This window comes from Athalassotoga sp., from assembly GCF_049965695.1.
GTDB lineage: Bacteria > Thermotogota > Thermotogae > Mesoaciditogales > Mesoaciditogaceae > Athalassotoga.
Genome location: NZ_JBMFWB010000014.1, coordinates 1 through 57,671, shown reverse-complemented (window position 1 = coordinate 57,671; position 57,671 = coordinate 1). Strand labels below are relative to the sequence as shown.

The window sequence follows — 57,671 nt, the reverse complement described above, 5'->3', positions numbered from 1 at the left end:
TCCATTCACTCAGAAAGTTTTAACGTTATATCTTCAAGTATTTCACTTATTTCTTTGAAAATGGATTTCAACCTTTCATCATTTGTCTCTATTGTTTTTGGATCAAGATACGCAACATGGTAACCATTGGACTCTTCGAAAATTCCAATTTTACATGGTAAATTTATCCCTTCTATGGGAGAAATAGTCAAAATTTCATGGGCTTTCAATGCGTTGCATATATCAAAAACGATCGCATTTTGTCCGAGATTTTTACCCTTCGATTTTAAAATCGCACCAAAATCATGCTCGGCAAGCACGGCAAAATTATGAGAACTCACAAGATCTTTCAACTTACTCTTTGCACTTTCAAAATCGTTAATTTTTATTTTTCTTTCAACAGCTTTCATTTCAGCCCTCCTTCACAAAGATTTCTCGAGATATTTCATAAGCGTTTCTAATTCTTTCAATTTTTCATCAACATTTCCGTTGTTAACGGCATCTTTAACGCATGTTTCTATATGTTTGTTTATCACCGATGTGTTTGCCTTTTTCAAAAGCGCTATTATGGCAAGCAGTTGCGTTGAAATATCAACACAATATCTTTCGTCTTCTATCATCTTTATAACCGCATCGAGATGCCCTCTCGCAGTTTTCAAAAGGCTCAATGCTTCTTCATGTTTTAAATGATGATCGGCCATATGGTGAACGTGAAATTCCTCCATTCAGATCACTCTATCTTCACAAGCATGTATCCGGCCTCTTCTATTGCGTTTTTGAATGTATCAAAAGAGATCTCTTTTTTTGTTTCTACCTCTGCCGTCCCATTATCGAGATTTACCTCGGCCTTTTTAACTCCCTTTATACCCTTTAAGGCTTCTTCAACGTGCATCTTGCAATGCTCGCACGTCATTCCGTCAACATACAATTTCATACTTTAACATCTCCTTTCAATTTTATGCCCTTAAGTCTTAAGGCATTTGTAACGACCGTAACCGAAGAAAAAGCCATTGCCAGTGCCGCTATCATCGGATTTAAAGATATGCCGAAAGGCATGTATAAAATTCCCGCCGCTATCGGTATTCCTATGATGTTGTAGAAGAATGCCCAGAAGAGATTTTCTTTGACATTCTTTATGGTTGCATTTGAAAGTTCTATCGCCTTGACGATATCTTCTAAATCGTTTTTCATCAAAACGATGTCCGCAGTTTCCATCGCTATGTCCGTTCCGGATGAGACGGCAATTCCTATATCTGCCTTTGCAAGGGCCACCGAATCGTTTATTCCATCTCCAATCATCGCAACTTTGACATTGTTCGCCTTAAGTTGTTCGATTATCTGTGCCTTTTGATCCGGCAACGTTTCCGCAAAGAAATCGTCTACACCCACCTGTTTTGCTATAATCTCCGCCGTTTTGGCGTTGTCTCCCGTGAGCATGTAAACCTTTCCGATCTGCTTCAAACTTTGGACGGTTTTAATGGCCGTCGGGTTTATTTCATCGGAAATACCTATAAAACCTATGACTTTACCGTCATACTCTACAAAGACAGGCGTTTCTCCATCCTTTGTCGAAAGTTCATCTCCATATTCTATGAATTTCGCATTTCCCATCCTTATCCTTTTTCCGTTTATGATGCCGGTAATTCCCTTTCCTGCGATGGCCTGAAAATCCTCGACATCGAACAATTCGGATTTATATTCGTTTGTTATGGCTTTATCTAAAGGATGAGAACTTTTCGAAGATATCGATGCGGCAATTTTGAAAAATTCATCCCTATCGTAGTTTATGGGCATGACATCTACAACCTTAGGCCTTCCATACGTAATCGTACCGGTCTTGTCAAACACGAAAACCTTTATTTTTCGTAAAGTCTCAAGCGCTTCTCCGCTTTTGAAAAGCACTCCGTTTTCCGCTGCTTTTCCGCTTCCGACCATTATCGCGGTCGGCGTTGCCAGACCAAGGGCGCAGGGACATGCTATGACAAGCACGGCTATGCTCATGGTAAGTGCAAAGATGAATCCAAGACCAATCAAGATCCACACGGCAAAGGTCAGTATTGCTATTCCGATGACGATAGGAACGAAATAACCGCTTACGATATCCGCAAGTCGTGCGATGGGCGCTTTTGACGATTGAGCATCGCGGATCAACTTTATTATCTTGGAAATAACGGTGTCTTTTCCAACTTTTTGTGCTTCCATTTCTATCGTTCCGTTTAAATTCATGCTGCCCGCAGAAACATGGGTACCTTTTGATGCGTCTATGGGTATCGGCTCTCCCGTCAGCATGGATTGATCTATTGAAGCGTTACCGGACAAAATGACGCCATCAACCGGAATTGCCATGCCGGCTTTAACGATCAAAAGATCACCGACCTTAACTTCTTCAACCGGAATTTCTTTTTGAGAATTTTCAATTTTTAAAATTGCCGTTTTCGGCTTCAGATTCATCAACTTCTTTATTGCCGTTGATGTTCTGGATTTTGAAAGATTTTCGAAGTATTTTCCCAAAGAAATAAGTGCGACGATAACGCCTGCCGTATCCAAATAAAGGCCTGAAACATACTCAGGATGGCCCAAAATTATTTCAATGGTTGAAAACAAACTGTAAATTATGGCAGCCCCTGTTCCGAGACCTACCAATGTATCCATGTTGGGTTCCCCTTTGAAAAGTAAAGGAATGCCCTTTATGTAAAAATTTCTTCCGAAGATGATTATAGGTACGACAAGCAATATCTGAACAAGCGCAAAATTCAACGGAGAAAGATCCGGAGAAATTATGGCAGGCAACATAAGACCGAAAGTATGTGCCATCGAAATGAACAATAAAGGTGCTGCAAATATGGCGGAGAAGACAAACCTGTTTCTGAAGGTACGAACTGTTTTTTTACGCTTTATCTCGTCGCGATCGTAATCATCTTCTGAGATAAGGGTTGCACCGTAACCGGCTTTTTTCACGTTTTTTTCCATATCTTTCACTTTTACAACTGCCGGATCGAATTTCACAACGGCCTTTTCATCAATAAGATTTACAGATACAAAAGAGACTCCTTCGAGTTTCGATATCGATTTTTCGACTGCTTTCACGCACGATGCACATGTCATGCCTTCTATGTCCAATTTTATCTCTTTCTCCTGTTGCATATTCTCACATCCTCCGAAACTTTTCCGTATATCCCACCCCTATGGGGTAGGGATCAATTTAATTGTAGAATATATTTGTTTCTTTTGGAGAAAGAAAAGAATAATTATTTGTTAACCGGCGGAAGTATCGCTGGGGCGAAAATTCGAAATTTGAACTTTGTTTGGTATAATAAAAAAAACAAGAAAAGGATGATTTTATGAAATGGGTAACAAGGTCGCACGTTCATGTTGACAGGGTTGCCTGCCCATGGTTGATAAAAAGATTCATCGATAATCAGGCCGAATTCGTGTTTGTGACAAAATCACTGGTGATGGAAACATCCCAAAAAGAAAATGCGATTCCTTTCGATATTGAAGGAGTTGAACTCGGTCATAAGGACGGACATTGTTCTTTTGTCTCGATTCTCGAAAAATACAATATAACAGATCCCACTTTGCAAAAGATGGGAGAAATAGTAAACGCGGCCGATACAAACCATCTTGACGCGGATCCTTACGCCGCCGGCCTTGAAATTTTGGCAAGCGGATTTTCTTTGATTTATCCGGATGACATCAAAAATCTTGAGGAACAATTTAAGGTCTACGATGCACTTTACGCTGCGATAAAGGTAAGATATAAGTGAACAAAAAAAGATTAACGGATTTTTTCGCGCTGAACACTTCCATGCTTTCCATGCTTGTCCTTGTCATAATGGTGGGCATGGGTCAATACATGGGCGACAAATTTTTGCCCCTTTATCTGATAGCACTTGGTGGAGGCGCCATTTCTGTCGGTGCTTTAAATGGAATGCAAAACTTACTCGGAGCCATATACTCATTTCCCGGCGGGTATCTAAGCGATAAGATAGGCTATAAAAAGTCCCTTATATTTTTTACTCTCTTTTCGATGATAGGATATGCGATAGTCATAATATTACCCGCATGGCAGTATGTGCTCATCGGGGCAATTTTTTTCATTGCGTGGTCTGCAATCGCCATGCCTGCGATAATGAGTCTGATATCGGATGCCGTACCGAAAAACAAAAGAGTAATGGGAGTTTCCATGCATTCCCTTGTCAGAAGGGTTCCGATGGCTCTCGGTCCGCTTATCGGAGGTATTTTGATAGATCTTTACGGCATTACAAAAGGCATAAGGATCTCATTTATCATAGCAATGGCCTTTGCCATTATGTCTATCTTCATTTTCAGCGCTTTCATAAAAGATTCCGGCAAAAAATCTGAGCCTGTCAGAATGAGAGCAATGCTTAAAAATCTAAGCGGAAATCTCAGAACATTACTGATATCAGATATATTCGTGAGATTTTGCGAACAGATTCCCTACGCTTTCGTCGTCGTGTGGGTGGTTGAGAAAAACGGTCTCAACGCTTTTCAGTTTGGAATATTGACGACCATAGAAATGGTAACGGCCATGATCATCTATGTACCTGTTGCGTATCTTGCCGACAAACATACGAAAAAGCCATTTGTGGTTATAACTTTCGGATTTTTCACACTTTTTCCGCTTGTGTTGCTTTTCTCGAGAAGTTTTGAACTTTTAATTATTGCCTTTATAATAAGAGGCCTCAAAGAATTCGGTGAACCAACAAGAAAATCTTTGATAATGGACCTTTCGCCCGAAGGCCAAAAGGCTGGAACTTTCGGGGCTTATTACCTCGTAAGAGATGGCATAGTATCAATCGTTGCTTTTTTAAGCGCTTTTCTGTGGCTTGTTTCTCCGGCAACTGATTTTTTGACAGCCTTCGCCTTTGGCCTTTTGGGAACTGCTGTTTTTTGGATATTCGGAAGGTCAGTCGACAAAAACAAAATTACATCTTAACGATTTCACAACGTCAGGCCTCCGTCAATTCCAAGCACCTGACCTGTTATATATCCCGCTTCATCCGAAGATAAAAAGAGATAGGCATTTGCCACATCCGAGGGTTCTCCCATTCTGCCGAGCGCTGTCTTTTCTTTGACAAGGTCTTTTACCTTTTCCGAAAGATTTTCGGTCATCGGAGTTCTTATATAGCCAGGGGCAACGGCATTGACGCGAATGTTGTAACGTGCAAGTTCTTTTGACCATGTCTTTGTCATGCCTATCAGACCGGCCTTTGAAGCGGAGTAATTTGTTTGACCTATATTTCCGTATATTCCCACAACGGAAGACGCGTTTAATATAACGCCGTTACGTTGATTCATCATGTGAGGGACAACTGCCTGTGTAACGTTGTAAACTCCTTTGAGATTTATAGAAATAACGGCATCAAAATCCGCTTCAGACATTCTGACAAGAAAATTGTCCTTTGTTATTCCGGCATTGTTGATGAGAATATCTATCCTTCCAAGTTCTTTGACGATCCGGTCAACGACCAATTTAACCTCATCATGTTTTGAAACATCCATCTTGTATATTTTGTAATTGCTGCCCAATTCGGCCTGCGCTTTTTTTAAAGATTCCTCGTTGTAATCGCAACCTGCTATAATCGATCCTGCTTTCATAAATATTCTTGCTGTTTCAAGTCCTATACCACTTGCGGCTCCTGTTATAAGAGTCACTTTTCCTTCTAATCTCATCTTTACCTCCTATACCAAACAAAATTCAAATTTCGAATAGTCGCTCCGGCAGGTACCCCACTCGATGTCTGGTCCTCGCTGCGCTGCGGAGGCCATCGAGAGGGCATCCTGCCCTACGCTCATAGTAACTTTAGTGAGTTAAGTATACATTGATCCTGCAATTCCAAGAAAGAATTTAACACCAGATTGAAGTGCTTCTTCATCAACATCAAAATATGGACTGTGATGGGGCGCAATTACATGTTTTGATTCTGAACGTATGCCGAGAAATAAAAAAGCACCCTTTACCTTTTGAAGGTAATACGCAAAATCCTCTGATCCCATTGTTGGAACTGCTTCTTCAAATTCGAATCCAAGTTTTTTTATCACTTTTACAGCCTCATCAAATCCTTCTTTTGAATTCACAACAGGTGGAGCAATTCTTTTCAAATTCAAGTCGACATCTCCTCCGAGAGAATGGGCAAGGTCTTTCATATTCTCAACGTTGGATATCACATCTTTTCGTGTGACATCAGAAAAAGTACGAATCGTGCCAAATATCTTTGCTTCGGTTGGAACCACGTTGAAGGTATTGCCCGAATTAAAAGCGGTAACGTTGATGACGGCATTTTCAAGCGGATCTATTCTCAAAGATCTTATCTTGTAAAGTTCGTTGACGATGGTTGCACCTATTGATATCGGATTAACGGTTTGATGCGGAGAAGCCGCATGTCCACCTATTCCCTTTACAGATAAAGTTAATTCATCAATACCAGCCATCAAAGGGCCGGATTTACTCGAAAATTTTCCCGACTTGGTTCCAACCCAAACATGAATTCCGAAGACCATATCAACTCCATCGACGGATCCTGCTTTCACCATTTCGCATGCGCCACAACCGCCCTCTTCGGCAGGTTGAAAGATAAATCTTACGTTCTTTGAAGGTCTTTTCTCTTTGACCATGTATTCTGCCGCCGTCAAAAGCATGGCAGTATGGGCATCATGTCCGCACGCATGCATTTTACCCTCGATTTGGGACTTGTAAGGTTTGTCATTTATTTCCGTAATTGGAAGCGCATCCATATCAGCCCTCAAAGCAATCGTTTGGTTTGATCCGACGTTTAGGTCCGCTATTGTTCCGGTACCGACTTTTCTGTAAGGTATTCCAAAATCATCAAGATGCCTTCTTATGTATTCAGAGGTTTTGAATTCTTCAAAAGCAAGTTCCGGATTTTTATGAAGCCATCTTCTGTGTTCTATGACTTTACCCGATATATCCATAATTCGCTCTCCTTTCTCAAAAAGATCATAACATATATCTTTGAAAGTGATATAATTAAAATCAGATTTATGAAAGGAGGTAACGGAACGTAGCATTTTGTGTTCCGATAATTCTTTTGATGCTATCAAATTTAAGCGTTGAAGATTTAATTGAACAGATAAAATCGAATAAGATATCCCCCGAAGAGGTTACAAATCATTTTGTCAAAAAAACCGCGTTGATAGATCCAAAAATAAAATCTTGTATTTCTACTGTTTTCGTTAAAGGTAAAGATGGAATTTTAAATGGAATTCCCTTCATGGTTAAAGACAACATGGAAGTTATAGGTACTAAAACGACGTGCGCATCAAAAATTCTTGAAAATTACGTTTCTCCTTACACTGCAACGGCAGTTCAAAAGTTGCTTGATGCAGGTGGAACTGTGATCGCAAAGACGAACATGGATGAATTTGCGATGGGTGCATCTACAGAATATTCCAGTTTTTTCACGACAAGAAATCCGTGGGATCTTCAAAGAGTTCCGGGAGGATCGAGTGGCGGTTCGGCATCCGCCGTTGCAAGTGATATGGTGCCATTTGCGCTTGGATCAGATACCGGCGGATCGATACGTCAGCCTGCCTCTTTTTGCGGAATAGTAGGATACAAACCGACGTATGGCCTTGTTTCAAGGTATGGTCTTGTGGCTTTTGCTTCTTCTCTCGATCAAATAGGACCTCTTACCAAAAATGTAAGAGATGCCGGTTTAATCGGAAACATCCTGATCGGTAAAGACCCTAAAGATTCAACAACAGTTGAAAAACAAATTGATCTTTTGAAAAACATAGAAAATTCAATTGAAGGTTTCAAAATGGCAATTCCAAAAGAATTCACGAAAGGACTTTCTGACGATGTTAAAAACGTTTTGTTTGATGCGATAGATAATTTCAAAAAGATGGGTGTAAAGGTTGACGAGGTTTCCATTCCTTCTCTTAAATACGCCGTTGCGGTTTATTACATAATAGCACCTGCCGAAGCCTCATCCAATCTTTCAAGATATGACGGCATAAGGTACGGGTTAAGCATTGACGGAGAATCGGTGGATGATATATACACAAAAACGAAAGACGAAGGTTTCGGAAGAGAGGTAAAAAGAAGGATAATGCTCGGTACTTTCACGCTTTCGGCGACTTACTACGATGCTTATTTTGATAAGGCTCAAAAGGTTAGATCCAAAATAGTTGACGAATTAAAACAAATCTTCAATTCTTACGATGCGATAATCGGTCCTACAACGCCAGGCGTTGCTTTCAAAATAGGTCAACTTTCTTCACCTCTTGAATATTACCTTCAAGACATTTACACCATACCGGCAAACTTGGCCGGTTTGCCTGCCATAAGCCTTCCAATGGGAAGCATAAATGGTCTACCCATTGGTTTGCAAATCATGTCTAAAAGGTTTGAAGACGAAAAAGTCCTCAGAATCGGAAGAAATTACGAAATGATAAGGGGTAAATTTCCGTTACCGGAGGTTGTAGCATGAAAACAGTCATTGGCCTTGAAATCCACGCCCAACTCTTGACCGAAACAAAGGCATTCTGCAATTGCAAGATAGATGTAAATGCAAAGCCCAACACCAACATATGCCCTGTATGCACAGGTCAGCCAGGTGCTTTGCCAGTTCTGAACAAAAAGGTTGTCGAATTTGCAATAATGGCTGGTCTTGCACTTAACTGCGAAATTCATGAAAGTTCAAGTTTTGATAGAAAAAATTACTTTTATCCCGATCTTCCAAAAGGTTACCAGATAACGCAGTATTTTCATCCAATAGCAACAGAAGGATATCTGAATCTCGACAACGGAAAGCATGTAAGGATAAGGCGCATACACATAGAAGAAGATGCCGGTAAGATGGTTCATTCGTCGGAAAACATAACCGAATCAAAAGAAAGTTTGATAGATTTCAACAGATGTGGTGTGCCTCTTATAGAGATTGTAACCGAACCAGATATGGAAAAATCTGAAGAGGCAAAAGAGTTCATGGAAAAATTGAGAGATATCCTCAGAACTCTTGGCGTGTGCAGCGGAAACATGGAAGAAGGAGCACTGAGATGTGATGCCAACGTTTCTGTTGTCGATGACAGCGGAAGATCAAGTTCAAGAGTAGAAGTTAAAAACATAAATTCGTTCAGATATGTTCAGTATGCCATAGAATACGAGGCAGAAAGAATTTCCAAAGCGTTGAAAGACGGAAAAGATGTGAAACATGAAACGCGCGGATGGGATTTCGTGACAAGAACAACGGTTTCTTTGAGATCAAAAGAAGAGGAGAACGATTACAGGTATTTCCCGGAGCCGGATCTTCCGATTTTGAAAGTTTCGAAATCTCAAATCGAAAATATAAAGCAAAATCTTCCCGAACTTCCAGATCAAAAATCTGAAAGATATGTAAAAGCATACGGTCTGGCAAAAGACAACGCCAACATAATAGCGAAAGACAAGATAATTTCAGCGTACTTCGAAAAATTAGTGTCTTCAAAGATGGATCCGAAAGATTCTTCAAATTGGATCGTAAATGATCTGCTTGCACTCTTCAACGCAGATTCCGTTGATTTCAATCCCGATAAAGTACCCATCGAAAGTCTTAAAGTGCTTATGGAATACACAAATTCCGGAAAGATATCGAGATTGTCTGCGAAAGAAGTTTTGGGTGAAATATACAAAAATAACAAAAATCCGCAAGATATAATAAAAGAAAAAAATCTTATTCAAGTTTCAGATGAAAATTCACTTGTACCTGTTATCAAAAAAGTCATCGAGAATAACCCATCGGTCGTTGAACAGTACAAAAAAGGCAAAACATCCGTTATCGGATTTTTCGTTGGCAATGTGATGAAGGAGACAAAAGGTAAGGCAGATCCGAAGGTCGTCGGAGATCTCGCTAAAAAAATTCTGGATGGAGAGATCGAATGAAAATAGGAAAGCGCGAATTTGATTTTTCAAGAATTTACGTGATGGGAATCATGAACGTAACGGATGATTCTTTTTACCCTCCAAGCAGAGTCAAAATCGATAACGTCGAAAGAAAATCACTTGAGATGATCAACGAAGGAGTGGACATAATAGATATCGGTGCAGAATCGACAAGACCCGGATCGGATCCAATCGATCCGGCGGAAGAAATAAGACGGATCGATTTGGCGGTACGGAGTATACGTAACGTGAGTGACATACCCATTTCGATAGACACGTACAGATCTCAGACTGCCATTGCAGGTCTTCGTGCAGGTGCAGATATGATCAACGATGTGAGCGGTCTTGAATTCGATCCTGAGATGTCGCACGTGTGCACTGATTTTGATGTTCCGATCGTTTTAATGCACATAAAGGGCACTCCAAAAAATATGCAGACCGATCCTTATTACGAAGATGTCTTAAAGGAAGTATACGAAGAACTCCAAAAAAAGGTTGAAAAAGCGATCAAAAATGGTGTCAAGGCTTCAAAGATAATTTTGGATCCGGGAATAGGCTTCGGAAAAAGACTTGAAGATAATTTAAAGATCATAGCCCATCTTGATAAATTCCAAAGCCTTGGTAAACCAATACTCATAGGGATATCGAGAAAATCAATGATAAGCAAGATAATGCCTATGGATATAAATGATAGGCTTGAGCCTACGATCGCGTTAAACACAATCGCCGCTATGAAGGGCGCAAAAATAATCAGAGTTCATGATGTGTTTTCCAATGTTAAGGCCATGCGAATGGTCGATGCAATAATGGGGGTGTAGTTATGGAACATTTGGTTTACGTTGCTTTTGGTTCAAACCTTGGGGATAGGAAAAACAACATATTACTTGCCATCGATGAGATGAAAAAGAAAAGTATGGAATTTTTGAGGATATCCCCGATGTACGAAACAGAACCTTACGGTTTAAAAGATCAGCCCAAATTTATCAACTGTGCCGCACTTGTAAAGACATCTTACGCACCCATGGAACTGATGGACACGCTTCTTGACATTGAAAAATCACTTGGAAGAGTGAGAACGACAAAGTGGGGTCCACGCTTAATCGACATAGACATAATATTTTACGATAACAGAATGATAAACTTCGTTGATCTCATAATACCGCATCCGGACATGCAAAACAGAGAATTCGTGCTTAAGCCGTTGGCTGATATAGCGCCAAATTACGTTCATCCCAAACTGAAAAAAAGCGTGGTTGAACTTCTCAATGAGATCGAAGGTGTCAAAATTTGAGAAAGATAAGATTTGCCGTTGTTCAAAAGAATTTCGTCGTAGGAGGCATCGAAGAAAATTTAGATAAAATCTTTTCATCTATCGAAAACGCAGAAAAATTCAAACCCGATTTCGTTATCTTTCCGGAACTTGCAATCACAGGATATCCTCCGGAAGATTTGCTTTTCAGGCATGCGTTTATTCAGAAAAACCTTGAAGCACTTCAAAAATTGGTGAATTTCACCTCGAGGCGGGACGAAATCGTCATAATTGGATTTGTCGACATGAAAGACGATATATACAATGCCGCTGCCGTAATTCAAAGCGGACGTCTCATGGGAGTTTACCATAAAATTCTCCTTCCGAATTACGGCGTTTTCGATGAAAGAAGATATTTTGCCGCAGGCAAAAAACCCATGATCATAGAATTGAACGGAACCAAAGTTGGCCTTAGCATATGCGAAGACATATGGGTACCAGATGGTCCCATAGTCGATGAGGTCAACAAAGGCGCCATGGTACTCATCAACATATCTTCATCTCCTTACAATGTAATGAAAGGCGCTTCAAGGGAAAAGATGATTCAGACAAGGGCATCAGATCTAAGAACGGCAATTGTTTACGCTAACACTATTGGAGGACAGGATGAACTTGTCTTTGACGGTCATAGTTTCATCGTAGACGAAAATGGCACAACAATAGCAAGGGCAAAAGATTTTAAAGAAGAAATTCTGCTTGCAGACGTTGATATTCCAAATATCGTGAGTATGAATTTGCATGATCCAAGAAGGCGAGAAAGGATCGAAAGAGAGACAGAGATAGACTTGATTCACACCGAACTGAGATCAAAAGAAAGAGAAGAAATATCCGGCGTTATTTCTCCCGCTCTCGTCGTCGAGGAAGAAATTTTTAAAGCGTTGACCCTGGGAACAAGAGATTACGTGATTAAAAACGGATTTAAAAAAGTTTTAATAGGTTTAAGCGGCGGAATAGACTCATCTTTAGTTGCCGTCATAGCCACGGAAGCCATTGGAAAAGAAAATGTCATAGGCGTTATGATGCCTTCCATGTACTCATCAAAATCGAGCGTCGAAGATGCCCAAATGCTTGCCAAGAATCTCGGCATAGAGGTGCTTCAGATAAAGATCACGGACGTTTACAACGCTTACATTAAAGTGCTTGAAGAATCTTTCAGAGGAACGGAGCCCAACATAGCGGAAGAAAATCTGCAGGCAAGAATTCGTGGAAATTATCTCATGGCGCTTTCAAACAAATTTGGATGGCTTGTGCTTACAACGGGAAACAAATCAGAAATGAGCACAGGTTACTCGACCCTTTACGGAGATATGGCGGGAGGCTTTGCACCTATAAAAGATCTTTACAAAACCCTGGTTTACAGAGTTTGCGAATGGTACAACGCGAATGCAGGGAAAGAAATTATTCCATCGAATATCTTCATAAAACCACCTTCAGCCGAATTGAAACCGAATCAAGTAGATCAAGATACACTTCCACCTTATGATGTACTTGACAAAATCTTGGAGTTGTACGTTGAAAAAGATTTATCTTTGGAAGAGATCACAGAGATGGGCTTCGATCTCGAGACCGTGAAAAAAACGATACATCTTGTTGATTTGAGTGAATACAAAAGAAGACAATCTCCGCCCGGCGTGAAGATCACCTTTAGAGCCTTTGGCCGTGATAGAAGGCTTCCGATAACCAACCATTTCAGGAGGTGATCATATGATTTTTTTCTGGCCTTTCTGGTGGGGATACGGCCTTGGAAGTTTAATCTGGGACATCGCAGGAATAGTACTTTTTTTCATCATTTTTTATCTTTTTTTCAGATATGGAATAGGTTTCATAAGATGGCACAATTCTTCAGACGAACCTTGTGAGATTTTAAGACACCGCTATGCATCCGGTGAAATAACAAAAGAAGAATATGAACAAAAGAAAAAGGATCTTGGATGCTAACGGTTTTTTGATGGCCAATATGCTATTATGAGCGATGAAGCCATGAGGACGCCACCGGCGATCAACTGGGTGTTTAATTCTTCAGAAAGAATTATAAATGCCAAAAGAGAAGCAATCCATGGCTTTACAAAAAATGCCATGGATCCGAGACTTGCTCCTATTTTTGAAATACCTTTGAAGAAAAAAAGGTAAGCGATGCCGGTCGTGACAATTCCAATGTATGCCAGGTAAGGCAGAGCTTTGAAAGAAATTTCAATTGGCACTTTAAAAAATGCCATTTCAATCAGAATAACCGGAACGGCAATCACAAATGTCATGAAATTGAAGATGGCACTGGATGAATTTTGAGTTATGGATCTGCCAAAAACCGTCAAAATTGCAAACAAAGCACAAGCCGCAATCATCACAAAAACATAGATGTCTCCTTTGAATCCTGAAGAATAAGATGTAACCGTAAGACCTGCAAAACCGAGAATCATACCTATGTAAACTCGCAGAGGGAATTTTTCTTTGAAAAACAACTTTGAAAACAAAAGCACAAAAATTGGATTTGCGCTGAATATTATGGCCATTTCATTTGCCGGAGCATTTGCAAGTGCAAAATGATAGAGACTCATCCCTATTCCAACAGGAACAATACCTATCCAAGTAAGATTTATCCAATCTTTTCGAGACAAATTTTTCAATTTGGAAAATCGGACAAAAGGAAGGAGAGTCGGAATTGCAAAGAGTAACCTGAAGAGCCAAAGATTAAGCGGATCGACATAACTTCCTATGAACTTTGAAACAACTTCTATCGACGAAAAAAGTACTATGGCAAGGTACACATAAAAATAGCCCATCTAATTCCTCCGTATATGCCAAATCATCTGTAAAACATAACGTCAATTTACACTTTACTGAACCAGTTTTAAATTCCGAATCGTAGCGATGGCAGGTGATTTAGCACGTGGCTCGTGACACGTAGAAAAAACAGAGATTAAGGATCAGACATTAGAGAAATTTGTGACGCGTAACGCGTGATCCGTAATCAGAAAAACTTTTCATCTCACCCTTTACTGTTTACTCGTCACTTTTCGCTGATCGTGGCATCCTGCTCTCCGCTTAAATTAAATGAACATCCGGCTTTTAAAGTGAGTTAAGTATAGTTAAATTGTATACCGCCAAGAGTTTAAATGTCAAATCAAAAATATATGTATGTAGTATTTATAATGGATGTTTTTGTAATTACATTCATAACTTTTGTTGCATTCATGATACACAATGAATAATCTTTGAATAATTGTTGGTAAAATGATTGTAAATTTTTGTAGCAAAATTTCGATTTTTTCAATTTTCAGATCACGCAATCCCTTGTGTGACAACCGTTTCCAGCATTTCGCTCTAAAATCACCACATTTTCACTTTTGGACACCTCAGGGTATGATCATACTCACCCCTGTCTTACCCCCCCTTAAAAACGCGATCTTGGAAGTCAAAATTTTCCTTATTTTATAATGATTTTCGAATTTGCACCTAAAAGGCGATCCCGCATCACGTGCGGGATGACGTTGTTTTGTTTTTTCATCTGCTATTGGCTATTTGCCATGTGCCGCTTTTTTTAATCCCTAATCTCCGATCTCTAATGTCTTTTTGTGCGTCGGCTCTCGCATTTGTCATTCGGCGTCTGGTCGTCGCGGCATCATACTCTCCGCCTGCTGTCATTCCAGTCGAAGAACTGGAATCGCCTTTTGCCTTTGGCTGCTTACTCGTTACTGATCACGCGTCACTGTTTACGGTTTTGCATTGTCCATTCTCCATGCATATATGCTAAAATAATATAAAGGAGAGGTGATCATCTTGTCAGCAAAGTGGTCATACATAAAAGACCTGAAGGATCATGTTGGAGAAATTGTAACGATCAAAGGATGGATTTTTAACAAAAGATCAAGCGGTAAGATAAATTTCTTGCAAATAAGAGATGGAACTGGTTTTGTTCAAGGAATTATTGAAAAAACATCTTCTGAAGAAACTTTTGTCAAGGCTGATAAGATTAAATTAGAGTCAAGCGTCATAATTGAAGGTAAAGTCAGAGAAGATAAAAGGTCTCCTTACGGTTATGAACTTGATGTAAATGACATTGAAATTATTCAGATACCACTTGAAGAATATCCAATTTCAAAAAAAGATCATGGAATAGATTTTTTAATGAACAACCGACATCTCTGGCTCAGATCTCAAAAACAATTTCACATTTTACATGTTAGAAATGAAATTATATGGGCGGTCAGAGAATTTTACAGAAACAACGGCTTTATCCTTGTTGATACCCCTATTCTCACGGGAGCCATAGGAGAATCGGCGGGCGAACTTTTCAGCGTTGATTATTTTGATCTCGGAAAGGCATACTTAACTCAAACAGGTCAACTTTATCTTGAAGCGGCAGCCATGGCACTTGGAAAAGTTTACAATCTCGGCCCGACATTCAGAGCGGAAAAATCAAAGACAAGAAGACATCTTACCGAATTCTGGATGAATGAAGCGGAAGTTGCCTATTACAGTTCAAATGACAACATGCATCTTCAAGAAGAACTTGTATCTTACGTTGTTGGACGGGTGTTAGAAAGGGCTGGAGATCATCTCAAGGCGTTGGAAAGAGATGTAAAGCCGCTTGAAAAAGTTCAAACGCCTTTTCCGAGAATATCTTACGATGAAGGCGTTAAATTACTTCAAAAAAAGGGATTCGATATAAAATGGGGCGACGATATAGGCGGAGATGAAGAAACAGGCATAAGTGAAGAGTTTGATAGGCCGGTTATGGTTTACAATTATCCGCGAAAGATAAAGGCCTTTTACATGCAGCCAGATCCGCAAAGGCCTGAAGTCGTGCTTTGTGATGACATGCTTGCACCAGAAGGATACGGAGAGATAATAGGCGCATCGGAACGTATAAACGATCCGGATCTGCTCACCGAAAGAATAAAAGAATTCAATCTTCCGGTTGATTCTTACGATTGGTACATAGATCTCAGAAAGTACGGGACTGTGCCGCACAGCGGGTTTGGAATGGGCATAGAAAGACTCGTTTCGTGGATATGCAAACTTGAGCATATAAGAGAAGCGATACCTTTTGCCCGCACGATATACAGGATACATCCATAGAGGCTAAAATGGCGAGACTACTTTCTTCGGAACCACAAAAAGAAGATGAAATGCTTGTTTCTTTGAGACCTGCAAACTTAAGTGATTACATAGGTCAGGAAAGAATAAAATCAAGACTTCGTGTAGCCATAAAAGCGGCGACTATGAGAGGCGACGTACTTGATCATGTTTTGTTGGCAGGCCCTGCCGGTCTTGGAAAGACGAGTCTTGCCATGATAATAGCAAATGAAATAGGAGGAAAATTAAGGACAACAAGCGGACCTGTCGTTGAAAGACAAGGAGATCTGGCCGCAATTTTAACATCTTTATCCACGGGGGATGTGCTTTTCATAGATGAAATTCACAGGTTACCTCATCCGGTTGAAGAGATACTTTATTCGGCCATGGAAGATTTTCAAATCGATGTCATGATAGGAAAAGGACCGGGCGCAAGAAGTGTTAGACTTTCTATAAATCCATTTACGCTTGTAGGTGCGACGACAAGAAGTGGATTGCTGACCGCTCCTTTAAGAAACAGATTTGGAATGATCTTTGAAATGGATTTTTACACGATGGACGATCTCGCTTTGATAGCAAAAAGAACGGCATCTTTACTTGGAGTCAAAATTGACGATCGCAGTGCCACAGAAATAGCCAAAAGGTCAAGGGGAACGCCAAGGGTGGTAAACAGATTCGTCAAAAGAATAAGAGATTTTGCAACCGTGAAGGCAAAGGAAAGCCTTGACATGGAGACGATAGAAGAGGCCTTCGAATCGATGCAAATTGACCCAAACGGTCTCGATGATATGGACATAAAGATACTTTCCAAAATAGCAAAAGATTACAGAGGCGGGCCTGTGGGAATAAACGCGCTGGCCGCAAGTGTGGGAATAGAATCAGAAACCATAAGTGAAGTCTACGAACCGTTCTTGCTTCAGGGAGGTTTCATCGCTCGAACTGCGAGAGGTAGAATTTTAACGCAAAGAGGGTATTCGGTGATAGGAGAATCTTTGATTTGAAAGGATGTGAATCATGTTTGCCGTTGCAAATCTCGTCTACGCAATTGCCGTCATTTTGAACATCGTCATAGTCTTTTTCATGGTTGTACTTATCATAGATGGAATACTCAGTTTTATCTTTCCTTATGGTTTTCCTATCAGAAGAATTTTTGATGAAATTTCTGAACCTGTACTCAGGCCATTCAGAAGATTTATACATCCTTTTGGTTATATAGATTTTACTCCGTTTGTGGTTTTCCTTTTGTTACTTTTCATCCAAATTTTTGTCGTTAATTCACTTTTTGATCTCAGCGTGGTGTTGAGAAGATGAAAAATTTTCACGGTGCCGTTATTTTAAAAAACGAGAAAAATTTTGATGCCATAAAAGCATCTGAGATCCTGAAGGAAAAAATCAAAGGTAAAATAGAAATCTTCGATACCGAAAACGCTCCGGATAATTCTCTTTTTTTCATTCTCGGAGGCGACGGGACTGTTTTAAGATATGCAAAAAAAATCGCACAAAAAACACCTTTCGTGGTTGGTATAAATTTTGGGCATCTCGGGTTTTTAAGTCCTTACGAGTTTAGCGAAATAGATCGAATAGTTAAGGATATTTTGACAGATGAAAATTTTACCATCGTAAAAAGAAAATTTTCCAAAGCCAGATCCAGATTTGGAGAAATTGAATTTTTAAACGAATTTATAGTTCAAAGAGATATTCATTCTCATATGATCGATGCGAACATAAAGATCGACAATTCGGAGGTGGGATCGATACTTTGCGACGGAATTCTGATTTCAACTCCCACAGGTTCTACCGCTTACAATCTTTCCGCCGGCGGATCTTTGATCGATCCTCAGGCAAACGTACTTTCAATAGTTCCGATGATGGCCCATACACTTTTTAAGACGCCAATTGTCGTTTCTTCAAAAAGGAAGATAGAAATAGAGGTAAATCCGCGAGACAGCGAAAAATATTTCACAATTTCCGACGGTGACGTGCTTGGTGATCAAAACAAAACGGAATCTTTTGAAATTGAAAGTTCTGAAAACAGTGTGAATTTTCTTTGCACAAAAGAAAGAAACTTCTTTAAAATCGTGAATCAAAAGTTAGGATGGGGAATCCGAAATGGATCTGGAAAACGTTATGACTGATTCAAAATACGAATATTACGAACAGGCCCTTAATTCTATGATCGAAGGCGTCATAATGGTTAACGCGCAGGCGGAAGTGATCTTCATAAACAGAACTGCGCGCCAGATATTGCATCTTAAAGATGAAGATTACGCCGGTAAAAAAGTCGTCGATTTTGTTCCAAACACGAGACTTCATAAAGTTGTGGAAGATAAAAAGCCGGAAATAGATAGAATTCAAAATGTTGGCAATGTCAAAATCATAACATCGCGCATTCCGCTTATCGATGAAAACGGTAATTTAAAAGGAGCATTTGCGGTTTTCAGGGATATAACGGAAGTCCAAAAGATGGCCGAAGAAGTAACGGATTTAAAGCGCGTAAGGTTGATGTTAGAGAAGATCATAGAATCAACCGACGATGCTATAAGTGTTGCCGATGCAAAAGGAAATTTGGTGATGGTAAATCCGGAATACACAAAGTTGACCGGATTTAACGAAGAAGATGTCATAGGCAAACCCGCCACCATAGACATAGCCGAAGGAGAGAGTGTCCATATCATGGTGGCAAAAGAAAAAAGACCGATATTCGGTCATAGGCTCAAGGTAGGGCCTATGAAAAAAGATGTCATAGTCGACGTCACTCCCCTTTTCATAGATGATAAATTCGTCGGAAGCGTTGGCGTGATTCACGATGTCTCAAAGATAATTTCTTTAAGCCGCGAACTTGAAGAGGCAAACAGGGTGATAAGGCATCTCAGAGCCAAATACACATTTGACGACATCATAGGAAATGGACGTGCCATGCAAATAGCCATAATGCAGGCTAAGAAAGTTGCATCCACAAGGGCAACCGTACTTTTGAGAGGAGAGTCTGGGACAGGCAAAGAACTTTTTGCGCATGCCATACATAACGCAAGTGATAGAAAGAACTCCGCTTTTGTAAGTGTCAATTGTGCTGCCCTGCCAGAAGGAATTCTCGAATCCGAACTCTTTGGATACGAAGAAGGGGCCTTTACAGGCGCCCGTAAGGGAGGTAAAATAGGTCTTCTTGAAGAATCCAACGGAGGGACACTTTTTCTTGATGAGATCGGAAAGATGGAGTTGAACGTTCAATCGAGATTTTTAAGATTCCTTCAAGAGATGGAAATAACGAAACTTGGAAGTACTAAAGTAAAACATCTTGACGTGAGAATAATAGCCGCCACGAATATAAATCTTGAAGATATGGTCAAAAACGGAACTTTCATACCCGATCTTTATTACAGGCTCAACGTAGTTCCCATCTACATCCCCCCACTCAGAGAAAGAATAGAAGATATAGAACCACTTGTAAAATACATAATAAGAAAATTGAATCAAGAATACGGCAGATCAGTTGAAAAAATCTCAAAAGACGCTTTAAATGTGATAGAAAACATTTCTTGGCCCGGAAATGTAAGAGAACTTGAAAATTTCATAGCACGGGCGATGATAAACATGGACATAAGTGAAAAAGAGATAACCGTTTCTTCGCTGCCTTCTTACGTGCAGGTGCACAAAAAAAACATCAACGGGACAAAGCACGATTTAAAAAAATCTCTTGCCGATTATGAAAAGGGATTGATAGAAGAAGCCCTAAAGACAAATGAGGGAAACAGAAAAAAAACGGCACAGTCTCTTGGAATAAGTTTAAGAACGCTTTTTTACAAGATGGAAAATTACCATATAAAGTGAGGAGGAAATAAAATGAAAGATTTGTGGGAAGAGATAAAGAGTGTCGATCCGGAAATTTACGAGGTAGTTCATAAAGAACTTGAAAGGCAAAGAAACGGCCTTGAACTCATAGCATCGGAAAATTTCGTTTCAAAAGCCGTTTTACAGGCAATGGGAAGCGTTTTGACCAACAAATACGCTGAAGGATATCCGTCAAAACGTTATTACGGCGGCTGCGAAATAGTGGATATAGCCGAAAATCTTGCAAGAGATAGAGCATGCCAACTTTTTGGAGCGGAACACGCAAATGTTCAACCACATGCAGGATCTCAAGCAAATATGGCCGCTTACATGTCAGTTGCAGAGGTGGGAAGTGTCATGATGGGACTTTCTTTAACACAGGGAGGGCATCTCACTCATGGATCACCTGTAAACTTTTCCGGCAAACTTTACAAAGTAATTCCTTACGGTCTTAACCCAGACACCGAAACGATAGATTACGATGAAGTCAAAAGACTTGCGATAGAAAACAAACCCAAAATAATAGTAACGGGCGGCAGTGCATATCCAAGAACCATTGATTTCAAACGTTTCAGAGAAATAGCGGATGAAGTGGGGGCATATCTTATCGTTGATATGGCACATTTTGCCGGACTTGTGGCGGCAAAGATTCATCCAAATCCAGTTGAATATGCCCATATTGTGACTTCAACGACGCACAAAACGCTCAGAGGCCCAAGAGGCGGTCTTATTCTTTCTAAAGAAGAATTCGCAAAACAAATAGATAAAACCATTTTCCCGGGAATACAAGGAGGTCCTCTCATGCACGTCATAGCGGCAAAAGCCGTTTGCTTTAAAGAGGCCATGACTCCTGAATTTAAAAATTATCAAAGCCAAATAGTTAAAAATGCCGCCAAACTGGCTAAATCTCTTTCCGACAGGAAGATAAGAATCGTTTCCGGAGGAACGGATACCCACCTAATGTTAGTCGATCTTGTCGATACGGGTTTAACCGGCAAAGAAGTAGAAAATTTGCTTGGTGAAGTTGGAATAACCGTTAACAAAAACACGATACCGAGAGAGCAAAGATCACCGACCGTCACGAGTGGCATAAGGGTAGGCACGCCGGCCGTCACAACTCGTGGCATGAAGGAGCCAGAAATGGAAGAAATTGCGGATATAATGGCCTCTGTGATTCATAATCCAGTCGATCAAACAAAACGTCTTGCAAAGGAGCGTGTTGAAAAACTTTGTAAGAGATTTCCGCTGTATCCGGATATCCTTTAAGGAGGTGGTATCTTGAAGATACTGGGATTGATTCTTGCAGGTGAGAAAGGACAAAATCTTGGCAAATTGACAAACAAAAGGGCTTCGGCCGCTGTACCCATTGCCGGTAAATACAGGGCCATAGATTTTACCCTTTCAAACATGGTAAGAGCCGGTATAAAAAAAGTTGGGGTGTTAACCCAGTACAATCCTCGCAGTCTTATGGATCATCTTGGTTCTGGAAGAGAGTGGGATCTTGACAGAAAAAATGGCGGTCTTTACATTCTTCAACCTTACGTTAGCGAGGCAAGCCAACTTTGGTACAGAGGTACGGCCGATGCCCTTCACCAAAATATAACGGTGCTTCGAAGAGGAGATGAGGATTACGTTCTGATAGGATCTGGCGATCACATTTACAACATAGATTTCACGCCTGTATTCAAATATCATCTTTCAACTTCTGCGGATATAACCATTCTCACCAAATCCTCCGAAGGATACGATCCCGCTTTTTATGGAACCGTAAAAACAGACGAAAACGAAAGAATAATCGATTTTAAAGAAAAAGAAAAAGAAAATGCTGGGGACAAGATAAACCTCGGCGTGTACTTCATGAATAAAAAACTGATGATGGATCTCCTGTATTCAACCGTTCCGAATGGAAAATACGATCTTGTCAGGGATGTTATAATACCGAATATCGAAAACCTGAGAATAATGTCTTACAAATTTTCAGGCTACTGGCGAAACGTAAAAAAATCCTTGATCGAATACAAAAGAACGAACATGGACATGCTCGATCCGGAAGTGCTTAACGAACTTTTTTCGCCGCAAAGAAAAATATACACCAAACTAAAGGATCTCGCACCTCCCAAGATAACTTCCACAGGGTCAGTCGTAAATTCGATAGTCGCAGACGGATGCATAGTATCGGGAAAAGTTTACAACAGCGTTATTTTTAGAAATGTTAACGTCAAAGCAGGCGCGATAGTCGACAACTCCGTAGTGATGGAAGGTTCAACGATTGAAGAAGGATCAAAAATAGTGAATTGCATATTGGATAAAAACGTGACCATAAGAACGGAACATTCTTACATTGGCTACGAAGAACCGCTTTTTTTCGAAAAATGGCAGGTTGTCTGAAAGGGGATGAAATCATGAGTGAAATCATAGCGATGATACTTGCTGGAGGGCAGGGAACAAGACTTGGCGTTTTGACTGAAAACGTTGTTAAGCCTGCAGTCCCATTCGGCGGAAAATACAGAATCATAGATTTTACCCTTTCAAATTGCGTTAATTCTTCGATATACACCGTCGGCGTTTTAACTCAATACAGACCGAGAGTCTTAAGTACCCATCTTGGAGTGGGCAGAGATTGGGACATGGATAGAAAAAACGGAGGTCTTTTCGTGCTTTCACCTTACGCCGCTGCCGCTGAAGGAGAATGGTACAAAGGAACGGCACATGCGATAGCACAAAATATAGATTTCATAGATCAATTCTCCCCCCGGTACGTTTTGATACTTTCGGGTGATCATGTTTATTCGATGGATTACAACGAAATGCTTGATTTCCATATTTCAAAAAACGCCGATGCCACGATATCATGCATTCGTGTTCCCATATCAGAAGCGCACAGATTCGGAACTGTGATAACGGATAACACATCGAAAGTCAAAGAATTTGAAGAAAAACCAAAGAATCCAAGATCTCAACTTGCATCGATGGGGATTTACATATTCAACTGGAAATTGTTAAGACCTTTGTTGATAGAGGATTCTCAAAATGAAAAATCTTCCCATGATTTCGGAAAAGATATAATGCCCAAACTTGTGGCCGGAAATAACAATTTCTACGCGTATGAATTTGAAGGATACTGGAGAGATGTAGGAACGATAGAATCATTCTGGGAAGCAAATATCGATTTGACGAGATCGATGCCTGCCCTAAATCTTTACGACCCCAACTGGAGATTTTACACTCACAGTGCAGAAATGCCTCCGGCGTTTTTCGGAAATGACGCAGAAGTTGTGAATTCGCTTACCAGCGAAGGATGTATAGTTCATGGAAGGGTTGAAAGTACAGTGCTTTTTCAGGGTGTAACCGTCAAAAAAGGCACGATCTTAAAAAATTCTGTCATAATGACAAATGTTTTGATAGGTGAAAATTGCATCATAGAAGATTCAATAATAGGCGAAAATTCAATAATAGGAGATAATTCGAAGATTGGAATTGGAGACAGGATTAAAAATGAAAAATATCCGAACATATACAGCGACGGAATAAGCGTTGTAGGTGAAGGGGTTACCGTGGACGAAGGCTCTACCATAGGGAAAAACTCTTCGATTGGCAATTTTTTGAACACGAAAGGAATGAGAATAAAAACAGTGCCAAGCGGTAAAAATCTCAGAATTGATGGGGTTGTCTGAGGTTGTTTTATTATGGTATAATTAGTTTTGTGTTCGGCCAGCGTAGCTCAACCGGTAGAGCAACTCATTCGTAATGAGTAGGTTTAGGGTTCGAGTCCCTACGCTGGCTCCAATTTTTGGGAGGTGAGAATTATGAAATTTTTTCTCATAAGCGATAACATTGATACTCAAATAGGCATGAGGTTATCTGGAATAGACGGCGTTGTTTTGCACACAAAAGCAGAGATATTGCCTGTAATCGAAGAAATCAGAAAGAAAAAAGATGTTGGCATATTGCTTGTAACGCAAAAAATTTCGGAATTGATCCCAGAAGAGTTGGATAATTTAAGAAGATCAAGAACTCTTCCGATAGTAACGGTTATTCCCGACAGACATGGAAGCACAAGATCCAAGGATTTCATAACACGTTACGTTCAAGAAGCGATTGGGGTGAAATTGAAATGAATGTCGATAAAAAACTTGATGCTTTAAAAACATACGTTAAAAACAGAGCCAATGATGATGTTCAGTCTTTGATAGAAGAGGCCGACAAAAAAGCAAAAGAGATAAATCAGAATTACGCAAAGAAGGCAGAAGAGGCATACTCTGACATCATCGAGAATGCCAAAAAGCAAGTTGATGATATAAATCGTGTCGAAAAAGCTCAGGCCATTTCAAAAACCATGAAAATAAGCATAGAAGGTCAGAAAGACATAATAGACGACGCGATGGAAATTTTGAAAGAAAAACTTTTTGAACTTCCTCAGAAAGTATCTTACCCGGAATTTCTTCGTTATTTGGTCGTTGAGGCTTTAAATACAATCGATACCAAAAAAGTAAGTGTAAAATGCCGAAAGGAAGACAAGGAGATAGTCTCCAAAATTGTTTCTCAAATTGCCGACGAAAAAAGAGATATTTCCATTTCAGACGAAGAAATTCAAATAGCAGGCGGAGTTGTCGTCGTATCGGAAGATGGCAAAGAAATAGTAGAAAATACTTTGGAAAGCAAACTTGAAGAAATTAAAGAAGCATACCTGAAAGATTTATTTTCCAAATTGAAAGTTAGGTGATTTTAATGGACAAAACGGGAGAAATGTATTTTATAAATGGACCTGTTGTGAAGGCTAAAAAGATGACAGGATTCATGATGCATGAAATGGTGCTCGTCGGGAACGTCAAATTGACCGGAGAAATCATAAGCCTTGAAGGAGATGACGCCACAATTCAGGTTTATGAAGAAACAACAGGTCTAAAACCCGGGGAACCCGTCAGCGGTACAGGAGATTTGCTTTCCGTCACTTTAGGACCGGGTCTTATAGGATCTGTTTTTGACGGAATTCAAAGGCCTCTTGATGTTTTGAAAGCGCAATCCGGTGATTTTCTTGAAAGAGGCATAATTGCCAACGCGCTTGACATGAAAAAAGCCTGGGATGTGCAGATGTCAAAGGTCAAAGATGGCGACGAGGTTGTTGGCGGACAGATAATAGCGACCGTCAAAGAAACGTCTTCGGTCATCCATAAGATAATGATTCCGCCAAATATTTCCGGAATTGCACAAAACGTTAAAAGTTCCGGAAAGTACACGATAGACACGTCTTTGATGACCGTCAAAAGCGATGACGGCGATCATGAAATAAAACTTTATCAAAGGTGGCCTGTCAGAATACCAAGGCCGTACATCGAAAGACTTGCCCCAAAAGAACCGCTTGTCACAGGCATAAGGGTAATAGATACCCTCTTTCCGATAAGTAAAGGTGGAACGGCGGCTATTCCTGGAGGATTTGGAACGGGTAAGACCGTTGTCCAGCACCAACTCGCGAAATGGGCCGATGCGGATGTCATAATTTACATAGGTTGCGGAGAGCGTGGAAACGAAATGACAGAAGTGCTTGAAGAATTTCCGCAATTGATAGATCCGAGAAATGGCAAACCTTTGATGGAAAGAACTATCCTGATAGCAAACACTTCGAATATGCCTGTTTCTGCCCGTGAGGCTTCAATTTACACCGGAATAACGATGGCGGAATATTTCAGAGATATGGGATACAACGTCGCACTCATGGCAGACTCGACTTCAAGATGGGCTGAAGCCTTAAGAGAGATATCCGGAAGGCTCGAAGAAATGCCAGCAGAAGAAGGATTTCCTCCCTACCTTGCCTCTCGAATAGGCGACTTTTACGAAAGGGCCGGCAGGGCAAAAGTTATCGGCGATGATCAAAGAATAGGTTCTGTTTCCGTTATAGGGGCAGTTTCTCCTCCAGGTGGAGATTTTTCGGAACCTGTTACGACGGGGACGAAAAGGTTCATAAGGTGTTTTTGGGAACTTGACAGACAACTTGCAAATGCGAGGCACCATCCGTCGATAAACTGGCTTGATAGTTACAGCGAATACGCGTCCGAACTCAAAGCGTGGGTATCTAAAAATGTCGATGAGAAATTTTACAACATGAGAGACAGATTCATGCAAATTCTCACAGAGGATGATAATCTTCAACAGATAATAAAACTTGTCGGTGAAGATGTGCTTCCAGACGGTCAAAAACTAATCGTAAGAGTTGCGAATATGATAAAAGTGGGATATTTGCAGCAGGATGCATTCAGCGATGTGGACAGCAACTGCCAGTTGAAAAAACAGGATGAGATGCTTAAGATAATATTAAATTATTACGATCGCGCAAACAAACTCGTTTCCAAAGGTGTTGCGGTCTCTGAAGTTTTTGACGAGAACATGGTCAACACCATCATGAGAATGAAGGAAAACATACCAAATGACAAGATAGAAGCATTTAAAGACATCGAAACGCAGATAAATACCTTCTTCGATCAACTTGACAAAAAATATCAGGTAAGTGTGGAGGCGTGAAAATGCCGGCAAAAGAATATGTTGGTTTGTCACAGATAAACGGCCCTCTTATTTTCGTTCAAAAACCCACTGACGTGGGTTACAACGAAGTTGTTGAGATAATGATAAGAAACGAAAAAAGACTCGGCCAGGTTGTTCAGATAAGCGATCAAATGGCGATGATACAGGTTTTTGAAGGAACGAATGGTTTAACGATAGATAAAACGCGGGTGAAATTTCTCGGAAAACCTTTGATGATAAAGGTTTCGGATGAGATGTTAGGGCGTGTTTTCAATGGTATAGGTCAGCCAATAGACAACGGTCCAGAAATTTTAACGGGTGATAGCCGTGACATGAATGGGTCTCCTATAAATCCAGTTTCAAGGATGTATCCGAGAAATTTCATTCAGACTGGCATATCGGCGATAGACGCACTTATGACACTTATAAGAGGACAAAAACTTCCTATTTTTTCGGGAAACGGTCTTCCTCACAACAGAATAGCCGTTCAAATAACGAAACAGGCAAAACTGAAAGGCGAAGAGGCGGGAAACTTTGCAATAGTTTTTGCGGCAATGGGTATAAAACACGATGAGGCCAATTTCATAAGAGAGAGCCTTGAACAATCCGGCGCTATAAAAAACACGATAATGTTTTTGAACCTTGCCGACGATCCGGCCATCGAAAGGATAGCAACTCCGCGTGTTGCGCTTACGGCTGCCGAGTACCTCGCTTTTGACAAAAATCTTCATGTGCTCGTACTATTGACGGATATGACAAATTATTGCGAGGCTTTGAGAGAACTTGCGACTGCCCGCGGTGAGGTGCCTTCGAGAAAAGGATATCCCGGCTACCTTTACAGCGATCTGGCCAGCATATACGAAAGGGCTGGCATGATAAAAGATAGAAACGGTTCGATCACACAAATTCCGATACTTTCGATGCCTAACGATGACATAACGCATCCTATCCCGGATTTAACCGGATACATAACGGAAGGTCAAATAGTTTTGAACAGAGATCTCAACAGAAAAGGCATATATCCTCCGATAGGCGTACTTCAGTCTCTTTCGAGATTGATGAAAGACGGAATAGGTAAAGGATACACCCGTGACGATCATCCGCACGTTTCAAGTCAACTTTTCGCTTCATACAGCAGGGTTCAAGAAGTCAAAGCGTTGGCCTCTATAATAGGAGAGGAAGAACTGACAGATTCCGACAAAAGTTATTTGAGATTTGGAGATGCTTTTGAGAATGAATTTTTAAAACAGAACGAAGATGAAGATCGTTCTATTGAAGAAACGCTCGATTTAGGATGGAAGTTGCTTGGATATCTTCCGAAGATTGAATTAACGCGTGTAAGCGAAAAGGAAATAGCCGATCATTACAAAGAAATAAAGGAGATATAAGATGGCACAGATTTCTCCTACAAAAAGCAAACTCATAGAGACAAAAAGGTCTTTGCAACTGGCACGTGAAGGGCATACTCTGCTTGACAAGAAAAGAAATGTCCTTATACGTGAACTCATGAAACTCATCGATGAAGCGAAAGAAGTTCAGGCCAAAACCGAAGTACTTTTTGCCGAGGCTTACAAAGCACTTATAGAGGCAAATTTGTATTTTGGAATAGAAAATGTTCAGGAAGTAGGCTTGGGAGTTGACGAGTTTGAATCCCTTGAAATTCGTCTCAGGAGTGTTATGGGAGTCGAAGTGCCGGAAATAGGCAATTTGGACGTTAGATCTTCTCTTGCTTATGGATTTGTCAGAACAAATTCAAAACTTGACGTGGCCAGACAGAAATTCAGCGAAGTGCTCGTTTTAACCGCAAAACTGGCCGAAGTTGAAACGGGCGTTTACAGACTGGCAACTGAAATAAAAAGGACACAGCGCAGAGTTAACGCGCTTGAGTACGTTTTAATACCTCAATACGAAGAGATGGTCAAATTCATCGAATCTTACCTTGAAGAAACGGAAAGGGATGATTTTTTCAGGATGAAAAGGCTCAAAAGCAGGAGAGAATCTTGAGGATAGAGAACGTCAAAATCGTCGATCCGTTTTTTTCCGTAGAAAATGGCTGGATCGAGTTTGAAGAAAGCATAACCGGTTACGGATATTCTAAAAAATCTGGTTCTTCCTCTATTTTGATGCCAGGCTTTGTCGACACCCATGTGCACGGTGGATCAGGATACGATTTTATGGATGAAAAGATAGATTTCGACAAAGTCGAAAAGCACTTTTTTTCCACAGGCGTTACTTCTGTACTTGCGACAACGCTTACGGCGCCGGTTGGAAATATCAGAAATGCGATCGATGCCGTACGAAAGAGGATAAAAGAAAATCCAATAACTCCTTTAAAGGGTGTTCATCTTGAAGGGCCTGTGATATCTAAAAAGCACGTTGGCGCGCAAAACCCTGATTTCATATTAAAAGGTACCCTTTCAAATTTAAAAGAAATCATACAAGGCAACGAAGATTTCGTCAAAATCATGACCATTGCCGTGGAAGAATCTGATGATGAAGCGATAGGATACCTTCAATCGAAAGGTATAACAATTTCGGTCGGCCATTCCGACGCAACCTTTGAACAGTTTATGCATTTTTACAAATTGGGTGTGAAACATATGACGCACTTCTGCAATGCCATGACTCCTCTACATCACAGAAAAATCGGTCTTGTAGGGGCAGGGTTGAAATTAGACGATGTGGATCTTGAACTGATATCGGACGGAATACATCTTGATGAAGAAATGATCTCTTTGATTTTGAAGTTTCATCCTCATGATCGTATAGTAGCCATAACGGATGCCATGAGGGCTGCCGGGTTAAAAGATGGAGAATACGATCTTGGAGGGTTAAAGGTTAAAGTCAAAGATAACTCTGCAAGACTTGAAGATGGAACTTTGGCCGGTAGTGTGTTAAAATACAATGAAGGACTTAAAAGGCTTCACGATCTCGGCTTGAATTTAAACGAAATAGCAGTCGTTTCCTCTTTTAAACCATCGACTATCGTTAAGTCTAAAGATCCGATAGGCAGGATAATGCCGGGATATGATGCCGATTTTGTGATCATGGATGATAATTTTTCTGTTTTGAAGGTCTTTAAGAAGGGCAAAATCGTTTTTTCAAAAGAAGGAGGATAAGAAGGATGGCATTGGGAGACTTTGTTCACGGTGGAGGTCCTATCCTTGTAATAATAATTATTTTAGGTTTAATAGGTCTTTTCTTTTTCTTCGAAAGACTATTTGTCCTTTTGAGAGAAAGAAATGAAATGATGGCCACGGTTATAAAGGTGAGAAATTCCATAGCCCAGAAGAACATCACTGCGGCAAAACAACATTGTAGATCATCTTCAACTCTTTTTTCTTCAGTCATGTTGAGAGCATTTGAATACTACGACCAGCAAAAAATCGACCTTTTTGATAACGGCATAAATGACGTCGTTGAAGAGGAGTCTTTAAGACTTGAAAGGAATTACAGGTACATAAACATCGTGGCGGTTTTGGCTCCTTTACTTGGCTTCCTTGGAACTGTGATAGGCATGATGCAGATTTTCGGGAAAATAGGAGCCAACGTGAATGTTCAAAATATTCAATCGTATGCCACAATCTTTTCAAGCGGGATTTCACTCGCACTTTATACCACCGTCGGTGGGCTCGCTGTCGCCATACCTTTGCTCATACTCATGGCAATTTTGAGAGAACTTGAAGACAGAATTCTTGAATCGACCAACGAAGAAGTACGTTCGGTCGTCATGAAACTGAAATCTTTACCTCTTGAGGAGGTACAGTAAATGAAAAAAAGAGATACGGATCTATTTTTTTGGATCGGAATTGAACTCGTATCTCTTTTGAGTATAACTTTCATACTTATAATGTTTTTGGCACTTGCAAATGCTGCCGCTTCCGTTGTTCCGGCATCTTCTCTCGGCCAAATAGGGATAAGTTTGCCAAGTGCGATAACGACTATTCCGGCAACGGAAGAAAGTAAAGGACTTCTGGTTACCATAAATTCTTCCGATGAAATTTATGTTGGGACAACTCAGGTGAAAATTTCGGATATTTCGTCGTTACTTACATCTTACATAAGTCAGTATGGTACTCCGACTTCCGTTAAAATTGCGGCAGATAAATCTGTTCCTTACGGCACGATAGTGCAAATAATGGATTTGCTTAGGCAAAATGGAATAAACACAATAGATCTTATCGTCGGTCAGGCACGGTGAAAAGGGTGATTTTGTGAAATACACAACGGTAGCGGCCATTTTAGCGGCGATATCTATATTAATCGTTTTGATCGCTGTATCTTTCATTCTGCCGCCTATTTCCAAAGGAGAGCCTGTTTCTTATTTTCCGCAAAGAACCACCGTCCAATTTTCCTTTATCGGTAAGCCGTCTCTCGCTCTTACGCCTTACACCGTTAAAATCGTACCCACACCACCTTCAACGATGGTAGCGGCCATAAATCAAATTCAACCACAGCAACCTGCAAAACCGCAGCCCGTTATTCCACAAACCACAACACCAAAACCTTCTCCGACTCAAACTTACGTGCCACCGATCGTTGCACCTCAAATTCCAAAAGTTATCACGCCACCTTCGACGGTTGTGAATTACAACTTCCTCAGTCTTCAAAATGTGCCGAACTTCCAATCGCTTGTTGCCCAGATGCGAAAGGATTACATAGAAGCACTTCAGAAGTTACCAACGGAAATAGCGTACACCCTTGCAGGCACCGTTAAAGGTATCGTTGAAGTTCAAACCGATGGAAATGTTAAGGTATTGAAAATAATCAATTCTCCAAGCGTGGTGTTAACGGATATATACGTCAGAAATATAGAAAAATTCGTCACTTTCCCGAGAAGTCTTGCACTTGAAGGCATAGAGATAGATGCAACATTCACGCCTTCTGGCACTTCAACCGGTATCGTTAAGTGATCACCATCTTGTCGTTAATTCAAGTCCATCTGCTGGTATAAGGTTGTATTTTTTCAGAAAAGTTCTTACATCTTTTTTAGAGTATATCCTGACGAGTTGAAGCATGTTGCCTGACATGAGTTTGTAGGTCGGGTATTTTTTTTCGAATTCCTCAAAGGTCATCAAATCATTGGCATCGCTGTGAATGTAAACTTTTGTTGAAAGAAATTCATCCGGGTAAAACAAGGTGAGTTTGTACGGAGTATCGATCACAAAAGTATCATCGAAATCATCAAACAATTTTTTCGCGGCATCCATATCGGTATCTTCTATCTTTGATCTTTCGATCAACGTCTCCAAATTTTTTTTCATTTTTTTAAGTATCTCATCTCCAAGAGACCTTGAAACGCTACCAGGATCTATGCCCGTCGTTGTGTACGGTATCTCAACGATTAACTTCCAGAGATCTCTGACTTTAAGCCTTTGAATAGTCATGTAAGCCTTTTCAACGTCATCGCGCATTTCGTCGTCGTAAATTTTTAAATCGTGCATGAATTCAATTTGATGGATGACAAAATCATCCGTTAATTTCAAAAATTCATCAAGGTCTTCGAGATAATGGCCAAGTTTTAAAGGCGCTATCGAGTGGTTAAGAAAATCCTGAACCATCATATCCGCAGCCCGTGAAGTTTTATGAAAATAAACATTTTTGTACATCATGAATCTTCCGAAAAGCACGGTGTACATGTCATCAACTGTTTTTATGTTGTAAGAAAGTACATCGCTTCCATTAATTTTCAATATAGCCGAATTTCTTATTATCCTGTCCATCGGGACCGTTCCGTAATATCTAACACCGCTGAAATAGGAGTCTCTCAACACAAAATCCATTCTGTCTGCCCCCAGAGGCCCTTGAATTATGTTGAAAAGAGGATCTCCCTTTTTTTCGCCTTCAAAAATCCCGTTGACTGCTTCCATAACCGTCAGACAAAAGTTTTCAGGTACTTTACCGAGTGTTTTTTCGACATCTTCCAAAACACTTTTTTTGAAAGATTCTTCCGAACTGTCGAATTTTTCTTTCATCAACTGCGGAAGTTTTTCAACGAGCAACCTTTCTCTGAACTGATCGTGACCTTCTTCGTATCCAAAATGCGAGTAAACGACATCGTCAAACTGATGGCTGAACGGTCCATGCCCCACATCATGGAGCAATCCGGCAAGTCTTGACAATCTGAATATCGGGCTTTCCGATCCAAACAAATGGGAAGAATAAAGCCCCGCAACATGCATGACGCCTAAAGAATGAGAGAACCTTGTATGGGTAGCGGATGGGTAACTCATCTGAGATCCCACAAGTTGAGAGAGATACCGCAGCCTTTGAACGACTGCGGTATCTGTGGCCAAAATCTCTAAAGGATACATGAATATCTCAGAATAAAGCGGATCTCTCGAAACCTTGTAATACATACTTTACCATCTTCCGGTCAAAGAAAGGTTGTAAGACGGAGATGATGAAGGAAGATTTTCTCCCCATAAATTGAGATAAATTTTGTAAAAGTGTAAAGAAATTCCATAATTTATCTGCCCAGACTGTGAGATTGAGCCAAAAACCCTTTGATCCCAGAGATTCAAAATACCAGAAGCGGCTACACCCGTAGAATAGTAACCTACAATAGCCGTTATAGGACCGAAGACACCGGAAATTTCAATCTCGTCTTCAATCGGAGCGGATGTTGAAGTTGAATTGAAGGTGAAAAGTGTTTGCGAGTGATTGAGAGCAAGATAAACGTTGTTCATGAGATTCGTTCTCCATATCCATGAAATGTTCGCAGAAGTTGAGTTGATTGTCACCTCAGGACATATATCCATTTGACCTGGCGGAAGTGGATAAGCGACTCCTAAGGTGAGATCTCCGAGTCCGCCCGATGATGCACGATCGTACTGTCCGAATATACCAAGCCTTGCATTTATTTCGGGATAGACAAGTTGAGACGAATATTGAGATATGTATTTCATGACGCTTGAAACATAAGCCTGAGTTTCCGGATACGGAGGAACACCGCCATACTGCACAACGGCACCAGGTCCTGCGTTGTAAGCGGCAACGGCAAGTTGCAAAGAGTTAAATTGTTTTTGGTACAATTTTATGTAATTGAGAGATCCGACAACGCTTTGAAAAGGATCGTAAGGATTTTGGACACCAAACGCAGGCGCCGTTGTCGGAAGAAATTGCATCAAACCCTGAGCGTTGGCATAAGAAAGAGAGTAATTCTGAAATGCACTTTCAGCCTTGGCTATCCCCAGCGCGATTGGCAAATCATTTTTCGAGATTGGAAGTTGAGAAAAATTCATCCACGGAATGTTTATCGTAAATCCGAAGCCGGCATCTAAACCACCCATGCCGTAACCCAAATCGTACCTTATTCCCGGATAATAATAAAGAGAATACGGTTGCGTCGAAACGGGCAAAAATGGCGTATCGATAGAGAATCCACCTATTATAGGCGATCCGAAAACAAAAACGCTCATAACTGCAATTGCAAAGACGATAGATAAATACTTTTTCATCTTTCACCTCCAAAAAATTTTAAATTGATCATATCGGTTTTCAAGACTGGAATTGCCTTTCTTTCGATCAAAGACGCTTCAAGGTCTTCTCCCATTCCAACAGAAGAAAGATATCTCCCGTGATGTGAAGTTTTAAGCATCTTCATGGGATCTGATCTTGAAATATCACGTGCGATTATTCCACCATCGTTAAGGGATACCATGTCAAAAAAAGAGACGAACTTTCCAGCCGTGTAAGAATCTTCCAAAGATACTTCTCCATGACTTCCGGCACATACCAAAAGCAAATTTTGAAAATTTTCAGAATAACGCGCAACGGTTTCAACATTTGAGATGGCCATAGCGACAACTTTTCCGTAATTTTGGTAAATACTTGCCACTTTTGTTCCATTTGTTGTGGTAAGTATAACATTTTTTCCCGAAATATTTTCCTTTGTAAACTCAAGAGGAGAGTTCCCAAGATCGAATCCTTTTATTTTAAAAGCCTTTCTTTCTCCCGCAAGCAAAGCATTTGGCACGATTTCTTTCAAACGCATCGCCTCGGTAATCGATTTTACAGGATAAATTCCCATTGCCCCAACTTCGACAGCCTTCACTATAACCGTTGTGGCCCTTAAAGTGTCTATGACCGCCACAAGATCGTAAGAATCAAGTCGTGGTTTTTGAGATGGCAAAAGCAGAACTTCTATTTTCATTAAATTCACATCCTTACGACAAAGATTAAAAAGATCAAAAAAATGCCGGACAAAATGATCAGGTAATCTGAAAATCTAAATTTCATCTCTCTGAATTTTGTTCTGCCGATAAATCCTCTGTAACATCTTGCTTCCATGGCAATCGCAAGATCGTCTGCCATTTTCATTGAACCGACAAACAAAGGTACGATAAGCGGTACCATTCCTTTTGCACGCTGAATTAATCCGCCTCTGTCAAACCTTGCTCCACGGGAAAGTTGCGCTCTTATTATATGATCTGCCTCCATCGAAAGCACCGGAATAAATCTGAAGGCAATACTCATCATCATCGAAAAGTCATGAGACCATTCTCTTGGAAGTTTAAAAAAAACCATAAGCCCTTCAAGTCCATCTGCTATCTGTATCGGAGATGTGGTAAGGGTTAACAAAGATGCGGCGATTATTATCAAAACAAGTCTTAAAACTATGAAAATCGTGTTTGAAATTGCCAGATCGGTGATTTTAAGAGGACCCAATCCCACCAAAACTTTACCCGAACCTGAAAAAATCTGGAATAAAGCGGTTAAAACTATTAATATCCACAAAGATTTAACCCCTCTCAGATAATAGAGCGGGGATATTTTGCTTAAAAATATGAGAAAAAAGATGAAAAAGCTCAAAAAAGCGTACTGATAAAAATTGGTAGATAAAAAGATCGCGATTATGAAAAACAAGGTAAAAATTATTTTGGCTCTCGGATCTGTCTTGTGAAGAAATGACGGTTTGGGAATGAACTGGCCGATCGTTATATTACCTATGAAATTCATGGTACCTCTTTTAACAAACAGATGGCCATCGCCGAAGCCCCTTCTTTTCTCCCTATAAAACCCATTCCTTCGTTCGTCGTCGCCTTGATACTCACTCTCGAAGGACTCAAATTCAGAGTTTCAGATATTTTTTTTTGCATCTCGTTGACGTAAGGCGATATTTTGGGCTCTTCCAACATGACCATGACATCTATGTATTCTATGGAAAGATTTTCTTTGGACAACATAGATCTAACCTTTTCAAGTATTATCAAAGATGATATTCCTTTGTATCGAGGATCGGACGGCGGAAAATGAATTCCTATATCTCCCAGACCACCTGCACCGAGCAAGGCATCCGCTATCGCATGGGATATGACATCCGCATCGCTATGTCCTTCAAGCATTTTATTGTAAGGAATCTCAACGCCACCTAAAATCAATTTGGTTCCATCAACAAATCTATGGGTATCATATCCTATTCCGGCCCTCATTACAATCTCACCGGCATTATTATGAAAAAATAACCTTTGAGATCTATCGTGTCAATCATAAGTGGTTTGTTTGAATCGACAAAACTTAACTGAATTTTTTCTTCTTCCATGTGATTTAAAGCATCAAGTATGAAATTCGGATTGAATGCTATGACGAGTGGCTCTCCTTCAACCTGAACGTCTATCGTTTCCTCGGCCTCTCCGAGATCGGCACTTCTGGATGAAACCTTCATCTTTTCTCCTTCTAAACTTATCTTTATCGTCTCCGATCCCGCTCTCGTTAAAATACTCACACGTCTTACGGCCGATCTAAGCATGTTTCTGTCGACAACGACCCGCGTTTTGAATTCTTCCGGAATAACCCGTTTGTAATTTGGAAATTCAGCGTCAACTATCTTGCAAACAAAGACCGTATTACCAAAATCGAAAGCAATTTGTTTGTTTTCAAACTTAAGGTTGATCTTTTCGATCTCTGTCGACGAAAGTGCCCTCAACAACTCTTTTATAGCCCTTAAAGAAAGTAAAAAATTGATGTTGAATGTTCCATCAATTTTCTCTTCCGAAAGTGCCATACGAAAGCCGTCAACGGCAACCGATCTTGAAATTCCGTTTTCCACCTCGACATAAACACCGTTGAGATTTTTCATATTCTCATCGTTGGCGGCACTAAAAGAAACCCTTTCAAGCATTGAATAAAGTTGCGTTCTTTTCATATCGAATTGTATGCCATCGGTGGGTATTCTTACCTCCGGAAACTCGGAACTGTCCTGGATAAAAATTTGAAATTTGCTTTTTCCGGAAAGAATGTCTAATTTCTGACCGTCAATTGAAAATTTGACTTCACGATCGGGCAAACTTTTTACTATTTCCGTTATCGTTTTCGCATCCACGACAAAAGATTTTTCACCGGAAACATCGGGTATCCTCGATCTCACGGTGAACTCCATATCCGTCGCGGTCATCGTTAATCCGTCTTTGAAATCAAAATTTATTCCGTTAAGCACAGGTCTTATAGGTCTTGAGGCAACTGCCCTTGATAACGAATCAAGATGCGATGAAAGCACTTCTCTGTCAAGTGTGAATTCCATTTCGAAACCTCCCTGATTATGGATCGTAAAGCACATCAAAGATAATTATATCATCGAAAATGTTTTTTAGTTCATCCATCAAAATTCTTGGATTTACGTCATTTTTCGTCGATGACGAGTTAACACCTATACCCACGACATTTGTTTCCTTTAAAACTTCGAAATTTCCCTTATCCGCAAGTACAAAATCGGCTGAAGGCACCACAACTTTGCATTTTATGCGGGACAAAGTGGATTCATCTGTCACCCTGGGAATATAAATGAAATCGGCATCTTTCGACATTTCCAAGGCTTTTCGAAATTCTTCGTCCGGATCTAAAATCAAAATATTGCCTTTAACTGAAAGCACGATGAAATTTTCATTTCCAAATATTTTTTCTTGGATCTCTCTGTTTGCTTTTCGTGATAAGAGTTTCTTTATTTTTAAAATGTTTTTTGAAAGATCGCCTGCAACACCTGTGACAACGATAACAGCCTCCGCGTAAGAGGCCATCCCCGTTCTTCCGAATGCACCGTCTATTATTATCTTATCGCAAAATTCAAGCAGATAATTTGACAAATTGTTTGTGAATTCAAAACCACCCACTCTGACCGTTTGCACCTCGGAGTCAATTTTAGCCATGACAAAGGCAACCTTTCCGGATGGAACATCAAAAGTTTCAACTATTTCAACGCCACGTGGAACATACTTTGACGAAATGACCGCAAAATTGCCGCTTTTTATACGCACCTGAGGTTTTGCGGCGCCATCAAGTACGTCTTTTTCTTCACCGTCTCTGCCTATGGTCATCACACAAGAATTCAGAAAATTTTCGGCCAAATAATTAACTACCGTTGTCTTTCCGACGTTTTTGGCAAGCCCCACGACGGAGACTTTTTTGTATCTTTCAACTGCTTTCAGGATTTTTTCTCTATCTTTGATTGCTTCCAATTGTTGATGCGTTTTCTCCTTTCGTTTCCGTACGGAATCAAAAATTTATGCCTTTCCTCAAGCAAACCTGAAACTCCGATTGTACTCTGTTCATCTTTGCTTATGTAATTTTCGTTGCAAGATGGTTTGTAATCGTCTGGTTCTTCGTAAACAAAAATGCCTCCTTCGTAATTTCTCAAAACCACCTTTCCCGCTCCCATAGATATGAGATATTGAGGTTCGACGGGTATTTTGCCGCCACCGCCCGGGGCATCTATGACGTAAGTCGGAACCGCAAAGCCGGATGTGTGTCCTCTGAGGTATTCTATTATTTCTATACCGCGCGCAACGGTAGTCCTGAAATGAGAAAGGCCTTCCGAAAGATCGCATTGATAGATGTAGTAGGGTCTTACCCTGTTTTTGACAAGCAAATGAACGAGTTTTTTCATAACCTGAGGGCAATCGTTGACGTCGCGAAGCAAAACGGACTGATTTCCGAGAGGAATTCCCGCATCGGCAAGTTTGGCAAGCGCGCGTTCCGAATCGGGTGTGATCTCGTTTGGATGGTTGAAATGCACGTTAATCCATATCGGATGATATTTCCTGAGCATTCCGACAAGATCGTCTGTGATCCTCTGCGGCATGACAACGGGAGTTCTTGTTCCGACTCTTATGATTTCAACATGCGGAATGGCTTTAAATTTTTTTATTATAAGTTCTAACCTTTCATCCGAAAGCGTAAACGGATCGCCGCCTGAAAGCAATACATCCCTTATTTGAGGATGATCCGCAACATATTCGACCATCTTTTCGATCTTGTCAAGAGGCATAGGCATATCTGTTTCTCCGGCCTTTCTTCTTCTTGTGCAATGCCTGCAATACATCGAACATTGATCGGTGACAAGGGCAAGCACACGATCCGGATATCTGTGCGTAAGACCGTAAACCGGAGAATCGACATCTTCAAAAAGCGGATCTTTGCTTTCATTTGGGGCCTTGTAAAGTTCATTCATCGTTGGAATGGCCTGTTTTCTTATAGGGTCTTTTGGGTTGTTTATGTCGATCAAAGACGCGTAATACGGAGTTATGGCCATTCTCAAATGTTTCAGACTCGTCGTTATGGCTCTCTTCTCATCATCGTCGAGAGGAATAACCATTGACAGTTTCTCCGCATCCATAATCCGGTTTGCAAGTTGCCAATGCCAGTCGTTCCATTGATCTTGAGTAACGTCTTTCCATATTGATATCTCTTTATAATCTCTCATACGCTTCCTCCTCTATTTTCAAGAAATATTTAAAAATTCAACCTTTTAAGTGAAAAATTGAAAGTTTGAGAATAATTGACGTTTATTTCTGTGACTATCGTTGAGTAATCAGGTTTGACTATCGTGATCTGGTAAATGCCGGAACTCAAGTCAATGCGACATGACGAAATTCCAAGCATTTTTCCGTTCACGAAGATCATCGCACCGGACGGTGTGGTGTTGAAATTGATCGTGAAAGTTTGATTTTGAGGATAATACGGCTGCTGAGGTTGTGAGATCACGGCCGAGACGACCTGATAAGTATTTGCAGCGACGTTAAAAACTTTAGAAACATTCATCTGCCCATACCAGAAGACACCCAAATGACTTCCTTCGGCAAGTTGAAGATCCAAAGGCGTGACACCCTCGTACACGCCATCCACGTAAAGACTTGCCCCTTGCGGTTGTGAATCAAAATGCACCGTACCGACGCCAGGCACATATCCAACGTAAAAATACGTCGTATCTACCGCCACCGGCTTTCCGACTATTTCCAATTTCAATTTCTGAAGATAACCCATTCCTTCGGGTATTTCCTGAAACAATTGATTGCCACTGTTAGACGGTGTTGACAAAACATTTGGATTTGTCGAGGCGATTGCTTCTATAATCTCTCTGCCGTTGGGACCTGCAACTGTGAAATTGTAATTGTAATTAGGATTTGGTATGACGTAAGTAACGCCACCTCTGACAAAATTGTCACGCTGGAAGAAATTTGGGAAAATAACTTTCAGTTGACCGGACGTCGTGTAATCGTAAATCGTAACGTATGCATCCTGAGAAGTTTTGAAGTACACGTGTATACTGTCACCCGGGTAATAAGTTGATCCCGCCGATCTATCTGTCCAGACTTTTATAGTAAGTGTGGAAGGCTGGGTAGGAGTTATTATGATATCCTGAACTGAAGCATCCGCAAAGATCAAGATACCCAATGTGGCCAAAAAGGCAAAAACCAAAACTAATCTTTTCACAACACTCCCCTCCTCAATTTTGATTTTAACCTTCTCTTAAGAACCTTTTACTTTGAAAGAAACACATAATTATGATATCATATTTTTGGCCCTATCGGATAGTGGCTAGTCCGTCTGGTTCTCAGCCAGAAGACCGGGGTTCAATTCCCCGTAGGGCTGCCAAAATAATCACAAACAAAAAAACCTCTCGGTGCGGGAGGTTTTTTATTTGCTTTTTTTTGAATATGTGCTATAATTCACATGATGATCAAACTCTTTTTCGGGGGTGAACAAATTGAGTGAAGTTTCCGTTACGATAAACGGTAAATCTTACGGTGTTGATTCTAATTTGACTGTCCTTCAGGCATGTGAGAAGGCAGAAGTTTATGTACCAACTTTGTGCCATCATCCGTTGTTGGAAGATGTAGGCGCGTGCAGGGTTTGTGCCGTTGAAATTGAAGGTTCAAGAAATCTCATGACGGCGTGCACGACAAAAGTTTCAGATGGCATGAAAATAAAAACTTCTACCGACAGAGTGGAGCGTGCTCTGAAAGACAACCTTTCTCTTTTGCTTTCGAGACATCCAAATGATTGCATGACCTGCGATGTGAACGGAAGATGTGAATTTCAAAATCTCATAAATCTTTACGATATCCACGATATTTACCCCAAAGAACTAAGAAATGTCGAATTCGACAGTACTTCAAATGCCATATTCAGAGATTTGAACAAATGCATAAATTGTGGCAGATGTGTAAGAGTTTGTCAGGATGTTCAAGGTTTAAGCATATACACCCTTTCAAACCGCGGATCCGAATCTTTGCCGGTACCAGCCTTTGACCTTGAGATGAAATACACGGATTGCATAGGGTGCGGTCAATGCAGTTCTGTCTGTCCGGTTGGTGCGATAACGGAAGAACCTGATTACAAAAAAGTCGATGTCCAACTTAGAAAACATGCCAAAGTTTTGATCGTCCAAACAGCACCGGCCACAAGAGTGGCAATAGGAGAAGAATTTGGAATGGAACCCGGTCATGTATCGACGGGTAAGATGGTGGCTGCTTTGAGAAGGCTCGGCTTTGATTATGTTTTTGACACAAATTTTGGTGCCGATCTCACGATAATGGAAGAAGGCAGCGAGTTGATAGAACAGTTGATGGGCCATGGAGAACATCCGGCTCCGATGTTCACATCCTGTTGTCCGGGATGGATAAATTTACTTGAAAAGCACTTCCCTGAGTTTATTCCAAACGTTTCAACCGCGAAATCTCCTCAGGAAATGCTCGCATCCACTATAAAGACCTATTTTGCCAAAAAGATAAACGTCGACCCGAAAGACATTTTCGTTGTTTCTGTCATGCCATGTACCGCCAAAAAAGACGAAATAGTCAGGCCGCAACACATATACGACGATATTCAAATGATAGATGCCGTAATAACGACAAGAGAACTTGGAAGGATGATAAGAAATCACAAGATCAATTTCCTTGATCTTCCGGATGAAGACTACGATGCGCCCCTTGGCCTTTCAACGGGTGCGGCTGCGATCTTCGGTGTAACTGGTGGAGTCATGGAGGCCGCTTTGAGAACCGGCTATGAACTTGCGACAGGCAAAACACTTCCGAAGGTCGAATTCAAAGATGTGAGAGGTTTCACAGGGGTGAAAGATGCCGAAATAGACCTTGATGGCAAAAAAGTCAAAATTGCCGTGGCACACGGAACGGCGAACGTGATAAATCTGCTTGAGAAGATAAAAGGCGGCAATGCCAAATACGATTTCGTCGAAATAATGGCCTGTTACGGCGGGTGCATAGGCGGAGGCGGACAGCCAAAATCAACAGATCCGAATATACTCAAAAAACGTTCTGATGCGATTTATTCCATAGATGAGGCAAGCACTTTAAGAAAATCTCACGAAAACCCTGCGATAAAACAACTTTACGCTGAATTCTACGGAAAACCTTTGAGTGATCTTTCCAAACATTTACTTCATACTCATTACACAAACAGAAAGAAATCTGTGCTCGAAAGGGCCAAAGAATCCGTAATGAGCGAGAAATGAATAAAGGCGAGTAATCTGTAAGACTTAAAAATTCTGAGATGAAGGGTACGCCTGACATCAAGGAGGTTAAAGATGAGAAATCAATTTAACGTTTCAAATTTCAGGATAGTCAAAAAAATGAAATTAAAGCCAGAAAATCTCTAAAGAGATTTTCTGGCTTTTTATCTTTATTGTGAAAATTATAACAAGAGGTGATTTAAATGAAAGAAACAACATGGGTTCAAAATGTCATCAAAGAGGCGGAATACGATCATTACATGACAGGAGGCAAAGATTTCATAGATGACGATAAGATATGGGAAAAAATTGAAAAAAACAAATCGCCTGAACCTGCCAGAATAAGATCCATAATACAAAAGTCATTCAATCTCGAACTGCTTTCTCCGGATGAAACGGCGGCGCTTTTAAACGTAAAAGATCCTCATTTATGGGATGAAATTTTCGATGCTGCAGGTAAAATAAAAAGAAAGGTTTACGACAACAGGATAGTGACATTCGCCCCGCTTTACTGCAGCAATTTTTGCGTTAACAACTGCCTTTATTGCGGCTTCAGAAGTGACAACAAAGATGAAAAGAGGCTCAAACTAACACTCGACGATGTAAGACGTGAAACCGAAGTACTCGCCGGAAAGATAGGACATAAACGTTTGATAGTCGTCTACGGAGAGCATCCCGTTTCAGATGTCAACTACATGGCGGACACCATAAGAACGATATACGATGTGAAGGTAAAAGCAAGAAAGGGACTCGGTGAGATAAGGCGCGTCAACGTTAACGCCGCCCCTATGTCCGTTGAAGATTTGAGGATTTTAAAAGATGTCGGTGTCGGCACATATCAGGTATTTCAGGAAACATACCATCACAAAACATATTCCGAAGTTCACCCGAAAGGCACTTTGAAAGCAAATTACCAGTGGAGACTGTATTCGATGCACAGGGCACTGGAAGCGGGCATAGATGATGTGGCAATAGGAGCGCTTTTTGGCCTTTACGACTGGAGATTTGAGGTAATGGGACTTTTATACCATGCCATTGAACTTGAAAAGCAATTCGGTATAGGCCCGCATACAGTTTCGTTCCCAAGGCTTGAAGAAGCCCAAAACGTCGCATTTGATACGCTCAAATACAAAGTTTCAGATGAAGATTTCAAAAAATTGGTTGCGGTTTTGAGACTTTCGATTCCTTACACGGGCATGATACTTACAGCGCGCGAGCCAGCACGGGTAAGGCGTGAAGTTTTGCCAATAGGCATAACTCAAACGGATGCATCGACAAAAATAGGAATAGGCGCATATTCAGAGATATATGGTGCCGAAAAAATGAGTGAGAGAAAAGATCAAGACCTCGGTAAGCAACAATTCATGATAGGAGATCCGAGAGATCTCGATGACGTCGTCAGAGAACTTGCACAGATGGGATATATAACATCTTTTTGCACGGCTGGTTATCGGTGTGGCAGAACTGGTACAAACATAATGACGCTTTTGAAAACGGAAAAAGAAGGTCAATTTTGCAAGTTGAACGCGATTTTGACGTTCAGAGAATGGCTTGATGACTTTGCCTCCGATGAAACCAAAAAAATTGGTGAAGAATTGATAAAAAAGGAGATGGCAGAGGTAAAATCAAGGATGCCAAAGATTTATTCCGAAAAAACCGTATCGACACTTGAAAATTATCATGAAAGGATCAAAAATGGAGAAAGAGATCTTTACTTCTGAATTTGAAAAAGTGGCGAATACCTACGATGTAAAATTATGGGTAGCCGAAAAACTTGGCAGAAGATGGTCTTACGTGATTGGCGGGGGAAATGAGAAGTTTCTCCCCGCTTCTTTGATAGGTAAAGTTGATAATTACGGTGTTTTTGTGGAAGGAGAAAATTACAATGCTCAGGAGATTTTGAAAGATGTCGGAGAGATACTCTCAAAGTTCAGAGACATTCAAAAAGGTTGAAGAAATAAAAAAATCGGATCTTTCAGATAACATAAAATTGGTTGCGTCAAAAGTACTTGAAGATAAGCCTCCTTCAAAAGCAGAACTTGTCTATTTGCTTGGTCTGAAAGATTCTCAAGAAAGAAAATCTTTGTTCGATCTTGCATCCTGTGTCAGACATGATAACGTCGGTGATACGATCTTCGTAAAAGGCATAATAGAATTTTCAAATTATTGCAAACGCAATTGCCTTTATTGTGGAATAAGATCTTCATCGAAAATAGAAAGATACAGAATGACAAAAGATGAGATATTGGATATTGCCATAGAAATGTCAAATTGCGGAGTTGATACGATAATTCTGCAATCGGGCGAAGATCCATTCTACACAACCGAAATGATCGTCGACATCATAAAAAGCATAAGAGAAACCACCCAAAGGCCTGTTTCTTTGTCGATAGGAGAAAGAACTGTCGAAGAATTACGTATTTTCAAGGCATCCGGTGCATCGAAGTATCTTCTAAAACAGGAAACCGTCAACAGAGAAATTTTTGAAAAAGTCCATGGTTTTGATTACGATACTCGTATATCGCTTTTAAAAGCGCTTGTCGATTTGAAATACATAGCGGGTGGCGGTAACATAATAGGATTGCCAGATCAGACTTTATCCGATATCGCGGATGATATTCTTTTCATGAGAGAAATAGGAGTTAGGATGGCAGGCATTGGACCATTCATTCCGACAAAAGGCACGCCTCTCGAGCATTATCCAATCGGAAGCGCTGATTTAACTTTAAACGCTTACGCTTGTACACGCATAAGTATACCTCTTGTGCAATTGCCGACAACGACGGCTTTGGGTACCATCGACAAAAACCTTCAATATAAAGGTTTTGAAGCAGGATGCAATGTCATAATGGTTAACTTCACGCCGGACATTTACAGAAAGAATTACAGAATATACGATAACAAAAGAAAGGTTGAATTTTACGAGACGATCAACGATCTTTCAAAGATGAACAGAAGGCTAACCTCTTTGATAGAAAAGGCTGTACTAAATCAAAGATAATTGTTATAATGCATGTGATCAAGTACATATACCAAACTCATTTTAAAAGTCGAATAGTCATTTACTGTGAGCGAAGGGCAGGATGCCTCCGAGATGGCCTCCGCAGCAGCGCGAGGACCAGACATCGAGCGAGGCATCTGCCGGAGCGGTGATTCGGAATTTGAAACTGACTTGGTATATCAGTTCAAATTCAAAAAGGAAGGTGCAGCCTTGAATGAATCGTTAACTATTGATGAAATAAAGGTTTTTCTGGAAGTTGTCAACGCCGGAAGCATAACTGGCGCATCCAAAAATCTTTTCATAAGCCAGCCCAGTATTTCTCAGCACATTAAAAATATAGAAGAAAAATTGAATTTCAAACTCTTCGATCGTTCAAAAAGTGAAGGACTCATTCTCACGGAAAAAGGATTCAAAGTTTATCAAGCCCTTATTCCTCTTATCAATACATTCGACGAGACGATGGAAACATTGTTTGTCATGGGTGATTCCAACGAACTTCAACTCAAGATAGGAGCAAGCAAGATAATAGGCGAATACATGATGCCTGAAGTCATTTCTGACTTTTTTAAAGAAAAGGCACATTCGAATTTCTGCGTTGAAATTCAAAACACCTCTGAAACGATAGAAAAAATTTTGGACGAAAGAGTTGCTTTCGGTTTGATAGAAACGCCATTTTGTCACAGTTCTCTTTTCACGGAAACTTTCTGTGTGGATGAGATGAAACTCATATGCTCTTCAAAAAACGAATTGGCATCAAAAAGAGAGATTTCACTTGAAGAATTGAAGGATGTTCCATTTATTTTCAGAGAAATAGGGTCCGGAACAAGAAAGATGATCGAGGAAGAATTCGCAAAATACGATTTTACGCCTAAAATACATCTTTCTTTTTCAAGCAACGAGGCAATAAAAAGGGCTGTCGCGAACGATCTCGGTGTTTCGATTTTAAGCGAATTTGCAACACGAAATGAAGAAAAAGCAAAAACGATCGTATCGTTGAAGATCAAAAACTTGAATTTTAAAAGAGAGTTTTACATATCCAGAAAAAAAGGAAAATTTTTCTCAGAGCAAGAAAACGAGATAATAGAATTTCTCAAAGAATGGGCTAAAAGTCATCTTAACGATCTAAATGGCTAAGCCTTTCTCAGATTCGCGAATTGCGAATCGTCATTTCCCATGACGATAAGTGTCATTCCAGATTCGATTTCGGTTAGAACAGGCGGATTGAAAATAACTTCATCCCCTTTTCTTATGGCTATCAAAATGAGGCCTGTTTTTTCGGAGATTTTGATTTCCTGAATTGTTTTACCTATCATCTTGCTGTTTGAACTCACCGGAATTTCCGCGCTTTTCAACTCCACATTTTCGTTTTTATGAACTATTTCCGTAAAGGATCTAAGCGACGGATCGAGCACCAACGATGACATTCTCGATGCGGCTATTTCGACTGGAGAAATGACGCTGTTCGCACCGGCATAATTAAGCCTTTTTATGACGGGTTCTTCGAGTGCTTCGCTTACTATGTTTATCGATTTATTCATGCTCCTTGCTATGAGCGAGACATGAACATTCAGAGAATCATCCGTTAGGGCTATGACAATAGATTTTGCGTTCTTTATTCCGGCTTTCATCAATATCGATTCATCGGTAGTTATGTCGCCGACGATGTAGTAGAAATCTTTTTCATCCATGTATTTTATAAGGCTTGATCTTGCATCGTCAACGTAATCTTTGTCTCTCGCGACGAAGACAAAAGGATATTTGTTTATCGCAAGTTGAATGGCGACGTACTTGCCTATTCCTCTTCTTCCACCTGCTATTATGCAATGATCCTTCAGATTTTCCATTTTTTTCATCTTCTTTCGTATTCTTGAATATCTGCGGAGTTCTCCGTCAAAAAGAAATGAAGCGATATTTCCGAGAGTGTACAAAAAGATGGAAATTCCCACAACGATAAGCAAAACTATGAACACATAATCGGCCGAAGTCATAACATTGTTTTTCGGCATTCCATACCCGACTGTTGACAGTGTTATCACAGACCAAAAAACAGAAGTTAGAAAATCCCATTTTTCTATGTACATGTAACCGAATGTTCCAAATAAAATAACCAGTCCCAACGATACGAGACCGATTATGAGGCCGATTATCCTTTTTCTAATTAAATTGCTGTCTTCTTCCATAGATCACTCTCATCGATTTTCAATTCATTACTCTATGATATACTTAACTCACTTTAAAAGTCGAATGTTGATTTACTGTGAGCGCAGGGCATGATACCCTGATCTTATTTTTATTTTTCTAACCTATGGCAAAGTACAGATATCCGTCCTTTACATCATCGGATATCGCTACCAATCCTGGCTTTAAGACGGCTCCTTTTGGTGGCAGCGCGTTTTCTAATCCTGCCTTTTTTGTGCTTACCGAGCAAATTTCAAGTTTCAATCCTTTACCAATCAGGTCCTCTATTGCAGATCTTAAACTTCCCTGTGCAAACAAAGGCACCACCGCGGGACCTAAAGCCACGATCTTTATATCCCTTTTGCCTATGCTGTTTTCGACCATCGTAAGTGCATGTTCCCAATTCTCAACATTTATGACCTGTAAGACCCATTTGTCCATATTTTTCACATCCTTTCAATAATGTATCCGGTTAAGTTAAAAATGATGACGTAAAGTGCTTTCGAGTCAACGATAGTGGTGTTGAGACAGTATTTGAAGATCAATAACTGAAGCAATTCTTCAAATTTCTAAACTTTGCCTCCATATCGCAGTTTTTACCTTTTGTAAGGATACTTCAGATCCGGTTGTATTTCTCCGAATTCTCTTTCGTACTCTCTGAGACAAAGTTCACCCTTTCTGCTCAAAACGTAATAAGTATGGTTTCTGTGCTTTATCGTTTTCAGCCTCTTTATGTTTGTGTGATAATCTATTACGCTGCCGCTGACTTTTTCAAGAAATCCCAGATCGAAAAGCTTTTTGTGAATTGTCATTGCCTCGCACAATTTTATCCCGAATCTGTAAGAGATGAGTTTGGAATAATCCGCTCCCATCAATTTGTGATATTTCAATATCTTAAGTTCCATCTCGTTCATTTGATTAATTGCTTCGCAATCAGACATGATCTGCCTCACAAAAATTTCTTCAATTCTTTTATTTCTTTCTTTGATTCATCCATTTTTGATGAATTTAACATTTCGAAGATGTAATTCAATTTAGATTTTATCAAAGAGAAATACGCCACCTTTGCTTTGTGAAGATTCATCGAATGAAGATGATCCTGCAGATCTTTAAGAATTCGGATACTTTCTTCATCGAGATTGGTGGCGTATATCTTTTCAAAAAGTCTGTCTATTTTTTCGATTGTGTTTTCTTTCGGCTTCACCGAAGTTCCTTTGGCAAATCCTGTCTTTTTGGAATGTTCTGTCTGGCAAGTAGGTTCTCGACAAGATCTGCGAACTCAATGCCAGGTATGCCGATTCCCATTTCGGTCGGATCTTTGAACGCGTGCGATCTTGCCCCTCCACAGAGCGTCGAAAGATTCATTTTTCTGTTTAAAAGTGGCGAGACGGTCATTTCAGCGCATACTCCGCACGTTCCGAGTACATCAACTTCCAATCTGCCTCCCGTTTTCATGACGTAAGGTCCTTCGAGCGAAAGCATTTGCGCCGGATTTCCAAAGACAAGCACAACGTGCGGATCGACAGGTGATACGGACAGTTTAAAAACGACAACATCCGCAGTCGATCCGGCCTCAAAGTGCGGTATCATCTCGCGCGTTACCCTTGAGGTCTCTATGGATGGAAATCTTCTGAGCAAAAAGTCTCTTTCACCGTTTTTTATCGGCTCGGGCAGATCGTAAAATCCCAAATTGGCCGCTCCGGCAGAGCATAAGAAGTCTTTTGCTTTGAGGACAAGCACATCCGGTCTTTCGGCAAGTTTGGAATAATTCGCGGCTCCTCTTACAGTATCGACTGCCTGACAATAAGTGAGACGTCCGTTAGGTTTTGGAAAATTTTCAAAGAACTTTTCGTACCTTTCAGCATGTTCGGCCGGTATGAGATAAACTCCGACGGGCTCGTATTTGAGTTCGAGTTTTTCGACGATCTGATCTGTCAATTTCTTCCAGTCATACTTTGGTTTGATGAGTTGTTCTTTTAAAAGCGGTCCTGCCATTTCAATCACTCCTATTGCTGTCCGTCGATGTATATGGCGTCTTTTGCGCATATTTCAAGGCACGAAAGACAAAGTATGCACTTTTCAGGTGCGACGGCCACAGATTTGAATTCCTTGTTTGGGTCGGTTTCTCCCGGCCTTCTTACCAGTTCGTAAACGTCTTGAGGACAGACTTCAACACATTTTCTGCATCCTATGCACCTATCATCGTCTATCGTGATGGTTGCACCGGGTATGAATTCCACGCTGTTCGTTTTTATCGCCTCCGATTAATCAAGTGCTTTTCCATAAAGTAAGTGCGCCGTGATGTATGCCGTTAATAACACGATAGCACCAAAAAGTAAACCGCTTGCGGCCAGTTGAGATGATCCTGAAAGTATATGTCCGCTTGCACACCCTCCTGCCATTCTCGCACCGAAGAGCACCATGAATGCACCCCAGAAGACAGCCCAATTTCTCTTGGATTGGCTTGAGCCGAATCTTTTCTTCCAGACAGGCGGAATATCTTTTTTGTATCCCATCCATCTTCTCGTGAGCAAAACGGAAGAGATCAAACCTCCCAAGAAAGTCCCGATGTCCGATATGGGTTCCCACCCTATTTTACCGAGTACATCCAAACTCCCGTTATGAATAGGTAAAAGATCCGCCAGATAAGGAAGATTTGGAATAGCTTTGGGCCAGAATGCGTATATGAAAAGACCTCCGAGCCATGAAAAAGTTGTTGATTCTCCAAAGATCTGTCTTAACATTATAACGGCCGATGTTGTTATCGCAAATGCAAGCGCAAGTATGAAGACTATTCTCGATGCCTCAACTGTCGATGCTTCCGCAACGGGCATAACCCACTTTCTCATCTTTGGATATCTTTGTTCATATTCAGTCGTCCATGGTGAATGCAATTGTTCATTTGGATCTGTTTTCCCGAGAAAATGCCAGCCACACCCTTTTGTACCTTGAGGAAATCTTGGAATGAAAAACCACATCCCTATGAACGCGGCAGCAAAAAGAATGCCAACAAACCATGCCCCACCGGCATTACCGTTTGCGAGTGCAAGCGCAAGTGAAACTGGGCCATAATTTGCGGCTTTGACGAGTGCACCGCTTAAAGGTCCATATATCAACGACCACAGAAGAGCTCCAAGCAAGCCTCCGCCCAATGCCCACCATCCTTCGCGCCTGCCCTGACCGAGAGATATCCAGATAGTTCCGGGGAAATATCCCGCGATGGCCGTTCCCAATCCGAAAAATATCGCTCCGATTATTATTCCCCAGAAATAGAGATCTTTGAACCCCCAGTTGAGATGAATGCCAAACATGTTTACGAAATAGAGTAAAAAGATGCCTATTCCAACGACCAGTCCAAAGCATATCAAGAGTAATCTGTCTCTCCATGCAACGGCCTTTATTATGACATCCGGATCGGCAAAATTCCACATTTCAAGCATCATGCCAAGAATTATACCCGGAAATAGCCCAACTCATACATTTGCATGATGATAAAATATTCCGCCGATGAATAGCAGCAGAGATGAAAAAAGTAATATAAGCGCTATCATCCACGGCATCATACCTACTTTTTCCTCTTTCACCTTCAACTGAAGAGGTACTCAAAAATTCAGATCAATTTTCTTGCAGCCTTTACTATACCTTCGGCAGTCGTGGGATGTTGATCGGCGAATTCCGCGACCTCTTTTACAGTAAATCCTCCTTCGACAAGTCTTGCAAGTTCTCCTATCAAGAGCCCGGCATCAAGACCTATGACCCATGCTCCGACTATCTTCATCGTCTCGGCATCGAAAAATTCTCTTATCTCTCCGTCCATCTCTCCGAAGATCTGCGCGCGGGCATCGATTTTGAACGGCGATGATGTTTCCGCAAGTTCAATTCCCTTTGACTTCGCCTCTTCCGGCAAGATCCCCACGTAAGCGCCCTCCGGAAAGGTAAAAACGGTCGTCGGAACTGTTTTGAAATTCATGTAATCGATGGGAGTATTTCCTGCCATTATGTTGTTTGCCGCCACAAGGGATTGTCTTACGGCCGAATGAAAAAGCATTGAAAGTCCGTTGACATCACCCGGGGCATAGATGTGGGGAATATTCGTCTGCATTGCGTTGTTTACAATTATCCTTCCATGTTCTGTTTTTATCCCTATTTTTTCCGCACCTTCGGGAATCACAGACCTTCTTCCGACGGCCATCATGACGATATCAGAAGTTACGCTTTCCGTCTTGTCATCTTTTACATATCTCATTCTGTATCCATCTTGAACCCTCTCGATTTCCATAACACGTGCACCTGTTACGATTTCTATGTTCGGATCCAAAAATTGCCTTAAGGTTTGTGAAAATCCGAAATCGACCTCATCCGAAAGTATTCTGTCAGACCTTTTGAAGAGTTTAACCTTCGTTCCGAGTTCGTTGAAAAAGGTCGCTGTCTCAAGCGCTATGTATCCTCCGCCTATTACCGTCATCGTTTTGGGGAGTGTTTGCAATTTCGGATTCATTGAAAAGATATCGTGAGACGTTATGCATAAATCCGTCCCGTTTATCGGAAGCATCGAAGTTTCCGATCCGCTTGCGACGATTATCGCGCGCCTTGCACGGTAGACTTCATCTCCTTTATCCGATTTCACCTCAAGTGTGTGATCGTCCAAAAATCTTGCATGACCTTTCACAAGTTGAAGGTGTGGAAGCGCTTCTTTTAACTCTTCGGCATGCTGGGCATACCTGAATTTCTGAACGTTATCTTTGTGGGCGACTATTTTTTTGTATTCAAAAGAAACCTGTCCGTCCAAACCCCAGAAGTCGAATTTTTTGGATGTCTTGTAAAGATTTACAGATTCTCTGATGGCTTTCGACGGAACGCACCCTTCGGCAAGGCAATTTCCGCTCATGACGCCCTTGTCATCGATCATGACAACATCCATGCCCGATCTTGCAAGTCTGAATCCCGCCGGATATGCTCCACCACCCGCACCTATTGTCACGACATCAACCGTTTTCATGATAATTCCTCCTTATCTCAAATAATGCCCATCGTTCTTACAAACATGTAAATTGCCAGTGCTATTACAAAGTAAGCGAATATCTTCGTAAGGGATCCAGTCTTTATCTTTTTGGCGATCAGAACGCCTATCACGATACCGACTATCGCACCGATGACAAGCCAGAGCGCTGTTCCCCATGCTATCGTTCCGACACCGCCAAGCCTTGATAATATTCCCCACAAACAATTCAGCGCTATTACCATCAAACTCGTCGCTATCGCGTGTTTCATCGGAAAATAGAGTATCAAAACTAAAACGGGTACTATCAAAAATCCGCCGCCAACTCCGAAAAAACCCGTCATAAATCCGATGAATAATCCCGCCCCGACGAATTTTGACCATTCCGACAGTCCTCTGACATTTTTCAAACTCGGAACACCGGTATCCTTCGCGTAATTTTTTTCTCTTAACATCATGATGCCTATCACGACCATCAAAGTTGCAAAGAGATAAAGTATCAAGTACGAAGGCAACAAAGCGTTGAAATAAGATCCCAAAAAGGCTCCGACTATCCCTGCCACGGCAAAAAGAAAACCTATTCTCCAGTGAAGATATTTCGTCTTGCCAAATGCATATTGTATGGCTCCAGCAAGCGCTCCCACACCGACGATGACAAGACTTGTGCCGGTTGCGATGTGGGCATTCATGCCCAACAGGTATATCAAAATAGGAATTGTTATTATCGATCCGCCCGCACCTGTCAGTCCCAAAGAAAGTCCGATTACAGATCCATACGCGATATCAAGAATACCCATACAAACCTCCTTAAGGTTTTATGTAATGGAACCCTTTTTCTTCGAGTTTCGCAATCTCAACAACGCCCGACGGAACGATTTTGACAAAATCTGGAAGCGCGGATGGTTCTACATGCTCTTTTTTCATCGAATTAAGACATGAGATGAAAGTTACATGTTTTGAAAGTATCTTCATCTGATCCAATAATTTCTCATCGATGTAGCCGTTAACGGCCTCTCCGTTTGCCACAACTTTTATTGAAGATTCTTCATCGATGTCTTTGATGAAATTATTCAAATTTTTGATCGTGAGATCCCACATGACCGATTCGTCAACGTGAAATAACACTTCCATAAAATCCTCCTTTCGCACATAAAACGATTATAATCGCAAGATTTTAGAAAATCAAATACGAATTTGATATGGGGGTATAAGAAATACTTCATCAAGCAGCACATATCTGGCGGAGGGCAGGTACCCTTCGTTTCGGTAAATAAGCATTCGGCTTTTGAAACGGGTTTAGTATATTATAGCAGTGCCTGAAGAATTTTTAGATCTTCTTTTGTCGTGATTTTTATATTTTTTTTGTCTCCATCCACAAGTTTAACCTCAAATCCTTCAAGTTCAAAGGCAGACGCATCATCTAAAAGATCGATATGGGAAAATTTTTTGTAAAGGCCGGCAAGTTCTCCTGCAATACAGCCTTGAGGTGTTTGCATTCTAAAGACTTTGTTTCTGTCGAAAAGAGTGTATTTACCGGCATTTTCTATTCTTATCGTGTCCTCACTTTTGATAGCGGGTACAACACATCTTTTGGATCTTATCTCCGATAAGACGTCTTTTACGATTTTATCGGTCAAAAAAGGCCTTGCTCCATCATGAACGAGCACCTCGCTATCGGCCGGCACAAGATCAAGCGCATTTAAAACCGAGTCCTGTCTTCTTGGGCCACCGTAAGCGATTTTCATTTTAGGATTTAGGTATTTATCGAAGGATTTTTTTTCCTCTGCCTTTATGACTATCACGATGAGATCAAAGTTAAGCCTTTCAAAGACATTTACCGAATAAAGAAAAATAGGTTTACCTTCAAAAAGGTAGAGAGTTTTGTTCTCTCTACCTCCTGAAAATCTACTTGAATTCCCGGCGCAGACTATTATGGCAGATTTCATGACTTAGGATTTATGCGCGCAAAAAGCAATTTACCTGCGTTAGTTCTAAGGATATTCGTTATAACCACTTCTTGTTGCTCTCCCACATTCTTCCCGCCATCTTCGACGACTATCATCGTTCCGTCTTCTGTGAACCCTATTCCTTGCTCTTTGTTTTTACCATGTCTGATTATCTGCAATTTTATTCTCTGGCCGGGCAAAAGTGTTGGTTTGAGTATTTCCGCAAGATGGTTAAGATTTAAAACTTTTACCCCTTGAAGTTGGGCTACACGGGTAAGGTTGTAATCAAGCGTTACTAACCTTCCATTGTATTTTCTCGCGAGGTTGACGAGATCTTCATCAACCTTTCCCGTTCTGTAGGCTATTGAATCGTCTATCGTAACTTTTAGATCGTCCAAGCCTTGCATTTTTTCAATTATTTCAAAGCCTTTTCTGCCCTTATCCTTTTTTTCGTCATCTGAACTGTCTGCCAATTTTTGCATCTCAATTAAAACAAATTGGGGTATAACTATTTTACCGTTAAAAAGTCCTATGTCGAAGAGATCCAAAAGTTTGTCATCAAGAAGAACGGAGGTGTCGAAGATGAAGCTTCCGTAATTCCCGGATATTTCTCCAACTTTAAACATCGACAGAACTGACCTTTGTGAAATGATCCATGCACCCATAAAGGAAAGGATCACGATTATGGATTTTCCTATTGTGACAGATAAAAAATTATAATTTGTGAAATCGGTCATAAGGTAATTTCCTACCACCATAAACACTACGAAAGCGGCAAGGGCAATAAGAAAATTAAACGCATTTATCCTGTTTTCTTTCAAACGTTTGGCGAGAAAATAAAGTACGATTCCAGTCAAAAGCCCGGCTATTCCACCTATCAAAATCACAAAATAAGGATACCACCATCTTGTATCGAAGAGCGCATAGTTCGGAAACCATGCGTAACCAAAATAAAGTCCTAAAAATAACGGAAGGATCAACAGCAACCATTCGATCATAATTTGTACCCCCTTATGAATTAATTACCATAATTAATCCTGTTTTTCAAAGACGAAATGCCACTCATTATAACAGTTGCGCGTTTCTCGGCAACGCCATCGACACTCATAAGATCATCGAAAGAAGCTTTTAAAAGCCCTGATATGTTCTCAAATTTTTTGACAAGATCGTGGGCTATATTCATGGGTATTCTCGGGATACTTCTTAAAAGTCTGTATCCTCTCGGTTGCAAAGTCATTTCGAAGATCTGATGTTCCTCTATATCATACCCCATATGACGAACGAAAGAGAAAAGATCAAGAATCTCTTCTTTTTGATTCGAGAAAAGCACTTTCATGAGTCGATCTGGATCATGCGATTTTCCTATGACTCTTTCACTTGCATAATCCATAATCAACAATTCGATGTTTTCATCAACGCCATCGTTAAGTTCATCCATATGCAATTTGGTGAGAACTCCTTCATTTCCAAGTTCGAAAAGGTAAAATGAAAGATCTCTGTACAAACTTATTATCTTCAAACCACGATTGATAATTTCGAAAACATCAAAAAGCGTAACCCTGTTTTCCATCTCTTTAGTGCTCAAAGATATGATAGAATTGTCGAAATTCGTTCTGTATCTCTCCATGAGCCTTATTCCCTGATTCATCTGAAGTACGATAACGGAGACATCTTTTACCATGTATTTCCAATCTTTTTGGTAAAGTGTTATCACCTTCCTTCTTTGAGAAACGGCAATCACGAGTTTTCCCGTCTGAAGTGCAAGCCTTTCAGCGGTTCTGTGTCTTGTGCCCGTTTCGTTCGTTGGAATGCTCCTATCTGTGGATAATTGAACGTTGGCATACCATATTTTCTTGAGATCTTCCGAAAGCACTATCGCTCCATCCATTTTTGCAAGTTCATAAACTTTATTCGGAGTAAAAGGACAATTAAGATCGAAGCCACCCTGGATAACGCCATTTTTTAAGTATTCTTTTGGATCCTGTACAAGAAAAATAAGTGCCCCTTTGTCTGCCCTCATTATGTTGTCTATCGCATCTCTCAAAGGTGTTCCGGGTGCTACCATCGAAAGTATATCTTTTACACTTTTATCATCAAGCGACATTTCTTCCTCCGAATGATTTTAAAATGGCTTCTTTCAAGGTTTTAACCCCTTCTGTTTCGTCAGACCTGTAACCGTTCGAAACGATAACACGTGCTATACCCATCCTTTTTGCCTCCGATATTCTCATTTGCATTTGAGGCACATTTCTAACTTTTCCGTCAAGGCCTATTTCTCCTATGAACGCAATTTTTGGTGGAAATCTCAACTTCCTGACGGCCGAAAATATCGCAACCGCGACTGCAAGATCGATTCCGGTATCATTTGTGCGTAATCCTCCGAGAATGTTAAGGTATATGTCTTTATTTTCAAGTGAAATTCCAAGATGACTTGAAACTATGGCAGCCATGATCATGAGTTTCGTGTTTTCAAATCCTCTTGTTATTCTTATAGATCCATTTCTGTAACTCGGAGTTGCAAGCACCTGAACGTTCACCATCAAAGGCCTTGATCCTTCTACTATGACAGAAAGCGCACTGCCGGGATCTTCAGAATCAACATCCGCAAAAATTTTTGAAGGATCCGGAATTTCAATCATTCCATTCGTTTCCATATCATAAACCGCTATTTCATCTGTCGGGCCGAATCTGTTTTTAACAGATCTCAGAATCCTTCTTCCAGATCTTGGCTCACCTTCAAGATAAAGCACGCCATCGACCATGTGCTCGAGCACCATTGGCCCTGCGATATTTCCTTCTTTTGTGACGTGCCCTATCATGAATATCGCGACATCGTTGGCTTTTGCGTAATCTATGAGTTTCATCGTGCATTCTCTCATTTGAGGAACACTGCCGGCGAGCGCACTCATGCCGGATGTGTAAAGTGTTTGAATCGAATCAAAGACGATAGCCACAGGTTTTCCTTTTGAAGAAACGGATGAAAGCACATCGTCCACATTTACCTCGGAAGAAAGGAAAAGACGATTGTTTTCAACACCGAGACGTTTTACCCTTAACAAAGTCTGTGGAACAGATTCCTCTCCGCTTACATAATAAACGTTCCCGTAAGTGGTTAACGCACTTGCGTATTCAATCGCAAGTGTAGACTTTCCTATACCTGGACCTCCTGAAATGAGAATAACACTCC

At 40.7% G+C, this 57,671-nt stretch carries 60 protein-coding genes and 2 tRNA genes; 32 read left to right on the top strand and 30 right to left on the bottom strand.

Annotated elements, in window-relative coordinates:
* Positions 1-5: 5 nt before the first annotated feature.
* From ACP5NR_RS05965 to ACP5NR_RS05950, 4 genes are read right to left on the bottom strand one after another with little or no spacing between them, the layout of a single operon-like run.
* Positions 6-389, bottom strand: a complete 384-nt coding sequence (locus ACP5NR_RS05965; protein WP_428006102.1) for a DUF302 domain-containing protein — start codon at positions 387-389, stop codon at positions 6-8.
* Positions 390-401: 12 nt separating this feature from the next.
* Complete coding sequence (locus ACP5NR_RS05960; RefSeq protein ID WP_428006101.1) at positions 402-704, bottom strand: metal-sensing transcriptional repressor; 303 nt, start codon at positions 702-704, stop codon at positions 402-404.
* A 5-nt stretch (positions 705-709) separates the two neighbouring features.
* Positions 710-913 carry a heavy-metal-associated domain-containing protein gene (locus tag ACP5NR_RS05955; RefSeq protein ID WP_428006100.1) on the bottom strand — a complete coding sequence of 68 codons (204 nt, stop codon included), beginning with the start codon at positions 911-913 and terminating at the stop codon, positions 710-712.
* Positions 910-3,123: a heavy metal translocating P-type ATPase gene (locus ACP5NR_RS05950; protein ID WP_428006099.1), complete on the bottom strand. Its 2,214-nt coding sequence runs from the start codon at positions 3,121-3,123 to the stop codon at positions 910-912. Before ACP5NR_RS05950 ends, ACP5NR_RS05955 begins: the two co-directional genes overlap by 4 nt.
* A gap of 197 nt (positions 3,124-3,320) precedes the next feature.
* On the opposite strand from ACP5NR_RS05950, the gene ACP5NR_RS05945 reads away from it, so the two are divergent.
* Both ACP5NR_RS05945 and ACP5NR_RS05940 read left to right on the top strand, forming a co-directional pair.
* Positions 3,321-3,746 carry a chromate resistance protein ChrB domain-containing protein gene (locus tag ACP5NR_RS05945; RefSeq protein ID WP_428006098.1) on the top strand — a complete coding sequence of 142 codons (426 nt, stop codon included), beginning with the start codon at positions 3,321-3,323 and terminating at the stop codon, positions 3,744-3,746.
* Positions 3,743-4,939: an MFS transporter gene (locus ACP5NR_RS05940; protein WP_428006097.1), complete on the top strand. Its 1,197-nt coding sequence runs from the start codon at positions 3,743-3,745 to the stop codon at positions 4,937-4,939. Before ACP5NR_RS05945 ends, ACP5NR_RS05940 begins: the two co-directional genes overlap by 4 nt.
* A 5-nt stretch (positions 4,940-4,944) precedes the next feature.
* Here the strand turns inward: ACP5NR_RS05940 and fabG are convergent, their stop codons facing one another.
* Together fabG and ACP5NR_RS05930 are read right to left on the bottom strand one after the other, a co-directional pair.
* The gene (fabG, locus tag ACP5NR_RS05935; RefSeq protein ID WP_428004835.1) at positions 4,945-5,676 is read right to left on the bottom strand and encodes a 3-oxoacyl-[acyl-carrier-protein] reductase; all 732 of its coding nucleotides are present in this window, start codon (positions 5,674-5,676) and stop codon (positions 4,945-4,947) included.
* A 138-nt stretch (positions 5,677-5,814) separates the two neighbouring features.
* Positions 5,815-6,936 carry a M20 metallopeptidase family protein gene (locus ACP5NR_RS05930; protein ID WP_428004836.1) on the bottom strand — a complete coding sequence of 374 codons (1,122 nt, stop codon included), beginning with the start codon at positions 6,934-6,936 and terminating at the stop codon, positions 5,815-5,817.
* Between the two features lie 116 nt (positions 6,937-7,052).
* Here ACP5NR_RS05930 and gatA point away from each other — a divergent pair, with 116 nt between their 5' ends.
* Genes gatA through ACP5NR_RS05900 form a run of 6 tightly spaced genes read left to right on the top strand, consistent with a single transcriptional unit; the run spans position 7,053 to position 13,133 of the window.
* Entirely contained in the window at positions 7,053-8,456 is a 1,404-nt protein-coding gene (gene gatA / locus ACP5NR_RS05925) for an Asp-tRNA(Asn)/Glu-tRNA(Gln) amidotransferase subunit GatA (protein ID WP_428004837.1), read from the top strand.
* Positions 8,453-9,886 (top strand): Asp-tRNA(Asn)/Glu-tRNA(Gln) amidotransferase subunit GatB, encoded by a 1,434-nt coding sequence (gatB, locus tag ACP5NR_RS05920; RefSeq protein WP_428004838.1) that lies wholly within the window; start codon positions 8,453-8,455, stop codon positions 9,884-9,886. Before gatA ends, gatB begins: the two co-directional genes overlap by 4 nt.
* Entirely contained in the window at positions 9,883-10,704 is an 822-nt protein-coding gene (gene folP / locus ACP5NR_RS05915) for a dihydropteroate synthase (protein ID WP_428004839.1), read from the top strand. Before gatB ends, folP begins: the two co-directional genes overlap by 4 nt.
* A 2-nt stretch (positions 10,705-10,706) precedes the next feature.
* On the top strand, positions 10,707-11,177 hold the full coding sequence (folK, locus tag ACP5NR_RS05910) for a 2-amino-4-hydroxy-6-hydroxymethyldihydropteridine diphosphokinase (protein WP_428004840.1): 471 nt from the start codon (positions 10,707-10,709) through the stop codon (positions 11,175-11,177).
* On the top strand, positions 11,174-12,895 hold the full coding sequence (locus ACP5NR_RS05905; protein ID WP_428004841.1) for an NAD+ synthase: 1,722 nt from the start codon (positions 11,174-11,176) through the stop codon (positions 12,893-12,895). The genes folK and ACP5NR_RS05905 overlap by 4 nt, the downstream gene beginning before the upstream one ends.
* 4 nt (positions 12,896-12,899) lie before the next feature.
* Positions 12,900-13,133 (top strand): SHOCT domain-containing protein, encoded by a 234-nt coding sequence (locus ACP5NR_RS05900; RefSeq protein WP_428004842.1) that lies wholly within the window; start codon positions 12,900-12,902, stop codon positions 13,131-13,133.
* On the opposite strand, the gene ACP5NR_RS05895 is transcribed toward ACP5NR_RS05900, so the two are convergent.
* Positions 13,130-13,975 carry a DMT family transporter gene (locus ACP5NR_RS05895; protein ID WP_428004843.1) on the bottom strand — a complete coding sequence of 282 codons (846 nt, stop codon included), beginning with the start codon at positions 13,973-13,975 and terminating at the stop codon, positions 13,130-13,132. The two genes, ACP5NR_RS05900 and ACP5NR_RS05895, sit on opposite strands and share 4 nt — an antisense overlap.
* 997 nt (positions 13,976-14,972) lie before the next feature.
* Here ACP5NR_RS05895 and asnS point away from each other — a divergent pair.
* The 18 genes from asnS (at position 14,973) to ACP5NR_RS05805 (ending at position 31,528) form a co-directional block, all read left to right on the top strand.
* Positions 14,973-16,274 (top strand): asparagine--tRNA ligase, encoded by a 1,302-nt coding sequence (gene asnS / locus ACP5NR_RS05890; RefSeq protein ID WP_428004844.1) that lies wholly within the window; start codon positions 14,973-14,975, stop codon positions 16,272-16,274.
* Positions 16,275-16,282: 8 nt separating this feature from the next.
* On the top strand, positions 16,283-17,272 hold the full coding sequence (gene ruvB / locus ACP5NR_RS05885) for a Holliday junction branch migration DNA helicase RuvB (RefSeq protein ID WP_428004845.1): 990 nt from the start codon (positions 16,283-16,285) through the stop codon (positions 17,270-17,272).
* Positions 17,273-17,285: 13 nt separating this feature from the next.
* Positions 17,286-17,582, top strand: coding sequence for a YggT family protein (locus ACP5NR_RS05880; RefSeq protein WP_428004846.1), 297 nt, complete (start codon positions 17,286-17,288; stop codon positions 17,580-17,582).
* Positions 17,579-18,406, top strand: coding sequence for an NAD(+)/NADH kinase (locus ACP5NR_RS05875; protein WP_428004847.1), 828 nt, complete (start codon positions 17,579-17,581; stop codon positions 18,404-18,406). The genes ACP5NR_RS05880 and ACP5NR_RS05875 overlap by 4 nt, the downstream gene beginning before the upstream one ends.
* Positions 18,381-20,099, top strand: coding sequence for a sigma 54-interacting transcriptional regulator (locus ACP5NR_RS05870; RefSeq protein ID WP_428004848.1), 1,719 nt, complete (start codon positions 18,381-18,383; stop codon positions 20,097-20,099). Before ACP5NR_RS05875 ends, ACP5NR_RS05870 begins: the two co-directional genes overlap by 26 nt.
* A gap of 12 nt (positions 20,100-20,111) precedes the next feature.
* Entirely contained in the window at positions 20,112-21,365 is a 1,254-nt protein-coding gene (glyA, locus tag ACP5NR_RS05865; protein ID WP_428004849.1) for a serine hydroxymethyltransferase, read from the top strand.
* Positions 21,366-21,377: 12 nt separating this feature from the next.
* Positions 21,378-22,487, top strand: coding sequence for a glucose-1-phosphate adenylyltransferase subunit GlgD (glgD, locus tag ACP5NR_RS05860; protein ID WP_428004850.1), 1,110 nt, complete (start codon positions 21,378-21,380; stop codon positions 22,485-22,487).
* Between the two features lie 14 nt (positions 22,488-22,501).
* The gene (locus ACP5NR_RS05855; protein WP_428006096.1) at positions 22,502-23,773 is read left to right on the top strand and encodes a glucose-1-phosphate adenylyltransferase; all 1,272 of its coding nucleotides are present in this window, start codon (positions 22,502-22,504) and stop codon (positions 23,771-23,773) included.
* Between the two features lie 36 nt (positions 23,774-23,809).
* Positions 23,810-23,885: transfer RNA gene (locus ACP5NR_RS05850), tRNA-Thr, on the top strand.
* A gap of 20 nt (positions 23,886-23,905) precedes the next feature.
* Complete coding sequence (locus ACP5NR_RS05845) at positions 23,906-24,217, top strand: V-type ATP synthase subunit F (RefSeq protein ID WP_428006095.1); 312 nt, start codon at positions 23,906-23,908, stop codon at positions 24,215-24,217.
* On the top strand, positions 24,214-24,822 hold the full coding sequence (locus tag ACP5NR_RS05840) for a V-type ATP synthase subunit E (protein WP_428004853.1): 609 nt from the start codon (positions 24,214-24,216) through the stop codon (positions 24,820-24,822). Before ACP5NR_RS05845 ends, ACP5NR_RS05840 begins: the two co-directional genes overlap by 4 nt.
* A gap of 5 nt (positions 24,823-24,827) precedes the next feature.
* Positions 24,828-26,615 carry a V-type ATP synthase subunit A gene (locus tag ACP5NR_RS05835; protein WP_428004854.1) on the top strand — a complete coding sequence of 596 codons (1,788 nt, stop codon included), beginning with the start codon at positions 24,828-24,830 and terminating at the stop codon, positions 26,613-26,615.
* Positions 26,616-26,617: 2 nt separating this feature from the next.
* The gene (locus ACP5NR_RS05830; RefSeq protein WP_428004855.1) at positions 26,618-28,003 is read left to right on the top strand and encodes a V-type ATP synthase subunit B; all 1,386 of its coding nucleotides are present in this window, start codon (positions 26,618-26,620) and stop codon (positions 28,001-28,003) included.
* 1 nt (position 28,004) lies between these two features.
* Positions 28,005-28,619, top strand: a complete 615-nt coding sequence (locus ACP5NR_RS05825) for a V-type ATP synthase subunit D (protein ID WP_428004856.1) — start codon at positions 28,005-28,007, stop codon at positions 28,617-28,619.
* Entirely contained in the window at positions 28,616-29,734 is a 1,119-nt protein-coding gene (nagA, locus tag ACP5NR_RS05820; RefSeq protein ID WP_428006094.1) for an N-acetylglucosamine-6-phosphate deacetylase, read from the top strand. Before ACP5NR_RS05825 ends, nagA begins: the two co-directional genes overlap by 4 nt.
* A 5-nt stretch (positions 29,735-29,739) precedes the next feature.
* Positions 29,740-30,384, top strand: coding sequence for a MotA/TolQ/ExbB proton channel family protein (locus ACP5NR_RS05815; RefSeq protein ID WP_428004858.1), 645 nt, complete (start codon positions 29,740-29,742; stop codon positions 30,382-30,384).
* A complete protein-coding gene (locus ACP5NR_RS05810; protein ID WP_428004859.1) occupies positions 30,385-30,816 on the top strand; it encodes an ExbD/TolR family protein in 432 nt (143 codons plus the stop codon).
* Positions 30,817-30,829: 13 nt separating this feature from the next.
* Positions 30,830-31,528 carry a hypothetical protein gene (locus ACP5NR_RS05805; RefSeq protein ID WP_428004860.1) on the top strand — a complete coding sequence of 233 codons (699 nt, stop codon included), beginning with the start codon at positions 30,830-30,832 and terminating at the stop codon, positions 31,526-31,528.
* Here ACP5NR_RS05805 and ACP5NR_RS05800 read toward each other — a convergent pair whose 3' ends face one another.
* The 9 genes from ACP5NR_RS05800 to ACP5NR_RS05760 are packed head-to-tail and all read right to left on the bottom strand — an operon-like array spanning position 31,529 to position 40,322.
* The gene (locus ACP5NR_RS05800; RefSeq protein WP_428004861.1) at positions 31,529-32,974 is read right to left on the bottom strand and encodes an HD domain-containing protein; all 1,446 of its coding nucleotides are present in this window, start codon (positions 32,972-32,974) and stop codon (positions 31,529-31,531) included.
* Positions 32,975-32,977: 3 nt separating this feature from the next.
* Entirely contained in the window at positions 32,978-34,075 is a 1,098-nt protein-coding gene (locus ACP5NR_RS05795) for a lytic transglycosylase domain-containing protein (RefSeq protein WP_428004862.1), read from the bottom strand.
* Positions 34,072-34,770, bottom strand: coding sequence for a 2-phosphosulfolactate phosphatase (locus tag ACP5NR_RS05790; protein WP_428004863.1), 699 nt, complete (start codon positions 34,768-34,770; stop codon positions 34,072-34,074). The genes ACP5NR_RS05795 and ACP5NR_RS05790 overlap by 4 nt, the downstream gene beginning before the upstream one ends.
* A 5-nt stretch (positions 34,771-34,775) precedes the next feature.
* The gene (locus ACP5NR_RS05785) at positions 34,776-35,576 is read right to left on the bottom strand and encodes an energy-coupling factor transporter transmembrane component T family protein (protein WP_428004864.1); all 801 of its coding nucleotides are present in this window, start codon (positions 35,574-35,576) and stop codon (positions 34,776-34,778) included.
* Positions 35,573-36,049: a 2-C-methyl-D-erythritol 2,4-cyclodiphosphate synthase gene (gene ispF / locus ACP5NR_RS05780; protein ID WP_428004865.1), complete on the bottom strand. Its 477-nt coding sequence runs from the start codon at positions 36,047-36,049 to the stop codon at positions 35,573-35,575. The genes ACP5NR_RS05785 and ispF overlap by 4 nt, the downstream gene beginning before the upstream one ends.
* Positions 36,049-37,137, bottom strand: a complete 1,089-nt coding sequence (gene dnaN / locus ACP5NR_RS05775) for a DNA polymerase III subunit beta (protein ID WP_428004866.1) — start codon at positions 37,135-37,137, stop codon at positions 36,049-36,051. Before dnaN ends, ispF begins: the two co-directional genes overlap by 1 nt.
* A gap of 16 nt (positions 37,138-37,153) precedes the next feature.
* The gene (locus ACP5NR_RS05770; protein ID WP_428004867.1) at positions 37,154-38,068 is read right to left on the bottom strand and encodes a hypothetical protein; all 915 of its coding nucleotides are present in this window, start codon (positions 38,066-38,068) and stop codon (positions 37,154-37,156) included.
* Positions 38,035-39,312, bottom strand: a complete 1,278-nt coding sequence (ablA, locus tag ACP5NR_RS05765; protein ID WP_428004868.1) for a lysine 2,3-aminomutase — start codon at positions 39,310-39,312, stop codon at positions 38,035-38,037. The genes ACP5NR_RS05770 and ablA overlap by 34 nt, the downstream gene beginning before the upstream one ends.
* A 29-nt stretch (positions 39,313-39,341) precedes the next feature.
* On the bottom strand, positions 39,342-40,322 hold the full coding sequence (locus ACP5NR_RS05760) for a DUF4384 domain-containing protein (RefSeq protein ID WP_428004869.1): 981 nt from the start codon (positions 40,320-40,322) through the stop codon (positions 39,342-39,344).
* Positions 40,323-40,409: 87 nt separating this feature from the next.
* Between ACP5NR_RS05760 and ACP5NR_RS05755 the strand changes: the two genes are divergently transcribed.
* The 6 genes from ACP5NR_RS05755 to ACP5NR_RS05730 all read left to right on the top strand — a co-directional run bounded on the left by ACP5NR_RS05755 (position 40,410) and on the right by ACP5NR_RS05730 (position 46,495).
* Positions 40,410-40,484, top strand: a tRNA-Glu gene (locus tag ACP5NR_RS05755).
* A gap of 112 nt (positions 40,485-40,596) precedes the next feature.
* Positions 40,597-42,363, top strand: a complete 1,767-nt coding sequence (locus ACP5NR_RS05750; protein WP_428004870.1) for an NADH-dependent [FeFe] hydrogenase, group A6 — start codon at positions 40,597-40,599, stop codon at positions 42,361-42,363.
* A 200-nt stretch (positions 42,364-42,563) separates the two neighbouring features.
* Positions 42,564-44,081, top strand: a complete 1,518-nt coding sequence (hydG, locus tag ACP5NR_RS05745; protein ID WP_428004871.1) for a [FeFe] hydrogenase H-cluster radical SAM maturase HydG — start codon at positions 42,564-42,566, stop codon at positions 44,079-44,081.
* Positions 44,056-44,313 carry a hypothetical protein gene (locus ACP5NR_RS05740; protein ID WP_428004872.1) on the top strand — a complete coding sequence of 86 codons (258 nt, stop codon included), beginning with the start codon at positions 44,056-44,058 and terminating at the stop codon, positions 44,311-44,313. The genes hydG and ACP5NR_RS05740 overlap by 26 nt, the downstream gene beginning before the upstream one ends.
* Positions 44,267-45,361: a [FeFe] hydrogenase H-cluster radical SAM maturase HydE gene (hydE, locus tag ACP5NR_RS05735; RefSeq protein WP_428004873.1), complete on the top strand. Its 1,095-nt coding sequence runs from the start codon at positions 44,267-44,269 to the stop codon at positions 45,359-45,361. Before ACP5NR_RS05740 ends, hydE begins: the two co-directional genes overlap by 47 nt.
* 93 nt (positions 45,362-45,454) lie before the next feature.
* The gene (locus tag ACP5NR_RS05730) at positions 45,455-46,495 is read left to right on the top strand and encodes a LysR family transcriptional regulator (RefSeq protein WP_428004874.1); all 1,041 of its coding nucleotides are present in this window, start codon (positions 45,455-45,457) and stop codon (positions 46,493-46,495) included.
* On the opposite strand, the gene ACP5NR_RS05725 is transcribed toward ACP5NR_RS05730, so the two are convergent.
* The 14 genes from ACP5NR_RS05725 to ACP5NR_RS05660 form a co-directional block, all read right to left on the bottom strand.
* Positions 46,492-47,541: a potassium channel family protein gene (locus ACP5NR_RS05725; RefSeq protein ID WP_428006093.1), complete on the bottom strand. Its 1,050-nt coding sequence runs from the start codon at positions 47,539-47,541 to the stop codon at positions 46,492-46,494. The genes ACP5NR_RS05730 and ACP5NR_RS05725 overlap by 4 nt on opposite strands.
* Positions 47,542-47,659: 118 nt before the next feature.
* Positions 47,660-47,980, bottom strand: coding sequence for a hypothetical protein (locus ACP5NR_RS05720; protein WP_428005719.1), 321 nt, complete (start codon positions 47,978-47,980; stop codon positions 47,660-47,662).
* 155 nt (positions 47,981-48,135) lie between these two features.
* The gene (locus ACP5NR_RS05715) at positions 48,136-48,480 is read right to left on the bottom strand and encodes a DUF2250 domain-containing protein (RefSeq protein WP_428006092.1); all 345 of its coding nucleotides are present in this window, start codon (positions 48,478-48,480) and stop codon (positions 48,136-48,138) included.
* A gap of 8 nt (positions 48,481-48,488) precedes the next feature.
* Positions 48,489-48,743, bottom strand: coding sequence for a hypothetical protein (locus tag ACP5NR_RS05710; RefSeq protein WP_428006091.1), 255 nt, complete (start codon positions 48,741-48,743; stop codon positions 48,489-48,491).
* Positions 48,740-49,534, bottom strand: a complete 795-nt coding sequence (locus ACP5NR_RS05705) for a DUF169 domain-containing protein (RefSeq protein WP_428006090.1) — start codon at positions 49,532-49,534, stop codon at positions 48,740-48,742. Before ACP5NR_RS05705 ends, ACP5NR_RS05710 begins: the two co-directional genes overlap by 4 nt.
* An 11-nt stretch (positions 49,535-49,545) precedes the next feature.
* Positions 49,546-49,779, bottom strand: a complete 234-nt coding sequence (locus ACP5NR_RS05700; protein WP_232060105.1) for a 4Fe-4S dicluster domain-containing protein — start codon at positions 49,777-49,779, stop codon at positions 49,546-49,548.
* Positions 49,780-49,803: 24 nt separating this feature from the next.
* On the bottom strand, positions 49,804-50,970 hold the full coding sequence (locus tag ACP5NR_RS05695; RefSeq protein WP_428006089.1) for a YeeE/YedE family protein: 1,167 nt from the start codon (positions 50,968-50,970) through the stop codon (positions 49,804-49,806).
* A gap of 179 nt (positions 50,971-51,149) precedes the next feature.
* Positions 51,150-52,538, bottom strand: a complete 1,389-nt coding sequence (locus ACP5NR_RS05690; RefSeq protein ID WP_428006088.1) for a dihydrolipoyl dehydrogenase — start codon at positions 52,536-52,538, stop codon at positions 51,150-51,152.
* Positions 52,539-52,555: 17 nt separating this feature from the next.
* Positions 52,556-53,335 carry a sulfite exporter TauE/SafE family protein gene (locus ACP5NR_RS05685; protein ID WP_428006087.1) on the bottom strand — a complete coding sequence of 260 codons (780 nt, stop codon included), beginning with the start codon at positions 53,333-53,335 and terminating at the stop codon, positions 52,556-52,558.
* A 10-nt stretch (positions 53,336-53,345) separates the two neighbouring features.
* Positions 53,346-53,669, bottom strand: coding sequence for a hypothetical protein (locus ACP5NR_RS05680; protein ID WP_428006086.1), 324 nt, complete (start codon positions 53,667-53,669; stop codon positions 53,346-53,348).
* A gap of 173 nt (positions 53,670-53,842) precedes the next feature.
* A complete protein-coding gene (locus tag ACP5NR_RS05675; RefSeq protein WP_428005539.1) occupies positions 53,843-54,484 on the bottom strand; it encodes an IspD/TarI family cytidylyltransferase in 642 nt (213 codons plus the stop codon).
* Positions 54,481-55,482, bottom strand: a complete 1,002-nt coding sequence (locus ACP5NR_RS05670) for a PIN domain-containing protein (protein WP_428005538.1) — start codon at positions 55,480-55,482, stop codon at positions 54,481-54,483. Before ACP5NR_RS05670 ends, ACP5NR_RS05675 begins: the two co-directional genes overlap by 4 nt.
* Positions 55,483-55,502: 20 nt before the next feature.
* Entirely contained in the window at positions 55,503-56,588 is a 1,086-nt protein-coding gene (gene disA / locus ACP5NR_RS05665; protein WP_428006085.1) for a DNA integrity scanning diadenylate cyclase DisA, read from the bottom strand.
* On the bottom strand, positions 56,578-57,671 hold a 1,094-nt coding region (locus ACP5NR_RS05660; protein WP_428006084.1), incomplete at its 5' end, for a magnesium chelatase domain-containing protein. The genes disA and ACP5NR_RS05660, both read right to left, overlap by 11 nt.

Coding starts and splice junctions, on each gene's coding strand:
- ACP5NR_RS05965 (WP_428006102.1), bottom strand. CDS start 389: ATGAAAGCTGTTGAAAGAAAAATAAAAATTAACGATTTTGAAAGTGCA.
- ACP5NR_RS05960 (WP_428006101.1), bottom strand. CDS start 704: ATGGAGGAATTTCACGTTCACCATATGGCCGATCATCATTTAAAACAT.
- ACP5NR_RS05955 (WP_428006100.1), bottom strand. CDS start 913: ATGAAATTGTATGTTGACGGAATGACGTGCGAGCATTGCAAGATGCAC.
- ACP5NR_RS05950 (WP_428006099.1), bottom strand. CDS start 3,123: ATGCAACAGGAGAAAGAGATAAAATTGGACATAGAAGGCATGACATGT.
- ACP5NR_RS05945 (WP_428006098.1), top strand. CDS start 3,321: ATGAAATGGGTAACAAGGTCGCACGTTCATGTTGACAGGGTTGCCTGC.
- fabG (WP_428004835.1), bottom strand. CDS start 5,676: ATGAGATTAGAAGGAAAAGTGACTCTTATAACAGGAGCCGCAAGTGGT.
- ACP5NR_RS05930 (WP_428004836.1), bottom strand. CDS start 6,936: ATGGATATATCGGGTAAAGTCATAGAACACAGAAGATGGCTTCATAAA.
- gatB (WP_428004838.1), top strand. CDS start 8,453: ATGAAAACAGTCATTGGCCTTGAAATCCACGCCCAACTCTTGACCGAA.
- folP (WP_428004839.1), top strand. CDS start 9,883: ATGAAAATAGGAAAGCGCGAATTTGATTTTTCAAGAATTTACGTGATG.
- folK (WP_428004840.1), top strand. CDS start 10,707: ATGGAACATTTGGTTTACGTTGCTTTTGGTTCAAACCTTGGGGATAGG.
- ACP5NR_RS05900 (WP_428004842.1), top strand. CDS start 12,900: ATGATTTTTTTCTGGCCTTTCTGGTGGGGATACGGCCTTGGAAGTTTA.
- ACP5NR_RS05895 (WP_428004843.1), bottom strand. CDS start 13,975: ATGGGCTATTTTTATGTGTACCTTGCCATAGTACTTTTTTCGTCGATA.
- ruvB (WP_428004845.1), top strand. CDS start 16,283: ATGGCGAGACTACTTTCTTCGGAACCACAAAAAGAAGATGAAATGCTT.
- ACP5NR_RS05880 (WP_428004846.1), top strand. CDS start 17,286: ATGTTTGCCGTTGCAAATCTCGTCTACGCAATTGCCGTCATTTTGAAC.
- ACP5NR_RS05875 (WP_428004847.1), top strand. CDS start 17,579: ATGAAAAATTTTCACGGTGCCGTTATTTTAAAAAACGAGAAAAATTTT.
- ACP5NR_RS05870 (WP_428004848.1), top strand. CDS start 18,381: ATGGATCTGGAAAACGTTATGACTGATTCAAAATACGAATATTACGAA.
- glyA (WP_428004849.1), top strand. CDS start 20,112: ATGAAAGATTTGTGGGAAGAGATAAAGAGTGTCGATCCGGAAATTTAC.
- ACP5NR_RS05855 (WP_428006096.1), top strand. CDS start 22,502: ATGAGTGAAATCATAGCGATGATACTTGCTGGAGGGCAGGGAACAAGA.
- ACP5NR_RS05845 (WP_428006095.1), top strand. CDS start 23,906: ATGAAATTTTTTCTCATAAGCGATAACATTGATACTCAAATAGGCATG.
- ACP5NR_RS05840 (WP_428004853.1), top strand. CDS start 24,214: ATGAATGTCGATAAAAAACTTGATGCTTTAAAAACATACGTTAAAAAC.
- ACP5NR_RS05835 (WP_428004854.1), top strand. CDS start 24,828: ATGGACAAAACGGGAGAAATGTATTTTATAAATGGACCTGTTGTGAAG.
- ACP5NR_RS05830 (WP_428004855.1), top strand. CDS start 26,618: ATGCCGGCAAAAGAATATGTTGGTTTGTCACAGATAAACGGCCCTCTT.
- ACP5NR_RS05825 (WP_428004856.1), top strand. CDS start 28,005: ATGGCACAGATTTCTCCTACAAAAAGCAAACTCATAGAGACAAAAAGG.
- ACP5NR_RS05815 (WP_428004858.1), top strand. CDS start 29,740: ATGGCATTGGGAGACTTTGTTCACGGTGGAGGTCCTATCCTTGTAATA.
- ACP5NR_RS05810 (WP_428004859.1), top strand. CDS start 30,385: ATGAAAAAAAGAGATACGGATCTATTTTTTTGGATCGGAATTGAACTC.
- ACP5NR_RS05800 (WP_428004861.1), bottom strand. CDS start 32,974: ATGTATTACAAGGTTTCGAGAGATCCGCTTTATTCTGAGATATTCATG.
- ACP5NR_RS05795 (WP_428004862.1), bottom strand. CDS start 34,075: ATGAAAAAGTATTTATCTATCGTCTTTGCAATTGCAGTTATGAGCGTT.
- ACP5NR_RS05790 (WP_428004863.1), bottom strand. CDS start 34,770: ATGAAAATAGAAGTTCTGCTTTTGCCATCTCAAAAACCACGACTTGAT.
- ACP5NR_RS05785 (WP_428004864.1), bottom strand. CDS start 35,576: ATGAATTTCATAGGTAATATAACGATCGGCCAGTTCATTCCCAAACCG.
- ispF (WP_428004865.1), bottom strand. CDS start 36,049: ATGAGGGCCGGAATAGGATATGATACCCATAGATTTGTTGATGGAACC.
- dnaN (WP_428004866.1), bottom strand. CDS start 37,137: ATGGAATTCACACTTGACAGAGAAGTGCTTTCATCGCATCTTGATTCG.
- ablA (WP_428004868.1), bottom strand. CDS start 39,312: ATGAGAGATTATAAAGAGATATCAATATGGAAAGACGTTACTCAAGAT.
- hydG (WP_428004871.1), top strand. CDS start 42,564: ATGAAAGAAACAACATGGGTTCAAAATGTCATCAAAGAGGCGGAATAC.
- ACP5NR_RS05740 (WP_428004872.1), top strand. CDS start 44,056: ATGGAGAAAGAGATCTTTACTTCTGAATTTGAAAAAGTGGCGAATACC.
- hydE (WP_428004873.1), top strand. CDS start 44,267: ATGTCGGAGAGATACTCTCAAAGTTCAGAGACATTCAAAAAGGTTGAA.
- ACP5NR_RS05730 (WP_428004874.1), top strand. CDS start 45,455: ATGGCCTCCGCAGCAGCGCGAGGACCAGACATCGAGCGAGGCATCTGC.
- ACP5NR_RS05725 (WP_428006093.1), bottom strand. CDS start 47,541: ATGGAAGAAGACAGCAATTTAATTAGAAAAAGGATAATCGGCCTCATA.
- ACP5NR_RS05720 (WP_428005719.1), bottom strand. CDS start 47,980: ATGGACAAATGGGTCTTACAGGTCATAAATGTTGAGAATTGGGAACAT.
- ACP5NR_RS05715 (WP_428006092.1), bottom strand. CDS start 48,480: ATGTCTGATTGCGAAGCAATTAATCAAATGAACGAGATGGAACTTAAG.
- ACP5NR_RS05705 (WP_428006090.1), bottom strand. CDS start 49,534: ATGGCAGGACCGCTTTTAAAAGAACAACTCATCAAACCAAAGTATGAC.
- ACP5NR_RS05695 (WP_428006089.1), bottom strand. CDS start 50,970: ATGTGGAATTTTGCCGATCCGGATGTCATAATAAAGGCCGTTGCATGG.
- ACP5NR_RS05690 (WP_428006088.1), bottom strand. CDS start 52,538: ATGAAAACGGTTGATGTCGTGACAATAGGTGCGGGTGGTGGAGCATAT.
- ACP5NR_RS05685 (WP_428006087.1), bottom strand. CDS start 53,335: ATGGGTATTCTTGATATCGCGTATGGATCTGTAATCGGACTTTCTTTG.
- ACP5NR_RS05680 (WP_428006086.1), bottom strand. CDS start 53,669: ATGGAAGTGTTATTTCACGTTGACGAATCGGTCATGTGGGATCTCACG.
- ACP5NR_RS05675 (WP_428005539.1), bottom strand. CDS start 54,484: ATGAAATCTGCCATAATAGTCTGCGCCGGGAATTCAAGTAGATTTTCA.
- ACP5NR_RS05670 (WP_428005538.1), bottom strand. CDS start 55,482: ATGATCGAATGGTTGCTGTTGATCCTTCCGTTATTTTTAGGACTTTAT.
- disA (WP_428006085.1), bottom strand. CDS start 56,588: ATGTCGCTTGATGATAAAAGTGTAAAAGATATACTTTCGATGGTAGCA.